Raw genomic sequence first — 57,671 nt, 5'->3', positions numbered from 1 at the left:
AAATCGCCGATAACTCCTCCATTCTCGGCGTCCAGTCGACCATTTTTTCCACATGCGATCGTTTTCCCGGGAAAATCAAGACCGAAAACCGATTGGTGCCCATGCGCGCGTTTAAACTGAGCGACAAATCGACGAGCGCCTCCTTGACGGTCGGCAGTTTCGTTTTCATGCTTCCGCTTGTGTCGATTAAAATCAGCACCTCAAGTGCGACCGTTTCCCCGAGCTCATCGACGACTTCCATCACTTGGCCGCGCTTGTCCGGCGGCAAATCCTCGAGCGAAGCGTTCGAGCCTAAAATTTGCTTCAGCTCGCGATTGACGAGCCCTTGCAGCGTCTGGGTCATCGCTTGGCGCGTCACCATTTGCACCGTCTGCGACAGCTGCTTCGCATATACAATTTGACTCATGCCGCCGCCGGCGGCCGCGATCGCCTCGATTTCCCGGCGGCCGTTTTCATCGATTGTATCTTGATCCAACACGCCAATCACGTTCACGGTAATCCCTTGCTCGCGGGCGAGCGCCGCCATGGCGGCCGGGTCCTCGCCATGATTGGAACAACCATCGGTAATGAGCAAAATTTGCCGCAATGTTCCTGTTCGCACGTTCGTTCCCCCTCCTTGACGAATGTATTACCATCATCGCCGCAGGGAACGGTTTTTATACCCCGACTACTGCGCCTTTTTCATGTACATATAAGCGGGAATGGTCGCCCATTTCGGAGTGTTGTGTCGGACTTTGGCAACGACGACCGTCATGTCATCTTCAATTTCCCCTCCGCATTGCCGGATCACTTCCTCCATAATCACATCGGCCACTTCCTGCGGATCGTTCGTTTTCAATTCTTGAATTTTCCGCTTCATCCATAGATCGTGGTTTTCCACATTGATCGGCCCTTCAAACACGCCATCGCTCATCATAATGAGCAAATCGCCGGATTTCAGCTGCTCGGTGACCACGTCAAACTCCACTTCTTTAATAATCCCCATTGGCAAATTGCTCGCTTCCACCTTCATCACTTTGTTGCCGCGCTTAATGAAGCTCGGTGTCGAACCGATTTTCAAAAACTTGGTCGTTGCGTCTTGCAAGTCGATGATCGCCAAATCGAGCGTCGCATACATATCTTCGGTCGTCCGCAACGCTAAGATTGAATTGATCGACTTAATCGCAATCGATTCATCCATTCCCGTCTGCAAAATTTTTTGCAACAGGCGCAGTGTTTCGCGACTTTCATAATGCGCCCGCTGGCCGTTGCCCATGCCATCGCTGATGGCGACCGCGTATTTGCCGGTCGCAAGCTCAATCGTTGCATAGCTGTCACCGGAAATGAATCCTCCGCCTTTTGCCGCGAACGCGACGCCCGTTTCGACGACGAACGCCTTTGTCGAACCGAAAGCGACGCGGCAATACCCGTTCGGATAGGCGGCGCACTCCTCGCGCTTGACAACGATCGTCTCGCCGAGAATATCGGACAGCATCGGGGCGATCAGCTTTTCGCACTCGCCGCGCCCTTCACAATACGGAATGCTCATTTCAATGTCGATATTTCCTTTTTCTAAGCTGTAAATGTCAACATGTCCGACTTCGACGCCAAACTCTTGCAGCGCGTGATAAATTTGTTCTTCCTGCAAGTAATGATTTTCCTGTTCTTTTTGCATTTCTTTGGCGAAATCATCCATGACCTGTGAAACGCCTAGCAGCTGCTCCGCCACTAGTTTCCGGCTTTCATGGATTTGCCGTTTGAGCCTGCGGTTCGCCTGATAGGTGACCATTTCCTTTTCAATGGCATCAACGACTTTGCCCGCCTTGACGCAGTACCGCTCCCACTCGCGCATCAACGACTGGTTTTGTCCGATCGTTTGTTCATCCGCTTCACGCATCATTTGTTTCATATAGGTATACGTCGTATGAAAGTTGTCGGCCCAGCATTGCACTTTCTTAAAGCACGTTTGGCATGTCTTTTCCGTAATGTCGCTGAGAAAGTAATCGACCTCGCGCTCCTCATATTCAGCCGCCTCCCTTAATGGCTCGGGGGAAAAACTTTCCGCCAGCGCCTGAAAGACGTTCGAAAACTGATAAACGCGCTGTGCCGTCATATCGCGAATTTTGCGGACGTATTGCTGCTGTTCGTTCACATATTCGGCGGTACCAGGGATGTGTTTCGCCATTTTCTCCGTCAGCGAACGGGGGGTGGCGAAAAACAGCGCGGCAGCGATGAGCGACTCCAAAAGCGTCGGCATGATCTCGGCCTTCCCTGATCCGTACAAGCCGAGCAATAAGGTGGCAATGAGTAGGCCGAGCGCAACCCCCGGCTTTTTCCCCTCCTTTAACAGCCCGCCAAGCAACCCCGCAAACGCCAGCAAACTCATTTCTGACAAATTGCCGACATTGGCTAAGCTCAAAACGAGACCGGTGACGACGCCGACGGTCGAGCCGGTCGCTGCTCCAGCTACAAACGCAAATAATAACACAAGATAGCGCGATGCCACATGCTCGAGCGCCAACCCCGACAGCGTCCAGCCGATCATTCCCGTCAGCATGGAGGCGAGCAAAATAATCAAGGAAATGATCTCTTCCGCTCGCAGCGTATGTCGATGTTTCCGCGCAGCCAACAGCGGAATGCTCTGCATGAAAATCAATGTCAAGACGAGCGACAGCCCGGCTTCGACCACAGCCATCGCCACGTCGTAAGCCGTCCGCTCCCCAAGCCAATAATAAGAGATGAGCCATTTAGCGGAAAACGACAGCACAAATACAACAAACGGAACGATTTTCAGCGACTCGCTAATCACCTTTCGCACCCAGCCATAAATCAGCAGGAACGCAAACATGGATAAGCCGACAAACAGCGCAGCGTCAAACGACAATGTCAAAGCGCCGGCCAGCAAGGAAACGAAGGCAAAAGCCGCCTTGTCACGGCGCAGCATATAGACCGACACAAAAAACGGCAAGGCAAACGGTGTCAGTTTTGATAAGATGAGGGCTCGTCCAAGCAAAAAGCCGACAAGAAGAAGCAAAAAGCCTTGATGAACGAACAGATGGCCAAGACGCAACTTCACATGACGCATCCAACGCGACACCGTCGCCTGCGTTTCGTTCATCGGCACTTCCGAAATGCGACGCACCGTCCCTCTTTCCGCTCTTTCCATTTCCGATCCTCTCCTTTTCCTTTCTATTACCCCCTATTATATCGCTTCAATTGTCAGAAATTTGTCAAAACAAAAGAGAAAAATCAAAAATCGTTCGACGTTTTCTACGGAAAACCGCCGCCGATGCCCCTCTTCCGACAGCAGAAGACAAAAAAGAAAACGAGCATGTCGCTTGATAGCGCATGCTCGTTTTCCATGACCCGTACGGGATTCGAACCCGTGTTACCGCCGTGAAAGGGCGGTGTCTTAACCACTTGACCAACGGGCCGTTTTGTATGAGATTTGGTGGCGGTGGAGGGGATCGAACCCCCGACCTCACGGGTATGAACCGTACGCTCTAGCCAGCTGAGCTACACCGCCTCGTGCAACAGTTACTATCATAACGAAGAAGACGACCGTTGTCAATACACATAAGCGAAAAAGGTGAATGGAAAATACATCCTGTTGTTGGCCGCGCGAAACAAAAAGCATCCATATCCGATGGATGCTTGTAGATTCCGCTTTTCGTGATCGTTCCCATCGCAGTCTTTCAGCAGCAAGTTACCCTCGTCTCGCCCCACGACCTCCCCGCTTTGATTCGGTATGACGGCGCAGCGATGCCAACCGGTCTTCACTCTCTTTCAAAAAACGGCTGATTTTTTGTTCAAGGCTGTCCGCTGCGGAGCGATCGTGGCCCCGATGGCGCGGCCGCTGCGAAGAAGGCGTGTCTTTGGCTTTGCGAATCGATAAGCCGATTTTTCCATCTTGACCGACGTTGATCACTTTCACGTACACGAGATCGCCGACTTTTAAATGGTCGTTGATGTCCTTGACATAGTTGTCGGCCACTTCGCTAATGTGAACGAGTCCCGTGACCCCCTCCGGCAGCTCCACAAACGCCCCAAATTTCGTAATGCCTGTGACTTTGCCTTGTAACTTGCTGCCTACTTCAATCGACATAAAAAAAGTGCTCCTCCTTAAAACGCTTGAAATATGATGTTTCTTTCATTATAGCGAATGGGAAAAATGCGTGTCAATATGACGAACGCCCGTATAAAACGGGCATGGATGAACATCATTATTTTTCCGGCAGGACGAAAATGATTTCTCCGTCTTTCGATAAATAATATTTTTTTCGCGCTAGCTCAGCGATATAGTCATCATCATGCAGCCTTTTTATCTCTTTTTTCAGCTGCTTCTCCTGCCGCTGAAGCTCCGCCAGCTGCTCCTGCAGCTTTCGCTCTTCGGTCCGTTTCGCATCGATCGCTTTCGCTTGGGAGTGCAACAAATACATAAGGCCGGAAGCGAGCAATGCCAACAATACGGACCAAAAGGCCAAGCGTACGGCCACCGCCCGCCGCCTTCTTGCCGCCCGCTGCTTTTTCTCCTCCTGCTTAGCCGTGTACATCGATGGGAGCTTTGTCACATTCATATTCCGGGGCACGTTCATTGCCTTTGCACCTCTTTACTTTCGCCATTTCGCAAGCCACATGCCTATTTTCTCTTTTGTATTCTCGATTTGTCCAGCAAATCCTTTGAAAGGGCGCAAAATTTTTGCCACCATCGCCCGTCGGGGAGGCGGCATGCGGCGCCAAATGCTCATGGCCGCCCAAACGAACGGGGCAAGCAGCAGCCGAATCGTCCTCCAGACGGCGAGCAGGCCGAACCGGGTCGCCCAAACGAGCAGCCGAAAGACAAACAAAAGCAGCGCAAGTCCGATCTGTCCAACGAAAACGAGCGGGCGAACGACGACGGCGCGGAACAGTTCAGCAAGCGCCTGTCCAACCCTTGCCGCCAACCAAATGAGCCGCTCCAACAGTCGAACATACGATGAACGGAGCAAGCTTTGGTAGGCGGCATACCCGCACAAAAGGGCGAGAAACAAATAAAAGCGAAGCTCGCCTTCATTGACGAGCAGCAGCACGTAAAACACGAACAGCGCCTGCACGACCCAGAACAGCACATCGTTCACAAACACGAGCCAATGCGCCCGCTCATGCCGCTTGAAAAGGCGGCTGTACGTATCGAACGCCATGCCGATCCAGCCCCCCATGCCGATCATCGCCAGCATGGTGTAAAACTGGATGCTTATGCTCATTTGAACAACTTGCTAAAGAACCCTTTAGCCTTCTCCTGATGGTCGTCTAAATACACAAGGTCAAAAATGCGGCCTTTGATCGAAACGACGCCTTTTTCCACGTCCAAATTTTTCATTTGCAAGTTTTGCCCGCGGATGGCCAAAAAGCCCATGACGGTTTCAAGCAAAAACTCTTCATTATCAAAGCTCTCGACTTGTTTCACCCCAGTGATGTCGAGAAGACGCCGGCCGCGCATGATCACATCATGTTCTTGGACCGGACCTTTATTCGCGCTTGTGCTAAATTCATCATGTCGATTCATGCTCATCATCCCCCGCATTTCCATATTGGTCATGAAAGCCGGCACATTCGCTGTTTGTACCATATGTATGTCAGCAGGGGACGGTTTAGAACAAGCCTGCAAACCAAATTAGACGCCATCCTGTTCCGGTTCGGGCGGCTCGTTCGTCAATTCCGTCAAGGCGTTTCAGCTTCAAACCAAATTAGACGTCATCCTGTTCCGGTTCGGGGGCGGTCCGCTCTTCGCGAATGAGTTCGTACAGTTCGGCAGCCTCCTCTTTTTTCGCTGTTTCTTTGACTGCGGTCACTTTTACCGTTACCCGTTTTTGCCCGAATTGAATCGTCAGTTCATCGCCAATTTTGACGTCCGAACTCGCCTTGGCGACATGGCCGTTAATCCATACCCGCCCTTGATCTGCCACTTCTTTGGCGAGCGTGCGGCGCTTTACGAGCCGGGAGACTTTCAAAAACTTATCCAAGCGCATGATCATCCCTCCTGCCGTTCTTGTTCTTTTGCTTCATCCCAAAAACGATCGAGCTCAGCGAGCGAAAATGAAGCGATCGGCCGGCCGCTTTTCCGCACTTGTTCCTCGATGTAAGCAAAGCGGCGAGCAAATTTATCATTCGCCATTTGCAACGCTTCTTCCGGCTGAATGTCATAGTGGCGGGCGAGATTGATAAGGGCAAACAGCCAATCGCCGAATTCGCCGATCAGCTCGTTCCGGCGGGCGCCGGACGCTGCCGCGCGAAATTCAGCCATTTCTTCTTCGACTTTTTTCCATATCGGAGCGGCGTCGTCCCAGTCAAATCCGGCTTTGGCTGCCTGTTTCTGCAGTTCGTACGCCCGCATCGTCCCCGGCAAGCTTTTTGGAATATCAGCCAAGATCGATTTCGCCCTCTCGCTCCCTTTTTCCTTCTGCTTGATCGCTTCCCAATTCTCAACCACTTGTTCCGCCGTCTCGGCCGTCGCATCGCCAAATACGTGCGGATGGCGACGAATCATTTTGGCCGTCAACGTGCGGATCACGTCATCGATCGAAAACTGTCCACGGTCAGCGCCGATTTGCGCATGAAGCATCACCTGCAGCAACACGTCGCCGAGTTCTTCGACCATATGGTCATCATCGTTTTCATCAATCGCTTCCAGCAGCTCATACGCTTCCTCTAGCAAATAACGTTTCAATGAGGCATGTGTCTGCTTCCGATCCCACGGACAGCCGTTCGGCCCCCTCAGTGCGGCGATGACGCGGCGCAGCGTCTCAAACCGGTGATAAAGAAGGGATTCATCTTGAACCGGCGGGACATAAACGCTTGTCAAATTGTCGAGCGCTGTCTGCCGGTCTAGTTCGTAGAGCGGCACGCGTTTCACCTGCTCCGCTGTCGTTCCCGCTGCGGTGACGATATAGACCGGATATTCGTCGGGAAGCTGTTCCATTAAAGACAGCTTCACATTCGAAGCGACGAACGAATCATAGACTTGGCAAAAGACGGCGTGAAGCGATGGCGACCACTCGTCACCGCGGAAAGCGGTCGCGTCAAGCAATTGAAATCCTTCAACCGGATCAATGCGCAACGCGGCAAACAAAGCATCCAAAAAACTTTGCCCACCTTCAATGACAACCCGGCAGGCGCCGCTCTGTTCCGCTTCAAACAGAAGCTGTACCGTCCGTTCGGCAACGAGCGGGTGGCCGGGGACGGCGTAAAACACATCGCCGCGCTTCGCTTCGTCCGTCAATCGCTTGGCGATTTCTGCATACACATCGGCAAACTGCCCGTGCTTTTCATACACATCATCAAATGACACAAACGCGATTCCTTCTTCTCTCAGCCCTTTGACAGCCGGGTGTTCCTTCGTTCGCAAAAAGAGCGGATGCACCCGCTTCAGCTTTCGATAAATGCCGACCGGAAGCTGTTCAAAATCCCCGGCGCCGAGCCCGAAAACATGAATCGTATTCATCGCCACTCACTTTCCTCCTATCCGTAAACGAAATGAGCTGACAAACGGCAGCATCGACCATTCCCGTTCAGAAAACGCGCGGCTTTTCACGATGCACGCCACATACACGGCCGCGCCAATGGCGGAGCCGCCAAGCGCTGCGACCGCCGCCCATAGACGTCCGTCGAAAGCAGACGTCAACACCCATAGATAACCTCGGAGCACAATGACCATCACCGCTGCCGCCTTCACGATCGGAAACGCGCAGCGATAGCCGGCCGCCCGACACTCTCGCGGCAACGCCGCGTACAAAAAGGCGGCCATCAGCGCGTAGGCCCCCGTCGTAGCGGCAGCCGCACCAAGCGCTCCCCATAGCGGAACAAACCAATGCATGAGCGCCATTTTTCCCGCCACGCCGATCGCCACTCCAACAGCCGCGACCCGCTCCTTCCCGATTCCTTGCAGGAGCGCTGAAGCGGTCAGCGCGATGGTGGTGAAAAAAACAGAGGCGGACAGCACGGCAAGAAGCAGCGAGCCGTGAGTGTTTTCAAACAACATTTGATTGATTGGACGAATGAGACAAACGAGCCCGAGCGAAGCACCAGCGCCGATGACGGCGGCAATCCGGATCGCCAACGCTCCATGAGCGGTCGCGTCGTCCGGCCGGCGCGCGCCCGAAATCAACGGAACGAGCGCCAATGAAAACGACGTGCCGACCACCGTGCCGAGCTGAATGAGCGGCTGTCCACGGTCGTATACTCCTTTCAGCCATTGCCCCTCATTCAGCTTTGTCCCCGCCTCTTTGAGAAGCGGGACGAACAAAAACGAATCAACAAGTGGAATGAGTGTCAACGCCATATTCGTCAAACAGACGAGCGAGCCGGCCGTTAACAGATGGCGGGCAAAACGTCGGGTCAAAGCCGGCGGCGCGGGCTCTCTCCAGCCCTGCGGCCTGCGCTGGACGAGAAAGCAAAGCAAAACGAACAGCGCCGCCACCATGCCGGCGAGCGTGCCAGCTATAGCCGCCATGCCGCAGGCGTAATCGTCACCGCCGCGCCGCAGCACCCAATACGACAACCCTAAAATCGCCGTCACCCGCACCGACTGCTCCACCACCTGGGACATCGCCGTCGGCGCCATGTCGTGCCGGCCTTGAAAATATCCGCGCAGCCAAGCGAGCGGTGGAAAGAGCAAAAAGGAAAAAGAAAGCTGCCGCAAAAGCGGTTCCAGCCGCCGGTCGCCCATCCATAAAGCCACCGTCTCCGCCCCGATATACAACAAAGCAAACAGCGCCGCCCCGATCGCCCCGAGCACGAATAAGGCAGCGCGACCGACAGCGGCCGCCCCCGCCGCATCCGGCACCGCCATTCGTTCGGCAATGAGCCGGGAGACAGCGACCGGATAGCCGGTCAGCGAGAGGGCGACGACGATGCCATAAATCGGGTATATTTGTTGATAAATATAAAAACCGATATCGCCAACCATATTTTGGTACGGAATGCGATACAAGGCGCTCAATAGTTTGGTGACCAAAGCAGCCGCGGTCAAAACGGCCGCTCCTTTCCATGCGTTTCCCACTTTTCTCCTCCTCGATGGCAACGGGCGGGCGACACCGCCCAATGCCACGGCTACGCTCGATATTATAACGCAACTTTCGTCCAACAGACAAAAGCGACGGCCGAAATGCGCAGCAGGAAGCACAAAAAAGGCGCCCCAACCGAGGTTGGGGACGCCTTTCCCTCACAGTTCATTTATTGCTCCATTTGTCGAGCCAAAAAGCTGGCCGCCGTTTCAGCTGCTTTATGTTCCACTTCACCAATGGTTTTCTCGCGCGATAAAATGATGACCGCTCCAATCGGATCGCCGTTGGCGACAATCGGGCCAATCGTGTATGATTTCAACGTTTCTGTCATCCCATCCACAAGCTCGACTTCCCCTTCCTCGGTATGAAGGATGGAATGACGGTCTTCCATGGCTTTTTCCACCAACGGGCTGACGCTTTTGTTCATATATTCCTTTTTCGAAACGCCGGCGACAGCGATATACACATCGCGGTCGCAAATGAGCACAGGCTGCCCGAGGCTGTCAAACAGCGCTTCAGCGTACTCTTTCGCAAAGTCGCCTAATTCACTGATCGGCGAATATTTTTTCAAAATGACTTCTCCATCGCGGTCAACAAATATTTCGAGCGGATCCCCTTCACGAATGCGCAGTGTTCTGCGAATTTCTTTCGGAATGACAACCCTTCCTAAATCGTCGATGCGACGAACAATACCGGTTGCTTTCATGCCTTCATATGACCTCACTTTCATCATAGGATTTGAAGGATACTCCGATGAACCCTTGATCATGGGGAATTCACCATTGCTGTCATTAGTATCCTTCATCATCCGCGTTCTATACGTGATGAAAGTGATTTTGGCCATTTTAGATAAAATTGCCCATCCTTCATTATCGCCACATGCAGAAAACGATAAACATGTGAAAACTTTTTCTTAATTATGCCGTCACCGACTTTTCTTGTTCCATCCCGGACAGCCTCCGCAGCGTTTGCTCTAAAATCAACAGCCATTCGTGCGTCTTCATCCCCTTAATATAGAGCACGATTTTCAGCTTGCCTCCGTCCATGCCGAACCCGAACAGGCGCCCATGTTGGCGGCCGATATCCGACAGACGCTGAATCTCCACCGTTTTCGATGACTCTTCTGTAAAGATGATGTCAATTTGCTGCTTATGCTGCTTCAGGGACTCAACGCCCAACTGCTTGGCCAGCACTTTCATCTCAGCGATTTGGAACAAATAGGCGACCTCATCCGGATAATCGCCAAAGCGGTCGACCATTTCTTCTCGCAACGCTTCGACATCCTCAAGCGTCTCGACCGCCTTGAATCGCTTGTACATCTCAATCTTTTGCAACTCATCCGCAATGTATGTGCCCGGAATATAGGCGTCGACTTCGATATCAATGACGACATCCGGCTGCTCATCTTCCCGCTTGATGCCGCGCCGTTTTTCAATCGCCTCTTTCAACATTTGCGAATACAAATCGAATCCGACCGAGTCGATAAAGCCGTGCTGTTCGGCACCGAGAATGTTGCCCGCGCCGCGGATCGACAAATCGCGCATGGCGATTTTAAACCCGGAGCCGAGCTCGGTAAACTCTTTGATGGCTTGCAGCCGCTTTTCCGCCGCTTCGTTGAGCACTTTATCTTTCCGATAGGTGAAATACGCATACGCGACGCGGTTGGAGCGGCCGACGCGCCCGCGCAGCTGGTACAGCTGCGACAGTCCCATGCGGTCGGCGTCATAGACGATGAGCGTGTTGACATTCGGTATATCGATGCCCGTTTCGATGATCGTCGTCGTCACCAGCACATCGTATTGCCCTTCCAAAAACGCCAAAATCGTCGATTCGAGCTCCGTTTCCGACATGCGGCCATGCACGTAAGTGACGCGCGCTTCCGGGACAAGCTGGGCGATTTCTTCCGCTTTCAAGTCGATGTCTTCAATATGGTTGTAAAGGAAAAACACTTGCCCATCGCGGGCGAGCTCGCGTTCAATCGCCTCTTTGACGAGCTCCGGCGTATATTCCATGACATACGTTTGCACCGGGAATCGGTTTTCCGGCGGCGTCTCGATGATCGACAGATCGCGCACCCCGATCATCGACATATGGAGCGTGCGCGGAATCGGCGTCGCCGTTAAGGTGAGCACGTCAATGTTTGCCTTCAGCTGTTTGATTTTTTCTTTATGCGCCACACCAAACCGTTGCTCTTCGTCGATAATGAGCAAGCCTAAATCTTTGAATTTCACGTCTTTCGACAGTAGCCGATGCGTGCCGATGACCATATCAATCGTCCCGTCTTTGAGCCCTTTAATGGTCTCTGCCTGCTGTTTTTTCGTCCGAAACCGATTTAACAGCCCGACGTTGATCGGGAACCCTTGAAACCGTTCGCGCACCGTTTCGTAATGCTGTTGGGCCAAAATCGTCGTCGGCACGAGGAAGGCGACTTGTTTGCCGTCCATAATGGCTTTAAACGCCGCCCGCAGCGCCACTTCCGTTTTCCCGTAGCCGACATCGCCGCAAAGGAGGCGGTCCATCGGTTTGTCGCTCTCCATATCACGCTTGATTTCCTCAATCGAGCGAAGCTGGTCTTCCGTCTCTTGATACGGAAACGCCGCTTCAAATTCGCGCTGCATCTCCGTATCCGGGGAAAACGCATATCCTTTGCTTGCTTCGCGCTCAGCGTACAGCTTGATTAAGTCTTCGGCAATGTCTTGGACGGACGATTCCACTTTCTTTTTGACCTTTTTCCATTCCGTGCCGCCAAGCTTATAAATTTTCGGCTCTTTTCCCTCCGAGCCGACGTATTTTTGCACTTGATCCATTTGGTCGACCGGAACGTACAGCGTATCGCCGCCTTGGTACTGGATATGGATGTAATCTTTATGCACTCCATTGATTTCTAACGTCTCGATGCCTAAATATTTTCCGATGCCGTGGTTCACATGGACGACGTAGTCGCCGACTTGCAGTTCGGCATAGCTTTTGATCCGCTCGGCGTTGGACAGTTTCTGCCGGCGCGCCGGGCGTTTCGCCCGCTTTTTGAACAGCTCTTCTTCCGTGATGACCGCGAGTTTTTGCAGCGGCAATTCAAACCCGGTGTTTAAATCGCCTTGGAGGAGCTGACATTTGCCGTATAGCAGCGCTGCATCGCGCGCGAGCGGCAGCGCGTCAATCTCATAATCTTGAAGCAATGATTGCAGCTTTTTCACGCGCTCGGCGTTCGGCGCCAAAAAAACGACGGCATAGTTCGCCTTTTTCCATCGATCGATTTCCGACTGAAGCAGCGCCATTTGGCCATGAAAGTTTTGCATTTGCCTGCACGTAATATTGACGACATTTTGCGGATGGGTATGCGGCGCATGGCGCAAAAACAAAGACAAATACACTCGTTGCAATCGATGCTTTTGCAACAATTCAGAAAAGGAATGCGAAAGGGGAACGTCATGGATCATTTTTCCGCTCTCGAGCAGGCTCGTATACCATTCGGCTTCTTCGCGTTCCAGCCGCTCCGCTGCCTCTTGAAGGCGGCTCATTTCATCCATGAGGAGCACGCCATCTTCCGGCATATAATCTAGTAAACTAGCAGCCTTTTCATAAAAGAGCGACATATATTTATATTGTTGTTCGACTTCTTGCCCGGCGCGCAGCTGTTCAAGTTCCGCGTGAATCTGTTCGTACATCCGCTGCTTGGCCGACTCGTCTTTTACTTTCTCCAAACTCACCGCAAGCTGCGCTTCAATCCGCTCCACGCCGCGGCGCCGCGTTTCGCCATCGAGAATGATTTCCTCCGCCGGTCCGACCATGATGCGCTCGATTTGCCCTTGTGAACGTTGGTCGTCAGGGGTGAACGTGCGAATCGATTCGATTTCCGTATCAAACAGCTCAATGCGGTACGGCAGCTCGGCGGTCAATGGATAAATATCAAGGATGCCGCCGCGGATGCTGAACTCTCCAGGAGCGGAAACAGTGGCGACCCGCTTGTATCCCATGTCGACAAACAGCTGTTTGTAACGTTCCAACTCAAGCTCTTGTCCGATAGAAAACGTGAACAAATATTGTTTCCAAAGCGACGGCGGCGGCAATAAACGACGCACCCCAGCCACCGGACAGACGACGACCCCTTTTCCCCCTTGCAGCCAATGGTTCATAATTTCTAGGCGCTGTGCCCTCAGTTCCGGGCTGGCCACCGCCATTTCCGCGGCAATAACTTCATTGACCGCATAGAGAAACACTTCGTCCGGCCCGAGCAGCGCAACGAGATCATCATACATTTTTTGCGCTTGAAACAAATTGTGCGCGACGACTAAGAGCGGCCGATCCGTTTCCTGATAGAGGGCAGAAATAAAAACAGACCGGGCCGACCCTGACAGCCCAGCGACAAGCTGTTCCTTTAAGCGGACACGAATCCCTTCGATAATGGTGCGAACATCCTGATTTTCAGCTAAATAGCGATGCAGCGAAAGCACCCCTATTCTCCCTCCTCTCAACGCCCGTTTTGAATTGGCGCAAACGCAAAAACGCTTTGGTCGCCCAAAGCTCTAATGAATAAATTTTTCGTATTGATGCCACTCCGGGTTTCGCGTCAACGCTTCCTGACAGTCTTCACAAATGGTTTTGACATGAATGTCGCCGTTTGGTTCATATGAAATCATGTCAAGCCGTTCTTCGTCGGTGAGATGATGGAAGCCCAACTTTTCGCTGTAGATCGGCATTTGCTCAATCGTTCCCACTTTTGCTCCGCAATGCCGGCAATAGTAATGGAGCGCCATCTGTGACAACCTCCTCACTGGATTGTTCCGCCACAATCGTATACTCACATTGTGCACCAGTTCGGAGGAAAATATTCACTCGTTAAAATCGTTCATGACTTGGGCAAACGGCACGGACAACGCCCGTTCGCACGCGTCGGCTGCCCGCAGCACTGCCGTTTCCACCGCTCCTTGTTCCTCGTCGGCAAAGCGGCTGAGCACATAGTCAGCCACCGGCTGCCCGTTCGTTGGCCGGCCGATGCCGATGCGGATGCGCTTAAACTGTTCCGTGCCAAGGTGTCGAATCAACGATTTGACGCCGTTATGCCCCCCGGAACTTCCCTTGAGGCGAAGGCGGATTTTCCCCGGTGGAAGGTCGAGGTCATCGTAAATGACAATGATATCGTCGAGGGCAATGCCGTAGTAGTCCATGAGGGGACGGACACATTCCCCTGATAAATTCATATATGTCAATGGTTTGCATAATGCTACTTTTTTGCCGTTAACTACCGCCGTGCCGAACAGGCCGCGAAACTTGGCGACCGTTAACGACACCCCCCAACGTTTGGCCAGCTCATCAATGACAAAAAAACCGATATTATGCCGGGTTTGTTCGTATTCTTTGCCCGGGTTTCCAAGCCCAACAAACAGTTTCAATCTTGGCGCCCCTCCCGTTGTATGATACTACAAAAGACGTAACCGAAGCGGTTACGTCTGTCATTCTTCCGGCGTTGTCTCTCTTCCTTCCTCAGCATCAGGACGCCCCGGTTCTTGCTGTTCGCCGCTGTGAATTTCTTCTTCCTGCTGCGGCGGCAAGATCGTGGCGATCACTTCGGAAGGTTCATGGTTAATTTCAAATTGGCCGTTCGTTTGCACGTCGCCAACGGTGATGGTATCGCCGACTTGCAGCCCGGAAATGTCGACTTCAATCGCTGGCGGAATGTTGGCGGGCAAAACGCGGATGGACAGCTCATGCAAGTTTTGCTGCAGCACACCGCCATCTTTGACGCCAGGCGCCTCGCCGATTAAACGCACTTCAACGTCAATATCCACCTCAGTCGATAAGTCGACGGCTTGAAAATCGGCATGGAGCAGCTCGCCGCGCAGCGGATCGCGCTGCATCTCGCGCAGCAGCACCGAGTAATCTTGGCCGCCGACTTTCAGCGTCAGCAGGCTTGTGCGTCCGCCTTCGCGAAGCACTTTTTCCAGCTCAGCGGCGCTGACTGCGATCATTTTGTTTTCGACTTTCTTGCCGTACAAAACGGCCGGAATGCCTCCTTGCGAACGAATACGGCGCAATGTCGAACGTTTTTTGTCTGTGCGTTCTTTCGCTTCCAACACGATCGTCATGTTTCCTCACCTTCCTGAATTAGAATCTATTGATTACTTTATCCTAAAACAAGAAGGGATAAACATGTTTTCGTTGTCAGTCGAACAGGACGCTGACAGACTTCATTTGATAGACGCGCGTGATCGCTTCGGCAATGAGCGGCGCCACCGACAGCTCTACAATTTTATCAATTTTCTTCTCTTCTGGCAAGGCGATTGAATTGGTGACGACGAGCTCTTTAATTTTGGAATTTTGAATGCGCTCAATCGCTGGGCCGGACAACACCGGATGGGTGCAACAGGCGTACACTTCCTTTGCCCCGTGTTCCGCAAGAGCGTTGGCGCCCAACGTAATCGTGCCGGCCGTATCGATGATGTCGTCGATCAAAATGGCCGTTTTCCCCGCCACCTGCCCGACGATGTTCATCACTTCCGCCACGTTCGGCCTCGGCCGGCGCTTGTCGATGATGGCAATCGGCGCCTTCAAGCGATCAGCCAGCTTCCGCGCCCGTGTCACACCGCCATGATCCGGCGAAACGACGACGATATCTTCCAGTTGCTTGCTTTTGAAATAATCGGCTAAAATCGGCACACCCATCAGATGATCGATCGGGATATCGAAAAATCCTTGAATTTGCGGAGCGTGCAAATCAAGCGTAATGACGCGCGACGCTCCTGCCGTCTCGAGCAAATTGGCGATCAGCTTGGCCGTGATCGGTTCGCGCGAGCGCGCTTTCCGGTCTTGGCGCGCATAACCGTAATACGGCATCACAATGTTGATCGTACGGGCCGAGGCGCGTTTGAGCGCATCGATCATGATGAGCAGCTCCATTAAATGCTCATTGACCGGTACACTCGTTGATTGAATCACAAATACATCATCGCCGCGGATGCTTTCTTCGATATTAATTTGAATTTCCCCATCGCTAAAGCGGGAAACGGAGCATTTGCCAAGCTCCATTCCCAAGACTTCAGCGATTTCTTGGGCGAGCTTCATGTTGGAGTTCAGGGCGAACAACTTTAATTGGTGCTGGCAGTCAGACATGATAAACCTCCATCACGATTTTTTCTTGCCTGGCAGACGGTCGGCATAGTTTTCCTTATTGACCTGCCGCGCCCGGGCAATGGCGAGCGCACGGCCGGGAACATCGTCGGTGACCGTCGATCCAGCGGCGACGTAAGCACCTCGGCCGACGGTGACCGGCGCGATCAAATTCACGTTGCAACCGATAAACGCCCCATCTTCAATTTTCGTGAGGTGCTTGTTGACCCCATCGTAGTTGACGGTAATCGAACCGCAGCCAAGATTCACCTCAGCGCCGACTTCGGCATCGCCGATATAGCTTAAATGCGACGCTTTGCTTCCTTTACCGAATGTCGATTTTTTCACTTCGACAAAATTGCCGATTCGCACGTCATCATCGATTTTGGACAGCGGACGGATATGGGCGAACGGACCGATCGTGACATCGGAGCCGATTTCGCTGTCATGAGCGACGGAATGACGAATCGAGGTGCGATGACCGATCATACAGCGGCTGATTTCCGAATAAGGGCCGATGACACAATCTTCGCCGATCACGGTTTCGCCTTCGATCACGGTGCCAGGGTAAATGACCGTATCGCGCCCAATCACTGCGTCAGCGGAAATGTACGTAGCATCCGGATCAACGATGGTCACTCCGTTTTGCATGTGATGGCGGCAGATGCGGCGGCGCATGAGCCGCTCCGCTTCAGCAAGAGCGATGCGGTCGTTGACGCCGATCGTTTCCTCAAACGACGGCGCCTGATAGGCGGACACCACACCGCCGTTCGCTTTGATAATCTCAATCACATCGGTTAAGTAATATTCCCCTTGAGCATTGTCATTGGTCACGTTTGTAAGCGCTTGAAACAACGTTTGGTTATCAAAGCAATACGTTCCGGTGTTAATCTCACAAATGCTCTTTTCTTCTTCGCTCGCATCTTTATGTTCGACAATTTTTTCGACATGGCCGGCTTTATTGCGGACAATGCGGCCATATCCAGTCGGATTTTCGGCGATGGCCGTTAACACCGTCGCTTTCGCCTCGGCGTTGACGTGATGTTGGATCAACGCTTCCATCGTTTCGGCGGTAATGAGCGGCGTATCCCCGCAAACCACGATCGTGATCCCCTCAAGGCCGCGCAAGTGCGCAGCCGCTTGCATCACCGCGTGCGCTGTTCCCAGCTGCTCTTCCTGCAAGGCATATTCACACTGGGAGCCAAGCTGTTCTTTCACTTGCTCCGCCCCAAATCCGACGACGACAACCGTTTTTTCCACCCCAAGCTTGGAGACTTGGTCTACTACATGCTGAACCATTGGCTTGCCGCAAACGGGATGAAGCACTTTATACTGCTTTGATTTCATCCGCGTTCCTTGTCCGGCCGCCAAAACGACCGCATATCGATTCATGTGAAAGGCCCCCAATTACCCTTTTATCCATAATTGAATATATATGAATCGGCCTCACTTTTCAAGGAAACAATGCGGTTGCCAAAAAAATAGAGAGCTTGGTGAATTTCACCTCAGCTCCCTCTCATATGTTTACGAAGCGCCCGCTTCTTCAAGTTCTTCTTCCATCTTCCCGAGGCGGTGGTATTCAGCAAGAATCGCCTCTTGGATTTTTCCGCGCGTAGCGGAATTGATCGGATGTGCGATATCGCGGAACTCCCCATCCGGAGTGCGCTTGCTCGGCATGGCAACGAACAGCCCATTGTTTCCGTCAATCACGCGGATGTCATGGACGACAAATTCATTGTCCAACGTGATGGAAGCGATCGCTTTCATCCGACCTTCGGTATTGACGCGGCGTAATCTTACGTCTGTCACTTCCATATCTGCTCACCACCTTTTCCCGATATGAGACTCGATGTATTAATTCCACGCATCCGAGCCTTTTCCTGCTTTTTCGAAAAATTTTTTATAAAATTTTCACAGGGAAAAAGTGGTGGCCATTTCGTTAGCGAACAAGGGCGACGACTTCAATTTCAACAAGGGCGTCTTTCGGCAGACGAGCGACTTCCACGCACGAACGCGCCGGTTTGTGATTCGGGAAGTATTGGCTGTAAACTTCGTTCATGGCCGCAAAATCGTCCATGCTTTTCAAAAATACGGTTGTCTTGACAACGGTATCGAGCGACGCGCCTGCTGCCTCGAGAACGGCTTTCAAGTTTTGAAACACTTGATGCGTCTGCGCTTGAATATCGCCTTTTACCATTTCACCTTCCGGGGTAAGCGGGATTTGCCCTGAGCTGTAAAACATATTGTTAACGATGATGCCTTGCGAATAAGGGCCAATCGCTTGTGGCGCTTTTGTCGTTTCGACTTTTTTCATCGTTTGTTCCCCTTTCTTGTTTTGGATGATAAGATCGATCAAACAAAGGATTTGTAGTTGCCTTCTTTGACGGCGATGCGCTTTTCCTTCACATCCACCTCGGACAATTTGACGAGCGAAATGTACTCGTCCACCAACCGCTCCTTTGCCTCTTCCGATTCGACGAGCACACCGATGCCAGACACATTTCCGCGAAACTCCTGCAGCAAGCTGATCATGCCGTTGATGGTGCCTCCGGCCTTCATAAAGTCGTCGATGATGAGCACGTTCGCCCCCTCCGCCAAGCTCCGCTTCGACAAAACCATCGTTTGGATGCGTTTGGACGAACCGGATACATAGTTGATGCTCACCATCGGTCCTTCCGTTGCTTTATTATCATGGCGGACGATGACAACAGGCACGTACAAAAAATGGGCGACGGCGTAGGCGAGCGGAATGCCGTTGGTGGCGATCGTCATGACGACATCTACCGGACGGTCGGCGAAAATCGATGCATAAAGGCGGCCGATTTTATTCATAATCCTTGGGTCGCCAAGAATGTCCGTCATATACAAGTATCCCCCGGGGAGGAGCCGATCTGGGCGCGACAACTGCCCGCATAAATAGGCAACCACCTCGTCCGCTTCCTCGGCGGCCATTTTCGGAATATACTGTACCCCGCCAGCGGCGCCGGGCAGCGTCCGGACCGTTCCGACTCCCTGCTGCTCGAACGTCTGTTTAATGATCGTTAAATCTTCACTGATCGATGATTTGGCCGATTCGTATCGCTCCGCAAAAAACGTCAGCGGAATGAGCTGATGGGGCCGTTCAAGAAGATAATGCGTCATATCCACTAAACGGCCGCTTCGCCTTAGCTTCATAGCCGACCTCCCGAAACCGAATATTATAAATACATTTTAACAAAAATGTACGTTTTTAATCAAGGGAATGCCGTTCACCGAGCAGTCTTACGGCAAATACTTGATCGCAAAAGCCGCGCAACGCGTTGTATACACGCTGCATTCTGGAATCGTGTTCAATCAGGCCGAACACCGTTGGCCCGCTTCCGCTCATCAACACGGCATCGGCGCCAAAGCGCTTCATTTGCTCTTTAATATGCGCGACTTCCGGATATTTTTTTAATGTCACTTCTTCAAGGACATTGCCGACCGATCGGCAAATCGCCGCGTAATCTTTCCGCTTAATCGCCTCCACCATCGCGTCGACATCCGGATGAACGACATGCTCAAGCTCTAGGTTTCGATACACTTCCGCCGTTGACACGCCGATCGGAGGCTTGGCCAATACGACCCAGCACGGCGGCGGAGACGGGATCGGGGTGATGATTTCCCCGCGTCCTGTCGCCACAGCCGTTCCACCGTAAACACAAAAAGCGACATCTGAGCCGATGGTTGCCCCAAGCTCCGCCAGTTCGCGCGTCGTCAGCCCGAGCCTCCAAAGCTTATTCAGCCCGCGCAACGTCGCGGCAGCGTCGCTACTCCCCCCAGCTAAACCGGCCGCGACCGGAATATGTTTTGTAATCGAAATGGCCACGCCTTCGCGAATCGAAAACGTCTCCTTCAGAAGTTTAGCCGCCTGATACGCCAAGTTGCGGCAATCATCCGGCACAAAACGGTTTTGGGAAACGATGCGAATGACATCTTCCCCGGGCAGCGGAATGAGCTCGATGCGATCGGCCAAATCGATCGTCGTCATCACCATTTTCACTTCATGATAGCCGTCCGGCCGTTTATATAGAACATCAAGCGATAAATTGATTTTCGCCGGCGCCTTGATCGACAATCCCACTCCATCTTCACCTACTTCCACGCGCATTCACCAATGGACGTCAACCCTCTGCGAGCCGCGCCCGCCCCGACTTTTTCCGTCAATCCATTTTACCATATTACCACGTCTTGACGACGCCGCCAAATCATAATTTATGTATGCAAAAAAAGGGCGCCCCTTTGATTGGGGACACCCCCGCCGCAGCACGCCGCCGATGCTATTCCGTTTTTCCGGCCAGCTGACGTTCCGCCCGTTCAATTGCCAATTTCACCATGTTTCCTGCGTCTTTCGCACGGATGGCGCCCCATCCTTCGCGCTGCACGACATCATAAAAGCCTAGCTCTTTCGCCAGCTCTTCCTTTAAGCGTTGCGACATCACTCCACGGCGTCGACCCAATGTCAGCAACCCCTTTCTCCGTTCAGTGGCGCAATGGCACGAAATGTTTCGCAATCCTCAGGCGAACTCGCCGGCCGGTTTCCTACGGCTGAGAAAAAGACGGCTTTCTGCGGCAGTTTTAGTATGAAAAGAAGAGGGTCGCTTTATGTCTGGCAATGGCAGGGGGACCTGCTGCGCTTCAACATTGTCAACGTGGCAACGTCGTCCATTCGTTCGTTGCGATTTCTCGTCAATGAAGCGAATGGATTGTTTTTCCCCAGCCTTCTAAGAGGCCGGTGATGTAAGGGGAAATACTGCTCTTCGACAGTGTTTCCCAAACCGAAAAACGTGGCAGCGTCATCATTTCATTCGTTGTGATTTTCTCCCTAATCGAACGCAGCCTTCTAGGCCGAACCGCGCTTTTTCCGCGGCAAAACAAAAAGCAGCAAACAAATGTTGTCTACTGCCCCCCTGCTTGCTCGTCATCCCAAAACGTCAACTTGACTGTCTCTGTCAATACATCAGCGTAACTAAACGAGACCCGTTCAAACGAGTTTTCTTTTTGATCCAGTTCAATGACAAATACCGATGGGTATGTTTCCGCCAAAATGCCGCAACGCTCAATCATTTTTCTGCGTCCGCCGTTGGCCCGCAGCGTCAACCGTTTCCCGATATTAGAATCCAGCGTTTTTTTAATATCGGATAAAGTTTTTGGCATTCGTCATCCACCTCACTGGTTGCAATTATAACAAAATTGGGCCTGAAAGTCAAAAAATAATGATTATATCAGTGCATTTTTGTTTCTGTCAATGCATATTTTTCTACAATATCCTTCTTTTTATGTACCTCATGGAACTTTTTTGTAAAAAAATGCGACAAAAGATAGAAAAAACCGCCCATCAACCGTGGCGGTTTTCCTCGCGATTCGCAATAAGGCGAAACGGCATGCCGGTGCGAAGAACGCCTTTCGTTTCAACACCTCCCAGCCCCTTCTCCCCGGTCAACGTGTTGCGAAGCACATCCCATACATCGACGGTCTCTGTAAACGGAGTAAAACTAAGCCGTGAAACAATATAGACCGGATCAAGGGCGTGAATGTTCACCCTTGCCGGCGAACTGGCGAAATTGGCACCAGCCCGGATGAGCGACTCAAAGTGGGACTGGCAGGCTCCGGCAAAAATAATCAGCTGGTCCAAGTGGGGAATTTTTTTGCGCGCTTCTTTGACGGTTTGCACAAAATGGCGCGAGTGGCGGTAGGCTTTTAAATCGTTTACGCCTCCTTTTGATTTCGAATATGAATCATGGCCGGTGATGACCAAAATATCCGGGCGAAACTGCTCGATCAGATGGCCCACCGCCTCCGGCATTTCGCTCTCCTCGCAGTAAACGCCATGCACCGGCACCCCAATCCGCTCGTATAAATCTAAACATTTGCGCAAATATAACGGGTCACCGTCCAAATGGAGAACGCGCCCTGGAATTTGAAAAAAATCTTTCTCCACCCGGTATCCACCCGTTGCCCGATACTCCACTTTTTGCTTCATCGCTTGATAGTCTTGGCGAAACAAACGGTAAGACTGTTCAATCCATTCCCGTTCCCGTTTTTTGCGTTCTTGCTGCTCCCGCTCGTCGATCACAACGAGATCGCTGCACGGCGCATCAGCAACAAGGCGGACATCTTCGCCATACAAAATCGCTTCTCGTTCGCCGTTTTTTTCTTTAATATCGATGACCCGAAACAATACATCGCATTGATAAGACTTGCGCGCAACAATATCGCCGATTTGAATGACGTCCATCCCCGCTCACTCCAATGCATGATCGTTGTCATCCATACGATATGCAAGGACGGACAATAGGTGATAGCCGCGCACTTCCATCGGGCGCCAGCCTAACGGTACCCAACGAAGGCAAGGGCAAAACGATGGGCGGGCCCAAATCAGGAACGAACTGCTTTTAGAAGGCTGATGATTGAATCGCGCAACCGCTTCTCCGAATCGTTTCTCAAGTAAAAAAACTTGTTGCCTCAACCTCTATGTTCGCGCGTTCCATCATCGATCAAGGCAAACAGCGGTTTTTCACCAGCCTTTTAGGCAAAAAGGGGCGCCAGTTCGTTGCTCAATGAGGCGAACTCCGCCATGTCGAGCGTTTCGCCCCGGCGGCGCGGGTCAATGCCTGCAGCGACAAGCGCCTGTTCAATGAGCCCTTTTTTCTCTTTCCCACCCGGCAAATTGTTCACTAAATTGTTGAACAACGTTTTGCGGCGTTGGGCGAAGCTGGCCCGCACCACTTGAAAAAACGTCTCTTCGTCGGAGACGTCAACAGGAGGGGCAGACCGCTTCGTCAGGCGGATGACGGCGGAATCGACGTTCGGCTGCGGCATAAAAACCGTGCGCGGCACCGTCATCACAACTTCCGCCTCGGTGTAATACTGCACGGCAATCGTCAGCGAACCGTAATCTTTCGTTCCTGGTTTGGCGGCAAGCCGGTCAGCGACTTCCTTTTGCATCATCAAAACCATGCCGCGGATCGGCAGCCGTTCGCTGAGCAACTTCATGAGAATCGGCGTCGTCACATAATACGGCAAGTTGGCGACGACCATTCGATCGCTGACATCGGCCAATTGTTCTGCGATCACCGCGTGCAAATCCGCTTTCAGCACATCTTGATGAATGATGCGCACATTTTGATAAGGGGACAACGTGTCGGCCAAAATCGGCAATAAGCGGCCATCAATTTCAAAGGCAATCACTTTTTTCGCCCGCCGCGCCAACTGTTCGGTGAGCGCCCCGATGCCCGGCCCGATTTCAATGGCGCCCGTGTCGCTGGAAACGCCGGCCGCATCGACAATCTTTCGCAAAATGTTTGCGTCAATCAAGAAGTTTTGCCCGAGACTCTTTTTCAGCGAAACGCGATACCGCTCCAAAATCGCTTTTGTTCGCCCCGGTGTGGCAATATCTTTATGCATCGCCTGCCTCCTCCTGTATGACTTGTGCCAGCGCGTCATAGAAAGCGGCCCGGGAAATGCGGAACACTCGGAGCCGCTTATGAAACTGCCGGCCGTTCGCATAGCCGATTTTCAGCTCCTCCCCAAGACGCTGCCGGCGCCGGCGCGCCATATTGCCGCCGACCAATCCCGCTTCGACCAGTTCAGTGAACGTAATTTCTTCTTTCCAATCCGCTGCTTCCTCATACACGTTGGCCAGCGCCCGCCGGATATCGTCAGGGGACGCGTGTTCCACCCCTATCCCTTTCCCGTTTTTCGCTTTCGCCGCCTCGCGCGGCAAAAACGCGTGCTTGCACCCCGGCACCTGCTCGGCAATCGTGCGGCGAATTTTTTCACCCGGGAAATCGGGATCGGTAAAAATAATCACGCCGCGGCGTTCTTTCGCCAGCCTGATCCGCTCAATCACGTCCGCACCGATGGCCGCCCCATTGGTTTCAATCGTATCGGCGTCAACGGCGCGCCGAATGGCCGCCGTATCATCTTTTCCTTCTACGACAATCACTTCTTTCACTTTCATCATATTATGGCAGAAACGACGGAATAAGGTTCATCACCACAACGCACCGGCCTTCTAGATTCGGCGTAAGGGCGGATGATGTGTCCTTGCGGATGCCCATATCGATCATCGTGTTGGTGAAGAACCTGGAATAAGAGCTTTTTCCTATTTCTGCACGGCCTCCTTTCCGGTAAAATAAGCAATAGAATGCGCTGCTGCTTGTTCTTCCTTGATGTTTATTTTTTCAATTTCATCGAAACTTTTTTCCACGTCAACCGTCTAATTCATTAGAAGCAGCAAGGCGCGCGGCGTCTTGGCACAATGCCATTATAACGAAAAAAAGCAGAGGGGAAAAACCCCTCCGCTGTGCCCCAGCCCGTCTTATGGCAATACCCGTATTTTCACGCGTTTTCTGCCCCAACGAAACGCATCCGACCGATCCGGGAAAAACACATCGATTTTGTATCCACGGATGCTAGAACCGGTGTCAGCGGCAATGGCGTATCCGTATCCTTCCACATATACTTTCGACCCGAGGGGGATGATGGACGGGTCGACAGCAATCACTTTGGCGGAAGGATTTTTTCGCAGGTTGATGCCTGTGCTTGTGATGCCTGAACATCCTTCGCAATAGGCGGTATAGGCGGTGGCGGTGACGTAAAACTCCTTCGCAGCGGTATCATCCGCGCCGCGCGAGGATGGCCGGTCGGATAACGTCCGCCGTGGGGGCACGGCTTTCGTGCCGATGGCGATGATGCGCGCCTTGCTTTCTTTTACCGTTCTGGCAGCAACCAGCCGGCGCGCCGTTTCCTTTCCATTTTCCAGCGTTACCTCGTACGTTTTTTGCACTTTTCCTTTTTCCCCAGGTGCAATGACGCGCCGCTCTCCTTTTGGCAGCGAATCGTCCCGCTTCGTCACCACGGCAAAATCAATCGGCTCTTCCACTACATCGGTGACTTTTTTGACCCGAACAATGCGAATGGTCATTGGCTCTCTGACCGTTTCCTGCAAGGAGGGTTCGATGCGATCGAGTTGCCCTAGCTGAATTCCTTGCTGCTTCAAAAAGTCAGCGACCGTAGTCGAAGTGGTCCATGCCTGCTGCTGTTTGCCGCCGACATCGATGCGGACGGGGAACGCTTTTTCAACGCCGATCTTCATGCCTTTTTTAATTTTGGCTGAGAGCGACGGCGTAATTTTGTCATGCGGACCGACCGTCACGTGCTGCAAACGGAGCAGCTCCGCGACCGTATCGGCCGTCGTCCAAATCGTTTTCTTTTCCCCATTGACCGCCAACGTTACTTCTTTGCTCGCTTCCCAAATAATGTGCAAATCGTCAGTGATCGGTGTATCGAGCGATGGATAAACGTAATCCTCCTTGCGCGGTTCAATGTGCTGCTCAGCAAGTAGCTCCTTCACCGTTTGGGCATGCGTGCGAATCTCCTGCTTTTCCCCATTGGCGGTCAGTGTCACATCATCTTTGGCCATCTCATAGCTGGCCACTCCTGTTGTCGCGGAGATGGCGAGAAATCCTCCCGCTGTGACCGTCACGTTTTTCCTCCATAAGTCCAGCCATTTCCTCCCGTTCGGCAACATCAGACGAAACGCCTCCTTTTCCTCCTGAAATTCCCCTCTCCCTCTAACATGTACGCGCGAGCATACTCTATTATGCAGAAAATTCAGTGAAAAAGGAAGGAAGACTTGTCGACACGCCGTTGTTCCATCTTGGCTGAATATGTAGAACGGATTCCTTTTTCCTTCTTTTTTGACAAGCCTCCCCAACATTCGACGCCTTATTTTATCGGTCTATGGCGAACAATTTTTTGGCATTTTCCGCCGTTGTTTCTGCTACTTCGTCAAAGGAAACACCTTTGATTTCGGCGATGGCTTCGGCGACGTATTTGACATAGCTCGGCTCATTCCGTTTGCCGCGGAAAGGGTGAGGCGTTAAATATGGGCAATCGGTCTCGATCAGCAAATGGCTGAGCGGGATTTCCTTTGCCACTTCCTTCGGTTTTTTCGCGTTTTTAAACGTGACCGGTCCGCCAAGGGAAATGAGAAAATTCATGTCCAAGCACCGCTTCGCCACTTCAACGCTGCCGCTGAAACAGTGCATGATCCCGCCGACTTCGGCGGCGTTTTCCTCCTGCAAAATATCTAAAATATCCGCTGTCGCTTCGCGGTTATGGATGATGATCGGCAATTTCACTCTTTTGGCCAGACGAATTTGCCGGCGAAACACATCCTTCTGCACGTCTTTCGGCGAGCGATCCCAATGGTAATCGAGCCCCATCTCGCCGAGCGCCACTACCTTCGGATGGGCAGCCAGCTGTTCAATCATCTGCAAATCGTCATCCGTCATATCGATCGCATCCACCGGGTGCCAGCCGACCGCCGCGTAAATAAACGAATGCTGTTCAGCCAGCTCGATCGCTCGGGCAATCGTCGGCCGGTCAAACCCAACGACAACGATATGGGAAACCCCTTCAGCGCGGGCGCGTTCGATGACTTGTTCGACATCTTCCTTGTACTGGACCGCATTCAAATGGGCATGCGTGTCAAAAAGCATACGATGACCCTCTTTTCCACCTTGATGTTAAGTGTAGCATAGAAATTGGTTACATACGTCACAATTCATTAACATTTCCATTACAAAACAACGACAAGGAGGTGTCAGGCGCGACACCCCCCAGCCATCACTTTATTTTCGTTCCGTTTGGAACATGGCGGTCAACCGTCGCCAAGGAAAACTCCGCGCCGCTGCCGCCGGCCAAAATCATTCCTTCCGACCATTCGCCGCGCAGTTTGGCCGGTTTTAAATTAGCGACACAAATGACCTTTTTGCCGATGAGTTCTTCTGGCTTGTAAAATTCCGCGATGCCGGAGATCACTTGCCGTTTCTCGCCGCCAAGATCCAGCTCGAGCTTCAGCAGCTTGTCGGCGTTTTTCATCCGTTCGGCGCGCACGACTTCGGCCACGCGCAAGTCGACTTTGGCAAACTCATCAATGGAAATTTCGGCGGTCTCAGCGGTTGACGTTTCCGCTTTGACCGGTTCACCGGCCGGCTTGCCGCCTTGCATATGCGCCTTAATGTACTCGACTTCCGCCTCAATGTCCAAGCGCGGGAAGAGCGGCTCGCCTTTTTGCACCTTCGTTCCTTCCGGGATGAGGCCGAAATCGTACAAGCTGTCCCATTCTTTCAATGAACGGTCATGGATGCCAAGCTGAGCAAACAGACGCTCCGGCGTGCGCGTCAAAAACGGCTGCAACAAAACGGCCGTATGGCGGAGCGACTCTGCGAGGTGAGCCATGACGGAAGCGAGCTCTTCCCGTTTGCTTTCATCTTTGGCCAATGCCCACGGTTGCGTCTCGTCAATGTATTTGTTCGTGCGACCGATCAGCTGCCAAACGGAAGCAAGAGCCACTGAAAACTCCATCCGCTCCATCGCCTCTTCATATTGTCGAACCACCTCACGCGCCGTTTGCGTCAGCTCTTCGTCAAACGGCGTCTTCGGCCCGCGGTACGGCGGAATGGTCCCGGCGAAATATTTTTCAATCATCGCGACAGTGCGATGCAATAAATTGCCTAGGTCATTGGCCAAATCGTAGTTGATACGCTCAACGAACCCTTCCGGGGTGAATACACCGTCCGAACCGAACGGCACTTCCCGCAGCAAATAATAGCGGAGCGCATCGATCCCATACCGGTCAATGAGCGTCACCGGGTCAACGACATTGCCTTTCGATTTCGACATTTTTCCGTCTTTCATGAGCAGCCAGCCATGGCCGAACACTTTTTTCGGCAGCGGCAAGCCGAGCGCCATCAGCATAATCGGCCAATAAATCGTATGGAAACGAACGATCTCTTTGCCGACCAAATGAACATCGGCCGGCCAATATTTGCGGAACTTCTCGTCATCGTCCGTACCATAGCCAAGCGCGGTGATATAGTTGGCGAGCGCATCGATCCAGACGTAAATCACATGTTTCGGATCGCCGGGCACTTGAATACCCCAGTCAAACGTTGTCCGCGACACAGCCAAATCTTCAAGCCCCGGCTTAATAAAGTTGTTGATCATTTCATTTTTCCGCGATTCCGGCTGGATGAAATCCGGATTTTCCTCGTAATATTGAAGCAAGCGGTCGACGTATTTGCTCATCCGGAAAAAGTACGACTGCTCTTTCACTTTTTCAACCGGACGGCCGCAGTCCGGGCAGTTGCCGTCGACAAGCTGCCGTTCGGTGTAAAACGATTCGCACGGCGTACAGTACCAGCCTTCATACTCGCCCAAATAAATATCGCCTTGTTCGACAAGACGGGCAAAAATGGCTTCCACTACTTTTTTATGCCGCTCCTGCGTTGTCCGGATGAAATCGTCATAGGAAATATCAAGCTTTTTCCATAGTTCCTGAATGCCGGCGACGATTTCATCAACGTATTGCTGCGGCGTCACTCCTTTTTCCTCCGCCTTGCGCTGAATTTTTTGCCCGTGCTCATCGGTGCCGGTCAAATACATAACATCGTACCCGCGCATCCGCTTATAGCGCGCCATCGCGTCCCCCGCCACCGTCGTATACGCATGCCCGATATGCAAGCGATCGCTTGGGTAATAAATCGGCGTTGTCAAATAAAACGTCTTTTTCTCCATCAACAGGCCCTCCCTCGTACTGTTGAGCACAAAAACCCCCGTCCGGCGACGGGAGCAGCGTTACTTCTATTTTACATAATTTTTTCATTGCTACAAAAACATCTATTTCTCCTTGACGAAAAAAATATACCCGAGCGCTCCAAAATACCGTCCTATTTTCTATCATCGCCCCGAATTTATTATAGAAAGATAAGGTTTTCGCAACCGGCATCATTCGTTCTCTTTTTGGCGGCTCCGAGATGGACAACGCCCAAATTCGCGGACAATCTTCTTTTCTCGTTGTCGACACGATCAGGGCCGATGCCAACTCACCTCAGCAAACTCGCTTTCCTCCATCAGCAAATCTTTTTTGAAATAACAAAATACATTTTTTTTAAATTTTACATATTAAAGGATTGACGCTTAATGGAAACACTGATATGATTAGGGTGTAGGAACTTGTCGAATATTGACGAATAAACGACAAAACTATTCTGTTTGGAGAGGAGAACCGAGACGATGAAATCGACAGGAATTGTGCGTAAAGTGGATGAGTTAGGTCGTGTCGTCATTCCGATTGAACTGCGCCGCACCTTGGATATTAACGAAAAAGACGCCTTGGAAATTTACGTTGACGATGACCGCATCATCTTGAAAAAATACAAACCAAACATGACGTGTGTGGTCACAGGAGAAGTGTCGGACGACAACTTTAAACTGGCTGGCGGAAAAATCATTTTGAGCCGCGAAGGCGCAGAAATTTTGTTGCAAGAAATCCAACAACAATTAGAAACGGCCGCTGGCAAAGAAGAATAAGGAAAGAGTTTCTCTGGTTTCAGAGAAACTCTTTTTTTTCTCGCTGTTGGTGATAGGTTTGGTAAACGTCACGTTTCGACATATTTCGGTCATCAGCCGCTTGTTTGACCGCTTCCTTGAGAGAGAGGCGATGTTCGCGAATATAATAATCGACATGTTCGACAAGCGAAAGCGGCTGCCACCACGCTTCCCCGTCTTGGCCCTCCTCTTTTTCGCCCGTTCCTCCCTCCACGATCAAACAAAATTCCCCGCGAATGTCCGCCGTCTCCACCCAAGCAACTGCCTCGCTCAAATCGCCGCGGATAAACTCTTCAAACCGTTTCGTCAGCTCACGGCCAATGGCGATGCGCCGCTCGCCAAACACTTCGTACATCAGGGCGAGCGTTTCCTTCAAGCGGTGAGGGGCTTCATAAAAAATAAGCGTCTCCGTCGCCGCCTGTAACGATTGCAGCTGTTCCCGCTTCTCTTTTTTTGCCCGCCCCAAAAAGCCGACGAACAAAAAGCGGTCCGTCGGCAGTCCTGAGGCGACCAATGCGGTCAAAGCTGCATTGGGGCCGGGAAGCGGAACAACGGAACAGCGCTCGGCGAGCGCCGCCGCGATCAGCTCATACCCCGGATCGGAAATACCCGGCATGCCCGCATCGCTCACCAACGCGACCGTTTTTCCTTCTTTCAACCATTCGACAAGCTGCCGGCCGCTGGCGTACTTATTATGCTCATGATAGCTCACCAGCGGCGTATGAATGTCGAAATGGGCGAGCAGCTTTTTCGTCTGCCTCGTGTCCTCCGCAGCGATCACATCCACCTCCCGCAGCGTTCGTACCGCACGAAACGTCATATCTTCCAAATTGCCGATCGGCGTCGGAACGACATACAGCGTTCCCTGTTTTGACGATTCGGCAAAACTATTTTGTCGCCAAAGCATCCTGTTCCGCCCCTTTACCATCGTGATGAAAGACCGCCCGTCAATCGAGCCCGTTTACGGAATGATGCCGGATAAGATCCCCTTGATCTCCTCAGTATATTCATTATCCTCGCCGTAAACGACCAGCGGTGGCAGCACTTTTACATCCGGACTCGCATCTTTCGTTCCTTCGATTAAAATCATGTTGGCCTCTTTCCCGGCTTTTGGATAAACAAAACGAAGCCTCTTTGGTTCCAGCCGGTATTGGCGCATCAACGTCACCAAATCAAGAAGACGCCCCGGTCGATGGACGAATGCCGCCTTGCCGCCTTGCTTCAACAACTGGCTGCTGATACGAACGACGTCTTTCAATGTACAATAAATTTCGTGGCGAGCAATGGCCATATGTTCATTTTTGCTGAGCTCATCTTTGCCGACCATCGGAAAATACGGCGGATTGCACGTAACGACATCATATCGGCTGTAACCGATGCGTGACGGCGCCTCTTTAATGTCGCCATGAATGATGTGAATGCGATCTTCCAGCCCGTTGTACCGCACGCTTCGCCTCGCCATGTCGCAAAGCCGCTCCTGGATTTCCATGCCGATGATCGTCCCTTTTGTCCTCCGGCTCAACAACAACGGGATGACCCCATTGCCGGTACATAAATCGACAATCTCTCCCTTTTGAATCGGCATATAGACAAAATGGGCGAGCAGGACGGCATCAAGGGAGAAGGAAAATACGGATGGACTTTGAATGATGCGGAGCTCCTCATTGAACAAATAATCGAGCCGTTCATCTTCGCGCAGTTCCACCGTCATACATCTTCCTCCATTGAAAAAATAACCTTTCCAAAGCGGAAAGGATGGCGTTGCTTTTATTTTTTGTTTAAAAACGACAAACAAAACAAACAATCACCATCTGTGCGGACACTTCCATAATGGACATGGCAAATGTGGAATCCCTCTTGGTAAAGGCGAGCTAAATTGTCATATCCTTCACCAATGTCGATCAACTTTTTGCCATGTTTCGCCCCTTTCCGCCTTCCCTCTTCCCACGCCTCCGACAGCTCTTCGAGGCGCCGGCGCAAATGGGCATTTTCGATCTGGAGCTGATGGTTTTCCTCCAACAGCTCCGCAACCCGTTGTTTCAACTGCACAAGCTCGCGGTAAAAATGGCTGAGCTGCTCTTCCATGTTCGTTACCGATTGAAACACTTCCTGTTTATCTACTTTTTCCACATGGCCCCACCCCAACTTAATCTGCCGCTCGAATGGACAGCGTTCCGTTCTTCATCAACTCATCCAGCGTATACTCAACAACCCGGCCGTGTTCCGGCAGTTCGATTTGCAGCACCCGCTCTAAAATGTTCAAACCGACCACTTTGCCAAACCCGTACGGTGTCTCGACGTATTCCCCTAAATCCGGGAGCTGTTCTTTCGCCGTTTCATACTCTTCGCTCTCGTATTTCAAACAACACATCAACCGTCCGCACAATCCGGAAATTTTCGTCGGATTGAGCGACAAGTTTTGGTCTTTGGCCATTTTGATCGACACCGGCTCAAAATCGCCAAGAAATGTCGAGCAGCAAAGCATGCGGCCGCACGGTCCGATGCCGCCGAGCATTTTCGCTTCATCGCGCACCCCGATTTGCCGCAATTCGATGCGCGTACGGAAAATCGATGCCAAATCTTTCACCAGCTCGCGAAAATCAACCCGTCCGTCTGCCGTGAAGTAGAAAATCACTTTATTGCGGTCAAACGTGTATTCCACATCGACAAGCTTCATTTCCAGCCCATGCTCTTCCACTTTGCGCAAGCAAATATCATACGCTTGCCGCGCCGCCTTTTTATTTTCTTCCACGATCCATTTGTCTTTTTCATTCGCAACACGAATCACCTTTTTAAGCGGCAGCACAATATCGTTTTCATCGACTTGTTTATTGGCGATAACGACTTTGCCATACTCAATCCCGCGAGCCGTTTCGACAATGACAAATTCGCCGACGGGAATGACAAAATCGCCTGGATCAAAATAATAAATTTTCCCCGCTTTTTTAAAACGGACGCCGACGACTGTATACAACCGTTCTCCCTCCTTTACCGCTTTAATTGAAGAGCGAGCTGCTCGACAAGCAGCACCGTGCTCATATTCGTTGTATGGAAACGCGCCTTCGCTTGCAAAATGGCTTCCATGCCGTCCAAAATCCGACGCTGCGGGCAAGTGAGCGCCCATTGCTGCAAACGTTCAAGTTGGTCGCTGTATAACAAGCCGTCCGTCTGTCCGGCCTGAATATGCAACAAATCGCGATACAGATAGAAAAGCAACTGAAGTCCCAAGTCAAGCTGGTGTTTTTCGGAAAAATGTGGAATCCAGCGGTCATTCACGAAAAACAGCAGCTGTAGCTCCGGTTTGCTGAGCATCTCGTATAATTGTAGCACTACTGTTCGAGCCTCGGCAAACCAACGATCTTGGCTGAGCGCCAACGCCTCGTCATCGCTGTTTGTCAAATGGGCAGCAAGCAATGCCAACGGCAACGGCACCCCCTCGCCGACAAGCTGATCGGCGAGTTCCGATGGCGGCAACGGCCGAAACGAAAGCACTTGGCAACGGGAAATCACCGTTTCTAGCAGGCGGTGATATTGCTCGGTCAGCAACACCGCCACCGTTCCCGGATGCGGTTCCTCTAAAAACTTTAGTAGGCTGTTGGCGGCGCTTGTCGTCATTTGTTCAGCGTGCTCCACAATGTACATTTTTTTATCCGACTCGACCGCCGTTTTTGTAAACTCTCGCTGCAGCCATTCAATTTGTTCTTTTTTGATCGTTTCCCCATCCGGACTGATCACCCGCACATCGGGATGATTGCCTGAATCGATGCGACGGCAGTTGCGGCATTGAAAACATGGAAAGACGCCAGACGGGGACAGGCAAAACAAACTTTTGGCCAACAGAAGGCTCGCCGCTTTTTTTCCTGTCCCTCGCCGCCCTTCAAACAGATAGGCGTGGGAGATCCGTCCCTTTTCAAGCCCGCTTTGCAGCATTTTCGCCACGACAGGCTGCCGCTTCGCTAACTGTTCCCACCGCATCGTCATCACTCTTTTCCCCTTTTTCACTTTCTATTCTATCATGTCCGCTCATCATCATCACGACCGGATTCATGGAAATCACGCTTTCATCTTCCTTTCAGGCGAGCGAGCACCACTGCTGCCGTTTCAGCGAAAACATCATCAAGCGAGCGGCTCGCATCAATAACAACGATCCGATCGGCAAATCGCTCAACCAACCGCCGATACCCTTCCCTTACTTTATCATGGAAAGACAACGCCTCAAGATCAAGCCGATTGACCTCTCTCGCGTTGTGTCGAATTCGCTCGAGTCCAATGCGCGGATCAAGATCAAAGTAAATCGTCAAGTCCGGCATATACCCGTCAATGGCAAACTCGTTGATTTTCCATACTTCTTCGATGCCAAGACCGCGGGCAAATCCTTGGTAAGCAAGAGAGCTGTCAACGAACCGGTCACAAAGAACGATGCACCCGGCTTCAAGCGCTGGAACAATCCTTTCCAGCAAGTGCTGCCTTCTCGCTGCCGCATACAACAGCGCCTCCGTGCGTCCATCCATTTCCGTGTACTCGCGGTTTAAAATGAGCGAACGAATCGCCTCGGCGATGCGGACCCCTCCAGGCTCTCTCGTTGTTAAGACCGCCATTCCCTGCTCCCGCAAAAACCGTTCGAGTTTGCTGATTATCGTCGTTTTCCCGGCCCCCTCCGGCCCTTCAAACGAAAAAAAGCATCCGTTCATCGTCGTCGCCTCCTTTCTACCCTTCCCATTCGTATACAACGAGCTTCCCTTCCCGGAGCTGGCTTCCTCCTTGCCAATGCGCTCGATGGCGGAGAAGTTCACGAATTTGCGCAATATGGATCGAACCGACCTGCTCCCCAATCCAAATGAGCGGCACCCCCGGAGGGTATGGGATCACCGTTTCCGCCGCCACACACCCTTCCGCTTCCTCTAAAGACACTGCCTTTTTCCGTGCATGACGCAATTTCTCGTACGAAACGACACTTGACAATGGCGAATCGGACAACATGAACGAACCAAACGTCGGCTCCTCGCCTGTGGGCAATTGCCGCCATGCCCGCCTCATTCGTTCTGCTGCTTCACGAAGACGCCCTGTCGCCGCCAACGGACAAACAAGCAACACATTGAACGGATCAGCCAGCTCGGCAAACACTCCTTGACGCTCGAGCTGTTGCTGCAGTTCATACCCTGTCAACCGACAGCGCGTCTGCACCGTCACCTTTAACAAATCGGTCTGCACGCCAGACTGCTGCGATGACACCACGGCCACTCCATCGATGTCATCTATGACAGCCTTCAATTCTTCCACTTCAGCAACGATCGCCGCCACATCGTCTTTCGTAAGTTCCGCCACATAGTTTCGCGCTAAGTCAAGCGACGCCATAATCGGATAGGACGGGCTGCTTGACTGAAACAGTTGCAAAAAATATTTCAACCGCTCGATATCAACCTGTTCACTGTTCACGTGCAAAAAAGCCCCCATCGTCATGGCGGGCAGCGTTTTGTGCGCCGATTGTACGACGATATCAGCGCCGCATGCCAACGCTGGTTTAGGAAACGGGCAACCGGCGACAAAGTGGGCGCCATGAGCCTCATCCACCAGTACAGGAATGCCCCGGTCATGAGCCAAGCGGACAATCTCTGTCAAATCAACGGCCATTCCATAGTAATTCGGGTTGGTCAGCACAAGGGCAACCGCATCGCTATGCAACGCCAGCGCTTCTTTGATGAGATCGGTGCGAACGTGGGAGGCGACACGCACATGGCTGTCAACTTCCGGTGAAAGAAGAACTGGAGTCGCTCCCATCAGTTGCAGCGCATGCATAATTGACTTATGGCAGTTGCGTTGCACAATCACTTTCTGTCCCTTTTCCCGACATACAGCGGCGATCATAGCCAAATTTCCTGCCGTTGATCCGTTCACAAGAAAAAACGTCTCCCGGGCGCCATACAGCTCAGCTGCTAACGCCTGCGCCTCGGCAATGACCGACTCCGGATGATGCAAATCATCAAGGCCAGCAATCTCCGTGGCATCCAATGCCAATAACGGCAGAAACATAGTCTTCGCTTGTTTTGCGAACACCGTCCCATATTTATGGCCCGGCACATGGAAGGAAACCGGACGCTGTGTCCAATGATGCATGAGGGCATCATATAAAGGCGTTCGTGACTGATCCATCATCAACCTCTTCCTTTTCATCTAAAAACATGAAATGCATCATCTTTCCCGTCTCCCGCTTTGATCAACAGGGACACTTCTTAGAAGAAAACAAGAGCGGCCGTACTTTTCTCAAAAAACGTTCGCGACCACGTTTTGTTCTCTATGCTAGCCGAAAATGACCGACCAAGGCACCGTTTTCTCAAGAAGAAACCGTTCTCGCCAAAGAGGAACGAGGGTGAATACTAAGAATAATAGTAACAAGTCTAGTACGCCCATACAAGAAAAATAGGCCTGATACACAAAACAGGCCCTTGTTATGAATAAATTTTCGATATGAACATTTTTCGCAGCTGCTGCACATAAAATGAATAATTCGGATCATCGGGATCCGTCTGTACGATCGCCTTGTTGCAATCTAGACAAAGAAAATGGCCGAAAAGAAAAATGCCTTCCTTTTTTTCCTGTTCACATACAAGGCAAACCGCCTCACGCTGATTTCCGCCTGCCGCCGACGCTCTCACACTCTCCACCTCCCATCCTCTATGTTTCCCCCATTTCTACCGTTCTATACTGCTAGCAGTTGAAAATAGTAGTTGAAAAGATACGTTACCTTGATTTCTCACGTTCCTGTAAAAACAAAAGCAGCTCATTGCTTGTTGTGTGCAATGAGCTGCCTTCAATTGCCTAGCAGCGACCTACTCTTGCAGGGGCGCTGGCCCCAACTACCATCGGCGCTGGAGGGCTTAACTTCCGTGTTCGGGATGGGAACGGGTGTTTCCCCTCCGCTATCACCACTAGGCAAGCTATTCCGTTTTTCATCAATCATTATACCAGAAAATTAATTCCTGTCAAGAAGGAACTCATTCCTTCAAAACTAGATAACCGTCGGAAGAAGCCGCATTTCGTCCGGTCTAGCTCCGGCCGCCTGCGCTTTTCTATTGTCCAGTTCCAGCGCCTAGCTCTCTTCTGCCAAATAACCTTCCCCCTCGGGGCGCGAGCGCCCCTGCGGGTGAAGAACATTTGGCTTCGAGAGCGAAACACGGCGCTTCCACTTTTCTAGGTTAAGCCCTCGATCGATTAGTATCCGTCAGCTCCACGTGTCGCCACGCTTCCACCTCGGACCTATCAACCTCGTCATCTTCGAGGGATCTTACTCGCCTAACGCGATGGGAAATCTCATCTTGAGGGGGGCTTCACGCTTAGATGCTTTCAGCGCTTATCCCGTCCGCACATAGCTACCCAGCGGTGCCCCTGGCGGGACAACTGGTACACCAGCGGTGCGTCCATCCCGGTCCTCTCGTACTAAGGACAGCTCCTCGCAAATTTCCTACGCCCGCGACGGATAGGGACCGAACTGTCTCACGACGTTCTGAACCCAGCTCGCGTACCGCTTTAATGGGCGAACAGCCCAACCCTTGGGACCGACTACAGCCCCAGGATGCGATGAGCCGACATCGAGGTGCCAAACCTCCCCGTCGATGTGGACTCTTGGGGGAGATCAGCCTGTTATCCCCGGGGTAGCTTTTATCCGTTGAGCGATGGCCCTTCCATGCGGAACCACCGGATCACTAAGCCCGACTTTCGTCCCTGCTCGACCTGTCCGTCTCGCAGTCAAGCTCCCTTGTGCCTTTGCACTCTCCGAATGATTTCCAACCATTCTGAGGGAACCTTTGGGCGCCTCCGTTACCTTTTGGGAGGCGACCGCCCCAGTCAAACTGCCCACCTGACACTGTCTCCCACCCCGCTAAGGGGTGCGGGTTAGAATTTCAATACCGCCAGGGTGGTATCCCACCGTCGCCTCCACCGAAGCTGGCGCTCCGGCTTCTTAGGCTCCCACCTATCCTGTACAAGCGATACCAAAATTCCATATCAGGCTGCAGTAAAGCTCCACGGGGTCTTTCCGTCCTGTCGCGGGGAACCTGCATCTTCACAGGTAGTATAATTTCACCGGGTCTCTCGTTGAGACAGCGCCCAAGTCGTTACACCTTTCGTGCGGGTCGGAACTTACCCGACAAGGAATTTCGCTACCTTAGGACCGTTATAGTTACGGCCGCCGTTTACTGGGGCTTCGGTTCGCACCTTCGCTTCCGCTAAGCGCTCCCCTTAACCTTCCAGCACCGGGCAGGTGTCAGCCCCTATACGTCGCCTTTCGGCTTCGCAGAGACCTGTGTTTTTGATAAACAGTCGCTTGGGCCTTTTCACTGCGGCTCTTCCAGGCTCTTCACCCGAAAGAGCACCCCTTCTCCCGAAGTTACGGGGTCATTTTGCCGAGTTCCTTAACGAGAGTTCTCCCGCGCGCCTTAGGATTCTCTCCTCGCCTACCTGTGTCGGTTTGCGGTACGGGCACCTCTTCCCTCGCTAGAGGCTTTTCTTGGCAGTGTGAAATCGGGGACTTCCGGATCCAATCCGTCGCCATCACAGCTTGGCCTTCCGGCCAGCGGATTTGCCTACTGGCCAGCCTCACTGCTTGGACAGGCTCTTCCAGCCGCCTGCTCGCCCTATCCTCCTGCGTCCCCCCATCGCTCAAACGGGAAGGAGGTGGTACAGGAATCTCGACCTGTTGCCCATCACCTACGCCTTTCGGCCTCGGCTTAGGTCCCGACTAACCCTGAGCGGACGAACCTTCCTCAGGAACCCTTAGGCTTTCGGCGCAGAGGATTCTCACCTCTGTTTTCGCTACTCATACCGGCATTCTCACTTCTAAGCGCTCCACCAGTCCTTCCGGTCTGGCTTCTCTGCCCTTAGAACGCTCCCCTACCGATGACCAACGGTCATCCCGCAGCTTCGGCGGCACGTTTAGCCCCGGTACATTTTCGGCGCAGAGTCACTCGACCAGTGAGCTATTACGCACTCTTTAAATGGTGGCTGCTTCTAAGCCAACATCCTGGTTGTCTTCGCAACTCCACATCCTTTTCCACTGAACGTGCACTTGGGGGCCTTAGCTGGCGATCTGGGCTGTTTCCCTCTCGACCACGGATCTTATCACTCGCAGTCTGACTCCCGGGCATAAGTCGTTGGCATTCGGAGTTTGACTGGGTTCGGTAACCCGATGAGGGCCCCTAGCCCAATCAGTGCTCTACCTCCAAGACTCTTACACCCGAGGCTAGCCCTAAAGCTATTTCGGGGAGAACCAGCTATCTCCAAGTTCGATTGGCATTTCACCCCTACCCACACCTCATCCCCGCACTTTTCAACGTGCGTGGGTTCGGGCCTCCAGCCGGTGTTACCCGGCCTTCACCCTGGACATGGGTAGATCACCTGGTTTCGGGTCGACGACGACGTACTCCTGCGCCCTGTTCAGACTCGCTTTCGCTGCGGCTCCGCCTCTTCGGCTTAACCTCGCACGCCATCGTCACTCGCCGGTTCATTCTACAAAAGGCACGCCATCACCCATGAACGGGCTCTGACTACTTGTAGGCACACGGTTTCAGGTTCTCTTTCACTCCCCTTCCGGGGTGCTTTTCACCTTTCCCTCACGGTACTGGTTCGCTATCGGTCACTAGGGAGTATTTAGCCTTGGGAGATGGTCCTCCCTGCTTCCGACGGGATTTCCCGTGTCCCGCCGTACTCAGGAGCCGCTCGGGAGGGAACGAAGTTTCGACTACAGGGCTCTCACCTTCTCTGGCCGGCCGTTCCAGACCGGTTCGTCTACCCCGTTCCTTTCTCACTCCCATAGTGAGCGGTCCTACAACCCCAAGAGGACTCGCCTCTTGGTTTGGGCTGTTCCCGTTTCGCTCGCCGCTACTCAGGGAATCGCTTTTGCTTTCTTCTCCTCCGGGTACTAAGATGTTTCAGTTCCCCGGGTGTGCCCTCCATGCCCTATGGATTCAGGCATGGATACTGCCCCATTACGGACAGTGGGTTCCCCCATTCGGACATCTCCGGATCGACGCTTGCTTACAGCTCCCCGGAGCGTTTCGGCGTTTGCCCCGTCCTTCATCGGCTCCTAGTGCCAAGGCATCCACCGTGCGCCCTTTCTAGCTTAACCTACAGCGTCTCGGCTTCTTCCTTATTGTCTAGCTTCGGCGCCTAGCTCTCTTCTGCCAAATAACCTCCCCCCTTGGGATGCAAGCATCCCTGCGGGTGAAGAACATTTGGCTTCGAGAGCTAACCGCGGCGCCTCCGCTTTTCCGGTTATCTAGTTTTCAAGGAACGATGGGAATGGTGGAGCCTATCGGGATCGAACCGATGACCTCCTGCGTGCAAAGCAGGCGCTCTCCCAGCTGAGCTAAGGCCCCTTCATCGAGATGGGCCTAAGTGGACTTGAACCACCGACCTCACGCTTATCAGGCGTGCGCTCTGACCAGCTGAGCTATAGGCCCATAACCAATATCGTTGTGTCGAGGAATCATGCTCCCTCAAAACTAAACAAAACCACAAGCGCCTCTGTGTGAACGATCCATCGTTGTCTTGCTTCCGCTTTTCATACTGTCTAGCTCCAGCGCCTGGCTCTCTTCTGCCAAATAACCTTCCCCCTCGGGGTGCAAGCACCCCTCTGGGTGAAGAACATTTGGCTTCGAGAGCCGATCGCGGCGCTTCCGCTTTTCGTACTGTCTAGCTCCGGCCGCCATCGGCTTGCGACGCTTCGGTCCTGCTGCGGCGGCATAGCCTCCTCGCAGGCCCTCCAGTGCGTTTCGCCGATTGGCGGGCGGCCTTCGCTTTTCCCCTTAGAAAGGAGGTGATCCAGCCGCACCTTCCGGTACGGCTACCTTGTTACGACTTCACCCCAATCACTTGCCCCACCTTCGGCGGCTGGCTCCCGTCAGGGTTACCGCACCGACTTCGGGTGTTGCAAGCTCTCGTGGTGTGACGGGCGGTGTGTACAAGGCCCGGGAACGTATTCACCGCGGCATGCTGATCCGCGATTACTAGCGATTCCGGCTTCATGCAGGCGAGTTGCAGCCTGCAATCCGAACTGAGAGCGGCTTTTTGGGATTCGCTCCCCCTCGCGGGTTCGCTGCCCTTTGTACCGCCCATTGTAGCACGTGTGTAGCCCAGGTCATAAGGGGCATGATGATTTGACGTCATCCCCACCTTCCTCCGACTTGTCGCCGGCAGTCCCTCTAGAGTGCCCAACCGAATGCTGGCAACTAGAGGCGAGGGTTGCGCTCGTTGCGGGACTTAACCCAACATCTCACGACACGAGCTGACGACAACCATGCACCACCTGTCACCCTGTCCCCCCGAAGGGGGAACGCCCAATCTCTTGGGTTGTCAGGGGATGTCAAGACCTGGTAAGGTTCTTCGCGTTGCTTCGAATTAAACCACATGCTCCACCGCTTGTGCGGGCCCCCGTCAATTCCTTTGAGTTTCAGCCTTGCGGCCGTACTCCCCAGGCGGAGTGCTTATCGCGTTAGCTGCAGCACTAAAGGGTGTGACCCCTCTAACACTTAGCACTCATCGTTTACGGCGTGGACTACCAGGGTATCTAATCCTGTTTGCTCCCCACGCTTTCGCGCCTCAGCGTCAGTTACAGGCCAGAGAGCCGCCTTCGCCACTGGTGTTCCTCCACATCTCTACGCATTTCACCGCTACACGTGGAATTCCGCTCCCCTCTCCTGCACTCAAGCTCCCCAGTTTCCAATGACCCTCCACGGTTGAGCCGTGGGCTTTCACATCAGACTTAAGGAGCCGCCTGCGCGCGCTTTACGCCCAATAATTCCGGACAACGCTCGCCCCCTACGTATTACCGCGGCTGCTGGCACGTAGTTAGCCGGGGCTTTCTCGTGAGGTACCGTCACCGCGCCGCCTTGTTCAAACAGCGCTCCTTCGTCCCTCACAACAGAGCTTTACGACCCGAAGGCCTTCTTCGCTCACGCGGCGTCGCTCCGTCAGGCTTTCGCCCATTGCGGAAGATTCCCTACTGCTGCCTCCCGTAGGAGTCTGGGCCGTGTCTCAGTCCCAGTGTGGCCGGTCACCCTCTCAGGCCGGCTACGCATCGTCGCCTTGGTGAGCCGTTACCTCACCAACTAGCTAATGCGCCGCGGGCCCATCCGCAAGTGACAGCCAAAGGCCGCCTTTCAACCAAAGACCATGCGGTCTTCGGTGTTATCCGGTATTAGCTCCGGTTTCCCGGAGTTATCCCGGTCTTGCGGGCAGGTTGCCCACGTGTTACTCACCCGTCCGCCGCTGACCCAACCAGAGCAAGCTCCGATTCGGTCCGCTCGACTTGCATGTATTAGGCACGCCGCCAGCGTTCGTCCTGAGCCAGGATCAAACTCTCCAATGAAAGTTGATTGGCTTTGTAAGCTTCGGCGCCGACACCAAACGTGTCAAGCGGCCTCCGCTTTTCGTATTGTCTAGCTCCAGCGCCTGGCTCTCTTCTGCCAAATAACCTTCACCCTCGGGGTGCAAGCACCCCTCCGGGTGAAGAACATTTGGCTTCGAGAGCCAATCACGGCGCTTCCGCTTTTCGTATTGTCTAGCTTCGGCCGCTATCGGCTCGCGACGCTTCGTGTCCCGCTGCGGCGGCGACAGCCTCCTCGCGGGCCTCTCAGCGCGTTTCGCCGATAGGCAAGCGGCCTCCGCTTTTCGTATTGGCTCTTGGGTTTTGTTTAGTTTTCAAGGAGCATGAACGATATCATCTCGCACACTTTTATTATTATAGACATCCATCAAGTCATTGTCAAGACGTTTTTTGTCGACAGCGACGTTATTTAATATACCTAACAATGACCAAAAAGTCAATGGTTTTTTATAAAAAAAATGACGTCCCTAAAAAAGTAAGGAGACGTCTCTTTCTCTCCATCACAAAACGATTCGTGTTCAATCGTTTCTTTATATTGGATTTTGCCCTTTCGCTACAAGAATGGCTTTTCTCCTACAAAATATACTGATCAATGACAATCAACGCTGCTGCTCCGGGAAGACCGAGAAACCCGCAAATGAGTGAAGTGATGAAATTGATCGGTATATGAACGCTGAACTGTCCACCGATGGCATTGATGACAAACAATGCAAGCGCGCCGACGAGCAGCCGAACGGCAGCGTAACCGATCAAGCGGAGCGCTTTAAGGCGGGCGCCAACAATCAGCAGCATCGTGATGAATACCAATAACAAAGGAATCACAACATTTGGCTCCAAAGACTCAACCCCCTTTTTTCTACGCTTGTACTACAAACGTATGAACAGCGGGGGAAAAAAGAACAAAAAATATAGCGAAGGGCACATCCTTTTCATCAGAAGGAAGGTTTGAGAAACACTGTTGGAAAGTGGTATTTCTCCTTCAATCACCGGCCTTCCATGGTTTCAGGCGTTTCTAACCCCTCGGCTGCATTTCAGCTCTAGTAGTGGGCGCTCAAAGCCGTCTAACCGGAAGAAACCATCACCAACGATTTCCACACCGACATCACCGGCCTCTCCTATGCTCAGCGACGAACCGCTCCGCGCATAGGATGGAACCGATGGACGTTTGTCACGCGGCGGTGCTTTGCCTCGCGGAGAAGAAACAAATATTTGGCCTCGGCAAGTTGCAGCGCGCTCCACACTTCTGGTGACGGGTCGACGCTTTTTTCGATGAGCTGCTTTTGCTCGAGCCATTCGTCTCTTGCCTTTTGCAGTTCAGCTAGCAGCTTTTCATCAAACTGTCTCTTTAGTTTCCCCTTTCGCCGCCAAAGCAAATCGATCCCCACCTTCTTTCTCTCTATAGTTCGCGACGCCCTTCCAACGCCTTTGACAGTGTCACTTCATCCGCATATTCCAAATCACCGCCAACAGGCAAGCCATGAGCGATGCGAGTCACTTTAATCCCCGTTGGCTTCAACAGGCGCGAGATATACATCGCTGTTGCTTCTCCCTCAATGTTTGGGTCGGTTGCCAAAATGACTTCTTGAATCGTTTCGTCCTGCAACCGCGCCAATAGTTCGGCGATTTTAATATCTTCCGGACCAATGCCTTCCATTGGGGAGATTGCACCGTGCAAGACGTGATATAAGCCGTTGTATTCTTTCATTCTCTCCATGGCGATGACGTCTTTCGGATCCTGTACGACACAAATCGTTGTTCGATCCCGGCGCTCATCTTTGCAAATGTAGCAAGGATCGCGATCGGTGATATGCCCACAAACCGTGCAGTAACGAATCTGTCTCTTGACGTCAACGAGCGCTTTGGCAAATTCAAGCACGGTATCCTCTTTCATGGCTAACACATGAAAAGCTAGGCGGGCAGCCGTTTTTGGGCCGATCCCGGGCAGTTTCATAAAGCTATCAATCAGTTTGGATAGCGGTTCTGGATAATGCATCGTATCCCCCTAGAACAATCCTGGAATGTTAAGCCCTTTTGTAAACTGCCCCATCATATCATTGGCCAGTTCATCCGCTTTTTTGAGGGCGTCGTTTGTCGCTGCTAAAACCAAATCTTGCAGCATTTCAATGTCATCCGGATCGACCACTTCTTCTTTAATGTTTACCTGTAAAATTTGTTTATGGCCGTTGGCGATCACGGTTACCATGCCGCCCCCGGCTGTACCTTCCACTGTTTTTTCCGCCAGTTCTTCCTGCGCCTTTTGCATTTCTTTTTGCATTTTTTGCATTTGCTTTAACATTTTTTGCATATTGCCCATTCCGCCACGCATCATTTTCACATCCTCCTTTGGTCGGTTATTCTTTCATTTCGATCAATTCCTCGCCAAACAGCCGCTTTGCCTCAGCGATCAACGGCTCCTCCTCGCTTTTTTCCGCTTTGGCTTCTTTGTTGCGGATAAACTCTTCCCTTATTTTTCCCCATTCCTCTTCCGGGATAGCGATCATTTCAAAGCGCCGATGAGTCAGTTCAAACAAAATGGCTTCAACGTTTTCTTTGACCGAGCTTGCTGGATCTGTTGCCATCTTGCAATGGATTTCATATTTAAATTTTAACACAAATGCCGAGGCATTTGCCGCAACGGGCTCGCTTTCTTGCAGGAGAGCGGCGTGCGATACTTTGTGCTGCCGCTTTAACGTATCAAGCACATCCGCCCAGCGGCCTTTCACCAGTGCCAAATCTTCGTGCGTCGCTTGCTTCAACAGCTCATAAATGCGGCCGACTGGCGCTTTATATCCCCCTGCTTTCACCGCTTTCACCGGTTTTTTCGTTGAGGCGGGAGCGGATGAAGAAACGGACGATTGTTCCTTTAGACGGCGCAATTCTGCTTCTAGCATGTCCAGTCGCTTCATCAACGGTTCAAGTTCGGAAACAGAGAGCGCCGAAGCGGCGGATGGCGAATGACAAAGCTTCACAAGCGCCACTTCCAGCAAAAGGCGCGGGTGGTTCGTCCATTTCATCTCTTGCTGGCTTTTGTTCAGCAATTCGATAGCCCCGTACACATCGTGGAGCGAAATCGTCTCAGCAAGGGAGACGAACGTTTCATCAACAATGGCAATTTGAATGGCGTCTTCGACATGAGGAGCGGTTTTATAGAAAAGCAAGTCACGATAGTACAAAATCAAGTCTTCCACTAAACGATTCGGGTCTTTTCCTTGCTCCATCATCGCCTCAAACTGTTGCAACACTGCGGCCGTGTCTTTCCGGTGAATCGCTTCAATCAAACCGGCCAACACTGCAAATGATGCCGCCCCGGTCATCATCAACACATCGTCAAGCTCGATCGTTCCATCGCTAAACGAGATGGCCTGATCGAGCAAACTGAGAGCATCACGCATTCCGCCATCGGCAGCACGAGCGATAGCGGACAGTGCCTCATCAGATGCCTGCACCCCCTGGGCATTGGCTACGTATTTCAGACGCGACATGAGACCCGATAGCGGGATGCGGCGAAAATCAAACCGTTGGCAGCGGGAAATAATCGTCGCCGGAATTTTGTGCGGTTCAGTGGTAGCCAAAATAAAAATGACGTGTTTCGGCGGCTCTTCCAACGTTTTCAGCAAGGCGTTAAACGCGCCGATTGATAGCATGTGCACTTCATCGATAATGTACACTTTGTAGCGGACCGAGGTCGGAGCGAATTTGACCTTTTCGCGAATGTCGCGGATTTCATCGACACGGTTGTTGGAGGCGGCGTCAATTTCCAACACATCCGGAATCGTTCCGTCTGTGATGCCGAGGCAAGCAGGGCATTCGTTGCATGGTTCGGCCGCCGGAGCCCGTTCGCAGTTGACCGCCTTGGCAAAAATTTTCGCCGCGCTCGTTTTTCCCGTCCCGCGCGGACCGGAAAATAGGTAAGCGTGGGATATTTTATGGTGAAGCAGGGCGCTTTGCAACGTCTTGGTCACGTGCTCCTGGCCAACCATGTCAGCGAAGCGCTGCGGCCGGAAAACACGGTATAACGCTTGATATGCCACGGAAAACGGCCCTCCTCTTCCTCTCATCTTATTTATTATATAACTTCTCGTTTCGATTTGAAATAACAAAAAACCCACTCGTTGTGAGTGGGTTTTTTCGGCTATGTAAGGCCGTGCACCTTCTGTCGATTAGCTGCCCCGAGCGTTGCTCAAGCAGTTAGCTCAGCCCAGGCACCCCTGCGGCACATGGGAGCATCCGCTTACTGCTGCTTCCTTCCGGACCTGACAGGGTTCACGGAATCCCATTGCGCAGGACCCAGACGTCAACACCACTTGCTTGAGACAGACCTCACAACAGACTAACCTCGAGAAGGAATTCAGCCTCGCTAGAGCGGATTGCGAGTACAGGGCACCGCTACCTCCCCGCTTAGCACGGCACTATCAGTATAGCTCGTTTGCAGAAAAAAAGCAATGTCACCGAACCGATTTTTCATTGGAACTCCCGCCAACATTTCTCTTCTGTTCCCGCAGCCGGCGGAAAAAATCGCTTAACAGCAAGCCGCACTCGCTTGCCAACACACCGCTCGTCACGCTAGCTTGATGATTGAACCGGCTCTCTTGCAGCAAGTTCATCAACGTCCCGGCGCAGCCTCCTTTTGGATCGCTGGCGCCAAACACCACTCGCTCAATGCGGGAAAGGACGATCGCTCCCGCACACATGGCACATGGCTCAAGCGTCACATACAGCGTCGCCCGCTCAAGCCGCCATGAACCGATGGCCCGACACGCTTCGTCAATCGCTAAAATTTCCGCATGGGCAATGGCGCGTTGCTCCGTTTCCCGCAAATTATGGGCGCGGGCGATGACGCGGCCGTCTTGAACGATGATGGCGCCGATCGGCACTTCGCCGATTTGTTCGGCTTTTTTTGCCTCTTCAATCGCTAACTTCATGTAATACTCATCGTGGTTCATCGTATACCCCTTTGCGCAAACGGTCATTTCTCTTGCCTTTCCATCATAAAATATGGAGAATAAAGACGCAACTAGGAGGGCCAGTATGCAAATCCATGTCATACAGAGCGGACAAACGTTGAGCGGGATTGCCGAGGCATACGGAACGACCGTCGAGGAAATTGTCCGGGCCAACAAGCTCCCAAACCCTGATAAACTCGTTGTCGGCCAGACGCTGGTGATCCCGATCGTTGGCCGTTTTTATTGGGTGCAGCGCGGCGACAGTTTATGGTCGATTGCACGCCGATTCTCGATTCCGATGCAGCGGCTTGCAGAGGTGAACCGCCTCTCGTTAAATGCCCCGCTGCGGGTCGGTCAGCGGCTGTACATCCCTCCCGGCGCCAAGCGGAGAGCGGAATTTAACGCATACATTGAGCCGCGCGGAGCCACGGTCAGCCCGGCACTGGAAGCGAGCGCCCGCGAGGCCGCCCCGTATTTGACCTATTTAAGCCCCTTTTATTTTTCTATCCGGCGCGACGCAACATTGCAAGAACCGCCGCTTGATGACTTTCCCGCCATCGCCCGCGCCAACCGCGTCACGCTTGTTATGGTGGTTGCCAACATTGAAAACGGACAGTTCAGCGACGAGCTTGGCGCCCTTATTTTAACGAATGAGACGCTACAAAACCGCTTGCTCGACAACATTGTCGCGACCGCCAGACGTTACGGTTTTCGCGACATTCATTTCGATTTTGAATATTTGCGCCCGGAAGACCGCGAGGCATACAACGCCTTTTTGCGCAAGGCAAAACGGCGGTTTGAACGAGAAGGGTGGCTGATGTCGACCGCGTTAGCGCCGAAAACGAGTGCGACTCAGCGCGGGCGCTGGTATGAGGCGCACGATTACCGTGCCCACGGGCAAATCGCCGATTTTGTCGTCATTATGACGTACGAATGGGGGTACAGCGGCGGACCGCCAATGCCCGTTTCGCCAATCGGCCCGGTCCGGCGCGTACTTGAGTATGCCATTTCGGAAATGCCGGCAGGAAAAATTTTAATGGGACAAAACTTGTATGGCTATGACTGGACGTTGCCGTACGTACCGGGCGGTCCATACGCCCGAGCGATTAGTCCGCAGCAAGCCATCGCCCTCGCTGCGAGGTATAACGTCGCCATTGAATACGACATCGAGGCGCAGGCGCCCCACTTTCGCTATCGCGATGAGAACGGCCGCGAACATGAAGTATGGTTTGAAGACGCGCGGTCGATTCAAGCCAAATTCCAGTTAGTCAAAGAACTCGGGCTGCGCGGGGTGAGCTACTGGAAGCTTGGCCTTGATTTCCCGCAAAATTGGTTGTTGATCAATGATCAGTTTATCGTCGTAAAGAGGGGAGGATGACGGATAAAAAAACCCGCCTTCAATCGGCGGGTTTTTTTATGGTCGGAAACGGCGGCTTAGTGGGAAGCCGTTCCGAATAGACAATTCTCCTCTTATGCGCGTCAGTATGGCTCTTCATCGCCGTGGCCGAGAATAGGGGAATTGGCGTCTGCCGTTCCTTTCTTCTCATTGCCAACGTCATTCACTATAACACGACCGCAAGGAAAAGTCAATCAATGGCGAAGAGGAATCACCTCTGTTCCCCGCTTAGCGAATGACATCCCGATTCCTCATGTACGGACGGAGCGCCTCGGGAATTACGACCGATCCGTCTTCCTGCTGATAGTTTTCCAAAATGGCGGCGACAGTGCGCCCGATCGCCAGCCCTGAGCCGTTTAGCGTATGCACATACTCCGGCTTTGCGTTCGGCTCGCGGCGAAAGCGGATATTGGCACGGCGCGCCTGGAACGCCTCGAAGTTGCTGCACGACGAAATTTCCCGGTACGTCCCATAGCTTGGCAGCCACACCTCGATGTCATACGTTTTCGCGGCCGAAAAACCAAGATCCCCTGTACACAAGGCGACGACACGATACGGAAGCCCGAGCCGCTGCAAGATCGTTTCCGCTTGGCGCGTCAATGTTTCGAGCTCGGCATATGAATCCTCCGGCTTGACGAACTTGACGAGCTCGACTTTATTGAATTGGTGCTGACGGATGAGCCCTCTCGTGTCGCGGCCAGCCGAGCCGGCTTCCGCGCGGAAGCACGCGCTGTAAGCCGCATAGTAAAGCGGCAAATCGTCAGCCGCTAAAATTTCATCGCGATGCAAGTTCGTCACCGGCACTTCCGCTGTCGGAATGAGGAAATAATCCTCGCTGTCCAAATGAAACGCATCTTCAGCAAACTTCGGAAGCTGACCGGTTCCGATCATGCTCGCCCGGTTCACTAAATATGGAGGCAACACCTCTTGGTAACCAAACTCATCGAGATGAATGTCGAGCATAAAGTTGATTAAGGCCCGCTCAAGACGAGCCCCTAGTCCTTTATAAAACACAAACCGGCTTCCTGCCACTTTGGCGGCCCGCTCGAAGTCGAGCAAACCAAGTTGATCAGCGATTTCCCAATGCGGCTTCGGTTCAAAGGAAAACGAGCGCGGTTCTCCCCATCGTCTCACTTCGACGTTATCTTCTTCCGATTGGCCGACCGGCACAGACTCATGCGGCACGTTTGGCATCGACAAAAGAAGGCCGTCAAGCTCTTCTTCAAGTTGGCGAATTTGCTCGTCCAATTGTTTAATGTGGTCGCCGACTTGACGCATTTCGGCGATCAACGGTTCAGCGTCCTTTTTTTCGCGCTTTAAGACAGCGATTTGTTGCGACACATTGTTGCGCTTGCTTTTCAACTCTTCGACTTCCGCGATCAAACGGCGGCGCTCCTTGTCGAGCTGCTCAAACCGGTCGATGTTGGCCAAGTCCCCGCCCCGCTGCATCAGCTTTTCTTTTACCTCTGGAAATTGAGTGCGCAGTAATTTGACATCCAACATTTGTTTTACCTCCTTACCCACCATTTATTATACATAAAAACGCTCCCGTCCCAAAAAAGGGACGGGAGCGTTCCCGCGGTGCCACCCTTATTGAAGGCTCATCATGCCTTCCACTTATGCCGATAACGGCGGCTGCCGAAAACGCCTATTGACCGCTTAGGTGTTCAGCATTTTGCTCGAGGATGGATTCACAGGCGCCTCCTGCCGGTTCGCACCACCCACCGGCTCTCTGAAAGGAGGGATGCCTGCTACTAGTTCCTCTCATCGCGTTCGCATTCATTTATACGCTTGATACCGTTTTTGCTTCCTTGACCATATTTAAGAAGTATTGCATGAACCGATGGTCATCGGTCAGTTCGGGATGGAACGAGCAGCCAAGAAATTGGCCTTGCCGAGCCGCGACAATGCGGTCGTTGTATGTCGCGAGGACATCGACCCCGTCTCCGACCTCGACGATGTGCGGCGCACGGATGAAGACGCCGACGAACCCGTCGCCGACCCCTTGAATCGACAGCTCCGCTTCAAAGCTTTCCCGCTGCCGTCCGAACGAGTTCCGCTCCACCGTAATGTCCATCAAACCTAAGTGCGGCTCGTCGTAACCGACGATTCGTTTCGCCAGCAAAATGAGCCCGGCGCACGTGCCGAACATCGGCTTGCCGTCAGCGGCAAATTGCTTCAGCGGTTCCATGAGGCCATACCGGTCAATGAGGCGTCGCATCGTCGTGCTTTCGCCGCCTGGCAGCACGAGCCCATCGAGTTCAGCGAGCTGCTCCGGTTTTTTCACGATGACCGCCTCAGCGCCGCACGCCTCAATGACGCGAACATGCTCCCGCACAGCTCCTTGCAGTCCCAGTACACCGATTTTCATCGTTGTTTTGCTCCTTTATCTAAATTACCAGCCGCGTTCTTGCATGCGGTGCTCCGGCAACAATGTCGCGACATCGATGCCGCGCATCGCGCCGCCCAACCCTTTGGACAAGTGGGCGATCAGCTCATAGTCCTCGTAATGAGTCGTCGCTTCAACGATCGCCCGCGCATATTTTTCCGGGTTTTCCGATTTGAAAATGCCTGACCCGACAAAGACGCCGTCTGCGCCTAAGTGCATCATGAGAGCAGCGTCAGCCGGTGTCGCGACACCACCGGCGGCGAAATTGACGACCGGGAGGCGGCCAAGCCGTTTGATCTCGCGCAACACTTCAACCGGAGCCCCAAGCTGCTTCGCCTCAGCGACAAGCTCGTCCTCGCTCATGCTGACGACTTTGCGGATTTGCGCGTTGACTTTGCGCATATGGCGCACCGCTTCAACGATGTTGCCTGTCCCCGGCTCCCCTTTCGTCCGCAGCATCGACGCCCCTTCCGCGATGCGGCGGGCGGCCTCACCTAAGTCGCGGCACCCGCACACAAACGGAACCGTAAACTGCCGTTTATCGATATGGAATTCCTCATCAGCCGGCGTCAACACTTCGCTTTCGTCGATGTAGTCAACGCCGAGCGCCTCAAGGACGCGCGCTTCCACATAATGACCGATGCGCACTTTCGCCATCACCGGGATGGAAACGGCGTTCATCACTTCTTCGACCACCGTCGGGTCCGCCATGCGCGCGACGCCGCCGGCAGCGCGAATGTCCGCCGGGACGCGCTCAAGCGCCATGACCGCGACAGCCCCTGCCGCCTCAGCAATTTTCGCTTGTTCCGCATTGACAACGTCCATGATGACGCCGCCTTTTTGCATTTCCGCCATGCCGCGTTTGACGCGGTCTGTGCCTGTCAATGCCAACGTTGATTCCCCCTATTCCTATCCTTATGCTTAGTCATATCGCAAAAGGATGATTCCACTGTTTTATTTTACCTCAATTTTTACAAAAATCACAATGGAAAAAAGCTCCCCAAGCAGGGGAGTTGCTTCACAGCCAGCTTTTCACCGTTTTCGCAGCGCTCGTCCATAAGTCAGCGAACAGGCCGCCGATCGCGCGCATGGAAAGCACAAACCAGTTTGCTTTTTCCACCTCAGCGGTCGTCACAAGCGGCACACGAATGTTTTTTTGCATGTCCGGGCTTAAAAAGGCAAGAGAGTCATCTCCCTTATATTCAAGCGTCATATATCCGACCGTCTCTCCCTTTTTCAACGGAGCGGTCAGTTCGCCCTCATTTGTCATCTTTTTCTTATCCAATACATAGACCGGTTTGTACTGTTTTTCCTCGCCGTGTCTCACTAGCAGCGATAGCTTTTTGGCCGTGGCGACACGAACTTTTTTTTCTTTCCCTTTCACGACTGGAAGCGTCTCTTTTCCTTTCAGTTGATATCCCTTCGGATAAAGCGTTTGAAGCGAGTATTGATTAAATCCATAGTTAAATAGTTTTTCCGTCTCCTCAAAGCGCGCCTCTTTTGTCGTTTTTCCACTCGCGTCTTTCGCGTTCATGACAACAGAAATGAGGCGCACCCCGTTCCGCTTTGCCGTTCCGGTAAAGCAGTTGCCGGCAAATTCTGTATAGCCAGTTTTCAACCCGTCAACCCCTTCGTATCCGTATACAAGGCCGGGAAGCATCCAATTCCAGTTGTCCATTCGAATTTCATCTTCTGTTCCTTCCCGGAATATTTTTCGGGGAATACTCGCTGTTTCCAGCACTTCGGGATGGTCTTTCAACAGCCGGTAGGCAAGCATCGCCATGGCCCGTGCGGACATAACATTTTCCTCATCCGTGTTCGTTCCCTCTGGATGGAAGCCCTTTAAGTCTTGATTGCTGAGTCCGGTCGCATTGACGAACTTATAATCTTTGAGCCCAAGCTGCTTCGCTTTTTTGTTCATCATCGTTACAAAATTTTTTTCCGATCCAGCTATGACCTCAGCAATGGCAACCGTTGCGGCATTGGCTGAATAAATCGCCATCGCTTCATACAGTTCCCGCACCGTATATTTGCCGTCCTTGCGCAGCGGCACGTTCGACAAGGCACGGTCCTGGGAAAGCCGATATACATACTCGCTCGGCGTATACGTTTGATCCCATTTAACGCGCTTCGCCTTAATCGCATCAAGAAGCAAATATTCGGTCATCATTTTTGTCATACTGGCAATGCCGAGCACTGTATCAATATTTTTTTCATACAAAATTCTTCCTGTTTGCGCGTCCACTAAAATGGCCGCATCGGCTCGAATGTCAAGCGGCGCGCTTTCCGCTTGCACCGTTCGTTGGAACGGCCAAACGGTCAAACAAAGACAAATCGATAGCAGCCAAAAAAACCAAGTTTGTTTTTTCGTCTTCACGTCGCACCCTCCTTACACAACCGTTATTGTAACATATGGACAGCCAAAAAAATAGACGGAGGGCATGTCTCCGTCAAAGTTAGGCCAATTGGCGCAACTGCGCTTAAAACGCGGAGTAGTTTGGCGCCTCTTTCGTAATTTGTACATCGTGCGGATGACTTTCGCGCAGCCCTGCGCCCGTCATGCGGATAAATTGCGTTTTCTCCCGTAACTCATCCAAGTTTCTCGTCCCGCAATAGCCCATACCGGCGCGCAGTCCGCCGACGAGCTGGTAAATCGTATCGGCGAGCGGTCCTTTGTATGGCACGCGCCCCTCAATGCCTTCGGGAACGAACTTTTTCGCATCTTCTTGAAAGTAGCGATCTTTGCTGCCACGCTCCATCGCCGCGACCGATCCCATGCCCCGATATACTTTAAAGCGGCGGCCTTGATAAATTTCTGTCTCTCCCGGGCTTTCCGAAACACCGGCGAGCAAGCTTCCAAGCATGACGGCATGCGCTCCAGCTGCGATCGCCTTGACGATGTCACCGGAGTATTTAATCCCGCCATCAGCGATAATGGGAACGCCGTGTTTGCGCGCCTCTGTCGCACAGTCGTAGATCGCCGTAATTTGTGGAACACCGACCCCGGCGACAACCCGCGTCGTACAAATGGATCCCGGTCCAATTCCGACCTTGACAATGTTCGCCCCCGCCTCAATTAAATCGCGCGTCGCCTCAGCTGTCGCGACATTGCCAGCGATAATGTTCAAGTCTGGGTATTGACGACGAATGTTCGCTACCGTCTCAAGAACACCTTTGGAGTGACCGTGCGCTGTGTCGACAACAATGACGTCGACTCCCGCCTCAACAAGCTTTTTGACGCGGATCATTGTGTCGGCTGTCACCCCTACGGCTGCACCGACAACAAGCCGTCCTTTAGCGTCCTTTGCCGAGTTGGGAAACTCGATCACCTTTTCAATATCCTTAATGGTGATGAGCCCCTTCAACACTCCGTTTTCATCGACCAAAGGCAGTTTTTCAACCTTATGTTTTTGCAAAATTTTCTCCGCTTCCTCCAACGTTGTTCCAACCGGAGCGGTGATTAAATGGTCCTTCGTCATTACCTCGGAAATTTTTATCGAGTAATCTTGAATGAAGCGCAAATCGCGGTTCGTAATGATGCCAACAAGCTTTTGTTCGTCGGCATTGTTGACGATCGGCACACCTGAAATCCGGTATTTGCTCATTAAATGTTCCGCGTCGTACACCTGATGGTCAGGTGTCAAGAAAAAGGGATCGGTAATAACCCCCCGCTCTGAGCGTTTCACTTTGTCAACTTGTTCGGCTTGCTGCTCAATGGACATATTTTTATGAATAATGCCAAGTCCTCCTTGCCGAGCCATGGCAATGGCCATCTCGGCTTCCGTCACAGTGTCCATGCCGGCACTAATAATGGGGATGTTCAGCTGCAGGGTATCACTCAATTTTGTCGTCACATCAACGTCGCGCGGTAATACGTCTGATTTGGCTGGGATGAGAAGAACATCGTCAAACGTCAAACCTTCCTTTGCAAATTTCGTTTCCCACATGTTTTCTCCCCCTTGTCCGGAAATATTATTAGTAGCTTAACAACTGGTTAAACTACTGTCAAGGAATCAGGGAAATGTTCAACTTTTCAGTTATTTGTTCATCATCTAGTGACAGGGGGGATAAAATGTTCGGAAATAACAACAAACAACCCCGCCTTTCCGTTTTCCAATCCGCTGACACCGCTCGACAATTTTTGCAGCAATGCTACAAACAATTGCATCGCGAAGATGCTGTTCAGCGCAGCTATACGAACTGCTACCCGTTTTTATATTATTTGGAGCACGGGCAGAACTTTTATGCTACGGCTCAACAGGCACCGCTGTCAATCAAGCCGGTGTTGTTGTTTTATGGCATGGTGCAGCTTTTAAAAGCATGTCTACTTACCGTTGACCCCGATTACCCTGAGTCGACGTCAGTCCTCGCCCACGGTGTATCAGCAAGGAAACGGAAAAAGCAAGGTTATGAATTTCTTGATGATGAGGTAAAAGTACAAAAAAACGGTTTATTCACTCATTTTTCTGAAAAAATGTTTCATGTGAAACAGGAAGCCGGGGAGAAGTTTCGGATGGGGGCGTTGCTGCAACGGATCGGCGAATTGCATGACACCTTTTTCCTCTTAAGTGGACGAAAAAAGCAGTTGTCTTTGCCGGTTGTACATACTGTCTCCCCTCCAATGGTAGCCATCCCAAAAACCATTTTAGACTATTATCACATGCCATTGACTCGCTTCCTTCAATACCTACGGGAAGAGGGGCAAGGAAAGGCGATCACATTTGTCAATGAAGAAGGAGAATGGCTACGTTTTCAACTGACAGCGCCGCTTTCCCCGGTCGGGGAGGGACCATTTTTCTTTCAGCTTGATGGCACCTATCGAATCGCGGTCAAGAAAGAAAAAATTTTTTTGTTACCGGAAATACATGCTCACTATTTATTGTTGTACAATTTGAGCATGATTTCCCGGTATGAAACCGAGTGGTGGTGCGAGCTTCTTCACTCCTATCCAAGCAAAGCGTATATTTTTATTGTCGAATTTCTCACCGTGTCAGCGAAAAAAGTTCCATGGCTCGTGAATGAATACTTGATGCAAAAATGGAACAGCTGCTCAGCCGATGCGCAAATGCCGTTATGATCCAACCCGCAGTAACGGCTGCCACTCTGCATTGGCTGATAACAAACTATTTCTTTACAGTACGAAACATAACGATCAAACCAAACAAAAAATCCCTTGTTGATGTTCATATCGACAAGGGATTTTTTGCCTAGCAGCGACCTACTCTTGCAGGGGCGCTGGCCCCAACTACCATCGGCGCTGGAGGGCTTAACTTCCGTGTTCGGGATGGGAACGGGTGTTTCCCCTCCGCTATCACCACTAGGCAAGCGATTCCGTTTTTCATCAATCATTATACCAGAAAATTAATTCCTGTCAAGAAGGAACTCATTCCTTCAAAACTAGATAACCGTCGGAAGAAGCCGCGTGTCGTACTGTCTAGCTCCGGCCGCCATCGGCTCGCGACGCTTCGGTCCTGCTGTGGTGGCATAGCCTCCTCGCAGGCCCTCCAGCGCGTTTCGCCGATAAGCGGGCGGCCTCCGCTTTTCGCACTGTCTAGCTCCGGCTCGCCGCCGCTCGGGGTCAAATCACCTTCTCCTTCGGGGTGCAAGCACCCCTGCGGGCGAAGAACATTTGCCCGTCGCGGCGAACCGCTCGCCTGCGCTTTTCTAGGTTAAGCCCTCGATCGATTAGTATCCGTCAGCTTCACGTGTCGCCACGCTTCCACCTCGGACCTATCAACCTCGTCATCTTCGAGGGATCTTACTCGCCTAACGCGATGGGAAATCTCATCTTGAGGGGGGCTTCACGCTTAGATGCTTTCAGCGCTTATCCCGTCCGCACATAGCTACCCAGCGGTGCCCCTGGCGGGACAACTGGTACACCAGCGGTGCGTCCATCCCGGTCCTCTCGTACTAAGGACAGCTCCTCGCAAATTTCCTACGCCCGCGACGGATAGGGACCGAACTGTCTCACGACGTTCTGAACCCAGCTCGCGTACCGCTTTAATGGGCGAACAGCCCAACCCTTGGGACCGACTACAGCCCCAGGATGCGATGAGCCGACATCGAGGTGTCCAAACCTCCCCGTCGATGTGGACTCTTGGGGGAGATCGAGCCTGTTATCCCCGGGGTAGCTTTTATCCGTTGAGCGATGGCCCTTCCATGCGGAACCACCGGATCACTAAGCCCGACTTTCGTCCCTGCTCGACCTGTCCGTCTCGCAGTCAAGCTCCCTTGTGCCTTTGCACTCTCCGAATGATTTCCAACCATTCTGAGGGAACCTTTGGGCGCCTCCGTTACCTTTTGGGAGGCGACCGCCCCAGTCAAACTGCCCACCTGACACTGTCTCCCACCCCGCTAAGGGGTGCGGGTTAGAATTTCAATACCGCCAGGGTGGTATCCCACCGTCGCCTCCACCGAAGCTGGCGCTCCGGCTTCTTAGGCTCCCACCTATCCTGTACAAGCGATACCAAAATTCCATATCAGGCTGCAGTAAAGCTCCACGGGGTCTTTCCGTCCTGTCGCGGGGAACCTGCATCTTCACAGGTAGTATAATTTCACCGGGTCTCTCGTTGAGACAGCGCCCAAGTCGTTACACCTTTCGTGCGGGTCGGAACTTACCCGACAAGGAATTTCGCTACCTTAGGACCGTTATAGTTACGGCCGCCGTTTACTGGGGCTTCGGTTCGCACCTTCGCTTCCGCTAAGCGCTCCCCTTAACCTTCCAGCACCGGGCAGGTGTCAGCCCCTATACGTCGCCTTTCGGCTTCGCAGAGACCTGTGTTTTTGATAAACAGTCGCTTGGGCCTTTTCACTGCGGCTCTTCCAGGCTCTTCACCCGAAAGAGCACCCCTTCTCCCGAAGTTACGGGGTCATTTTGCCGAGTTCCTTAACGAGAGTTCTCCCGCGCGCCTTAGGATTCTCTCCTCGCCTACCTGTGTCGGTTTGCGGTACGGGCACCTCTTCCCTCGCTAGAGGCTTTTCTTGGCAGTGTGAAATCGGGGACTTCCGGATTCAATCCGTC

50 protein-coding genes, 4 tRNA genes, 5 rRNA genes, 1 other RNA gene and 1 other annotated feature (2 of these 61 only partly in view) are annotated in these 57,671 nt (G+C 52.6%); of the genes, 3 read left to right on the top strand and 57 right to left on the bottom strand.

The genetic code is table 11. The features are described from left to right. From GC56T2_RS00365 to metG, 30 genes are all read right to left on the bottom strand, one after another. On the bottom strand, positions 1–601 hold the 5' portion of the coding sequence (locus tag GC56T2_RS00365; RefSeq protein ID WP_144972317.1) for a VWA domain-containing protein. It extends 140 nt beyond the left edge of the window; the window shows 601 of its 741 coding nt (coding positions 1–601); the start codon lies at positions 599–601; its stop codon lies off the left edge, out of view. Positions 602–667: 66 nt separating this feature from the next. Continuing rightward, positions 668–3,145 (bottom strand): stage II sporulation protein E, encoded by a 2,478-nt coding sequence (spoIIE, locus tag GC56T2_RS00360; protein WP_144972315.1) that lies wholly within the window; start codon positions 3,143–3,145, stop codon positions 668–670. A 196-nt stretch (positions 3,146–3,341) separates the two neighbouring features. Then, a tRNA-Glu gene (locus tag GC56T2_RS00355) sits at positions 3,342–3,413 on the bottom strand. A gap of 15 nt (positions 3,414–3,428) precedes the next feature. Then, a tRNA-Met gene (locus GC56T2_RS00350) sits at positions 3,429–3,505 on the bottom strand. A 180-nt stretch (positions 3,506–3,685) separates the two neighbouring features. Beyond that, positions 3,686–4,084, bottom strand: coding sequence for a S1 domain-containing RNA-binding protein (locus GC56T2_RS00345; protein ID WP_033022363.1), 399 nt, complete (start codon positions 4,082–4,084; stop codon positions 3,686–3,688). A 118-nt stretch (positions 4,085–4,202) separates the two neighbouring features. Then, the gene (locus GC56T2_RS00340) at positions 4,203–4,574 is read right to left on the bottom strand and encodes an FtsB family cell division protein (protein WP_144972313.1); all 372 of its coding nucleotides are present in this window, start codon (positions 4,572–4,574) and stop codon (positions 4,203–4,205) included. Positions 4,575–4,589: 15 nt separating this feature from the next. Continuing rightward, on the bottom strand, positions 4,590–5,222 hold the full coding sequence (gene yabQ, locus GC56T2_RS00335; protein WP_144972311.1) for a spore cortex biosynthesis protein YabQ: 633 nt from the start codon (positions 5,220–5,222) through the stop codon (positions 4,590–4,592). Further along, positions 5,219–5,524 (bottom strand): sporulation protein YabP, encoded by a 306-nt coding sequence (gene yabP, locus GC56T2_RS00330; protein WP_144972309.1) that lies wholly within the window; start codon positions 5,522–5,524, stop codon positions 5,219–5,221. The genes yabQ and yabP overlap by 4 nt, the downstream gene beginning before the upstream one ends. 181 nt (positions 5,525–5,705) lie before the next feature. After that, positions 5,706–5,987: an RNA-binding S4 domain-containing protein gene (locus tag GC56T2_RS00325; protein WP_033022369.1), complete on the bottom strand. Its 282-nt coding sequence runs from the start codon at positions 5,985–5,987 to the stop codon at positions 5,706–5,708. A gap of 2 nt (positions 5,988–5,989) precedes the next feature. Next, positions 5,990–7,459, bottom strand: coding sequence for a bifunctional methyltransferase/pyrophosphohydrolase YabN (gene yabN, locus GC56T2_RS00320; protein WP_144976943.1), 1,470 nt, complete (start codon positions 7,457–7,459; stop codon positions 5,990–5,992). 6 nt (positions 7,460–7,465) lie between these two features. Then, positions 7,466–9,016, bottom strand: coding sequence for a putative polysaccharide biosynthesis protein (locus GC56T2_RS00315; RefSeq protein ID WP_144972307.1), 1,551 nt, complete (start codon positions 9,014–9,016; stop codon positions 7,466–7,468). A gap of 173 nt (positions 9,017–9,189) precedes the next feature. Next, complete coding sequence (spoVT, locus tag GC56T2_RS00310) at positions 9,190–9,726, bottom strand: stage V sporulation protein T (RefSeq protein WP_033022422.1); 537 nt, start codon at positions 9,724–9,726, stop codon at positions 9,190–9,192. Between the two features lie 211 nt (positions 9,727–9,937). Then, positions 9,938–13,471 carry a transcription-repair coupling factor gene (gene mfd / locus GC56T2_RS00305; protein WP_144972305.1) on the bottom strand — a complete coding sequence of 1,178 codons (3,534 nt, stop codon included), beginning with the start codon at positions 13,469–13,471 and terminating at the stop codon, positions 9,938–9,940. 72 nt (positions 13,472–13,543) lie between these two features. Continuing rightward, on the bottom strand, positions 13,544–13,774 hold the full coding sequence (gene fin, locus GC56T2_RS00300; RefSeq protein WP_144972304.1) for an anti-sigma-F factor Fin: 231 nt from the start codon (positions 13,772–13,774) through the stop codon (positions 13,544–13,546). Positions 13,775–13,849: 75 nt separating this feature from the next. Continuing rightward, on the bottom strand, positions 13,850–14,410 hold the full coding sequence (gene pth, locus GC56T2_RS00295) for an aminoacyl-tRNA hydrolase (RefSeq protein ID WP_144972302.1): 561 nt from the start codon (positions 14,408–14,410) through the stop codon (positions 13,850–13,852). Between the two features lie 60 nt (positions 14,411–14,470). After that, positions 14,471–15,103 (bottom strand): 50S ribosomal protein L25/general stress protein Ctc, encoded by a 633-nt coding sequence (locus tag GC56T2_RS00290; protein WP_033842732.1) that lies wholly within the window; start codon positions 15,101–15,103, stop codon positions 14,471–14,473. A gap of 76 nt (positions 15,104–15,179) precedes the next feature. Continuing rightward, the gene (locus GC56T2_RS00285; RefSeq protein WP_144972300.1) at positions 15,180–16,127 is read right to left on the bottom strand and encodes a ribose-phosphate diphosphokinase; all 948 of its coding nucleotides are present in this window, start codon (positions 16,125–16,127) and stop codon (positions 15,180–15,182) included. Positions 16,128–16,139: 12 nt separating this feature from the next. After that, entirely contained in the window at positions 16,140–17,516 is a 1,377-nt protein-coding gene (gene glmU / locus GC56T2_RS00280; protein WP_144972298.1) for a bifunctional UDP-N-acetylglucosamine diphosphorylase/glucosamine-1-phosphate N-acetyltransferase GlmU, read from the bottom strand. A gap of 132 nt (positions 17,517–17,648) precedes the next feature. Further along, a complete protein-coding gene (gene spoVG / locus GC56T2_RS00275) occupies positions 17,649–17,939 on the bottom strand; it encodes a septation regulator SpoVG (protein WP_033022394.1) in 291 nt (96 codons plus the stop codon). A gap of 124 nt (positions 17,940–18,063) precedes the next feature. Further along, positions 18,064–18,438 carry a RidA family protein gene (locus tag GC56T2_RS00270; protein WP_033842734.1) on the bottom strand — a complete coding sequence of 125 codons (375 nt, stop codon included), beginning with the start codon at positions 18,436–18,438 and terminating at the stop codon, positions 18,064–18,066. Positions 18,439–18,476: 38 nt separating this feature from the next. Further along, positions 18,477–19,298: a pur operon repressor gene (gene purR, locus GC56T2_RS00265; protein WP_033842736.1), complete on the bottom strand. Its 822-nt coding sequence runs from the start codon at positions 19,296–19,298 to the stop codon at positions 18,477–18,479. Positions 19,299–19,353: 55 nt separating this feature from the next. Further along, the gene (gene ispE, locus GC56T2_RS00260) at positions 19,354–20,226 is read right to left on the bottom strand and encodes a 4-(cytidine 5'-diphospho)-2-C-methyl-D-erythritol kinase (protein ID WP_144972296.1); all 873 of its coding nucleotides are present in this window, start codon (positions 20,224–20,226) and stop codon (positions 19,354–19,356) included. Positions 20,227–20,422: 196 nt separating this feature from the next. Next, the gene (locus GC56T2_RS00255; RefSeq protein WP_165570950.1) at positions 20,423–20,602 is read right to left on the bottom strand and encodes a small, acid-soluble spore protein, alpha/beta type; all 180 of its coding nucleotides are present in this window, start codon (positions 20,600–20,602) and stop codon (positions 20,423–20,425) included. A gap of 439 nt (positions 20,603–21,041) precedes the next feature. Beyond that, complete coding sequence (gene veg / locus GC56T2_RS00250) at positions 21,042–21,299, bottom strand: biofilm formation stimulator Veg (RefSeq protein WP_011229553.1); 258 nt, start codon at positions 21,297–21,299, stop codon at positions 21,042–21,044. Positions 21,300–21,480: 181 nt separating this feature from the next. Then, on the bottom strand, positions 21,481–22,380 hold the full coding sequence (gene yabG / locus GC56T2_RS00245) for a sporulation peptidase YabG (RefSeq protein WP_144972294.1): 900 nt from the start codon (positions 22,378–22,380) through the stop codon (positions 21,481–21,483). A 290-nt stretch (positions 22,381–22,670) separates the two neighbouring features. Continuing rightward, complete coding sequence (rsmA, locus tag GC56T2_RS00240) at positions 22,671–23,549, bottom strand: 16S rRNA (adenine(1518)-N(6)/adenine(1519)-N(6))-dimethyltransferase RsmA (RefSeq protein WP_033022410.1); 879 nt, start codon at positions 23,547–23,549, stop codon at positions 22,671–22,673. Then, a complete protein-coding gene (rnmV, locus tag GC56T2_RS00235) occupies positions 23,542–24,105 on the bottom strand; it encodes a ribonuclease M5 (protein WP_033022423.1) in 564 nt (187 codons plus the stop codon). The genes rsmA and rnmV overlap by 8 nt, the downstream gene beginning before the upstream one ends. 360 nt (positions 24,106–24,465) lie before the next feature. After that, positions 24,466–25,677 carry a G5 and 3D domain-containing protein gene (locus tag GC56T2_RS00230; RefSeq protein WP_144972292.1) on the bottom strand — a complete coding sequence of 404 codons (1,212 nt, stop codon included), beginning with the start codon at positions 25,675–25,677 and terminating at the stop codon, positions 24,466–24,468. Positions 25,678–25,879: 202 nt separating this feature from the next. Further along, positions 25,880–26,650, bottom strand: coding sequence for a TatD family hydrolase (locus tag GC56T2_RS00225; protein WP_033842739.1), 771 nt, complete (start codon positions 26,648–26,650; stop codon positions 25,880–25,882). A gap of 127 nt (positions 26,651–26,777) precedes the next feature. Then, a complete protein-coding gene (gene metG, locus GC56T2_RS00220) occupies positions 26,778–28,730 on the bottom strand; it encodes a methionine--tRNA ligase (RefSeq protein WP_144972289.1) in 1,953 nt (650 codons plus the stop codon). Between the two features lie 498 nt (positions 28,731–29,228). On the opposite strand from metG, the gene GC56T2_RS00215 reads away from it, so the two are divergent. Beyond that, a complete protein-coding gene (locus GC56T2_RS00215; protein WP_033017948.1) occupies positions 29,229–29,525 on the top strand; it encodes a transition state genes transcriptional regulator AbrB in 297 nt (98 codons plus the stop codon). A gap of 19 nt (positions 29,526–29,544) precedes the next feature. Here GC56T2_RS00215 and rsmI read toward each other — a convergent pair whose 3' ends face one another. The 20 genes from rsmI to tadA all read right to left on the bottom strand — a co-directional run bounded on the left by rsmI (position 29,545) and on the right by tadA (position 46,865). Next, positions 29,545–30,450 (bottom strand): 16S rRNA (cytidine(1402)-2'-O)-methyltransferase, encoded by a 906-nt coding sequence (gene rsmI, locus GC56T2_RS00210; RefSeq protein WP_144972287.1) that lies wholly within the window; start codon positions 30,448–30,450, stop codon positions 29,545–29,547. A 54-nt stretch (positions 30,451–30,504) separates the two neighbouring features. Beyond that, the gene (locus GC56T2_RS00205) at positions 30,505–31,254 is read right to left on the bottom strand and encodes a tRNA1(Val) (adenine(37)-N6)-methyltransferase (RefSeq protein WP_144972285.1); all 750 of its coding nucleotides are present in this window, start codon (positions 31,252–31,254) and stop codon (positions 30,505–30,507) included. Positions 31,255–31,310: 56 nt separating this feature from the next. Then, entirely contained in the window at positions 31,311–31,628 is a 318-nt protein-coding gene (yabA, locus tag GC56T2_RS00200) for a DNA replication initiation control protein YabA (protein ID WP_051962785.1), read from the bottom strand. 61 nt (positions 31,629–31,689) lie between these two features. Further along, positions 31,690–32,517, bottom strand: coding sequence for a PSP1 domain-containing protein (locus tag GC56T2_RS00195; protein ID WP_033842745.1), 828 nt, complete (start codon positions 32,515–32,517; stop codon positions 31,690–31,692). Positions 32,518–32,531: 14 nt separating this feature from the next. Continuing rightward, positions 32,532–33,524, bottom strand: coding sequence for a DNA polymerase III subunit delta' (gene holB, locus GC56T2_RS00190; RefSeq protein ID WP_033842746.1), 993 nt, complete (start codon positions 33,522–33,524; stop codon positions 32,532–32,534). An 80-nt stretch (positions 33,525–33,604) separates the two neighbouring features. Further along, entirely contained in the window at positions 33,605–34,234 is a 630-nt protein-coding gene (gene tmk / locus GC56T2_RS00185) for a dTMP kinase (protein ID WP_144972283.1), read from the bottom strand. Between the two features lie 16 nt (positions 34,235–34,250). Next, positions 34,251–35,693 carry an aminotransferase class I/II-fold pyridoxal phosphate-dependent enzyme gene (locus tag GC56T2_RS00180; protein WP_144976939.1) on the bottom strand — a complete coding sequence of 481 codons (1,443 nt, stop codon included), beginning with the start codon at positions 35,691–35,693 and terminating at the stop codon, positions 34,251–34,253. Between the two features lie 296 nt (positions 35,694–35,989). Next, entirely contained in the window at positions 35,990–36,196 is a 207-nt protein-coding gene (locus GC56T2_RS00175; protein WP_033017933.1) for a sigma factor G inhibitor Gin, read from the bottom strand. 161 nt (positions 36,197–36,357) lie between these two features. Then, positions 36,358–36,474: ribosomal RNA gene (gene rrf, locus GC56T2_RS00170) — 5S ribosomal RNA — on the bottom strand. 258 nt (positions 36,475–36,732) lie between these two features. After that, a 23S ribosomal RNA gene (locus GC56T2_RS00165) occupies positions 36,733–39,663 on the bottom strand. Positions 39,664–39,837: 174 nt separating this feature from the next. Then, positions 39,838–39,913: transfer RNA gene (locus tag GC56T2_RS00160), tRNA-Ala, on the bottom strand. Between the two features lie 10 nt (positions 39,914–39,923). Further along, positions 39,924–39,997 (bottom strand) — tRNA-Ile (locus GC56T2_RS00155). Between the two features lie 349 nt (positions 39,998–40,346). Next, positions 40,347–41,904 (bottom strand): 16S ribosomal RNA (locus tag GC56T2_RS00145). The 16S, 23S and 5S rRNA genes sit together here with 2 tRNA genes alongside, the layout of an rRNA operon. A 591-nt stretch (positions 41,905–42,495) precedes the next feature. Then, positions 42,496–42,759 (bottom strand): pro-sigmaK processing inhibitor BofA family protein, encoded by a 264-nt coding sequence (locus GC56T2_RS00140; RefSeq protein ID WP_033018332.1) that lies wholly within the window; start codon positions 42,757–42,759, stop codon positions 42,496–42,498. Between the two features lie 284 nt (positions 42,760–43,043). Beyond that, positions 43,044–43,295, bottom strand: coding sequence for a YaaL family protein (locus tag GC56T2_RS00135; protein WP_033018348.1), 252 nt, complete (start codon positions 43,293–43,295; stop codon positions 43,044–43,046). Between the two features lie 23 nt (positions 43,296–43,318). Then, on the bottom strand, positions 43,319–43,915 hold the full coding sequence (gene recR / locus GC56T2_RS00130) for a recombination mediator RecR (protein ID WP_033018333.1): 597 nt from the start codon (positions 43,913–43,915) through the stop codon (positions 43,319–43,321). Between the two features lie 9 nt (positions 43,916–43,924). After that, entirely contained in the window at positions 43,925–44,251 is a 327-nt protein-coding gene (locus tag GC56T2_RS00125) for a YbaB/EbfC family nucleoid-associated protein (RefSeq protein WP_033018335.1), read from the bottom strand. A gap of 22 nt (positions 44,252–44,273) precedes the next feature. Then, complete coding sequence (dnaX, locus tag GC56T2_RS00120) at positions 44,274–45,953, bottom strand: DNA polymerase III subunit gamma/tau (RefSeq protein ID WP_144972279.1); 1,680 nt, start codon at positions 45,951–45,953, stop codon at positions 44,274–44,276. Positions 45,954–46,064: 111 nt separating this feature from the next. Further along, an RNA gene (gene ffs, locus GC56T2_RS00115) (signal recognition particle sRNA large type) lies at positions 46,065–46,329 on the bottom strand. Positions 46,330–46,367: 38 nt separating this feature from the next. Then, positions 46,368–46,865, bottom strand: coding sequence for a tRNA adenosine(34) deaminase TadA (gene tadA, locus GC56T2_RS00110; protein WP_033842753.1), 498 nt, complete (start codon positions 46,863–46,865; stop codon positions 46,368–46,370). 85 nt (positions 46,866–46,950) lie between these two features. On the opposite strand from tadA, the gene GC56T2_RS00105 reads away from it, so the two are divergent. Then, on the top strand, positions 46,951–48,243 hold the full coding sequence (locus GC56T2_RS00105) for a glycoside hydrolase family 18 protein (RefSeq protein WP_144972276.1): 1,293 nt from the start codon (positions 46,951–46,953) through the stop codon (positions 48,241–48,243). 246 nt (positions 48,244–48,489) lie between these two features. Here GC56T2_RS00105 and serS read toward each other — a convergent pair whose 3' ends face one another. From serS to guaB, 5 genes are all read right to left on the bottom strand, one after another. Beyond that, complete coding sequence (serS, locus tag GC56T2_RS00100) at positions 48,490–49,764, bottom strand: serine--tRNA ligase (protein ID WP_144972274.1); 1,275 nt, start codon at positions 49,762–49,764, stop codon at positions 48,490–48,492. A gap of 54 nt (positions 49,765–49,818) precedes the next feature. Next, positions 49,819–50,038: a binding site (T-box leader), on the bottom strand. Positions 50,039–50,044: 6 nt separating this feature from the next. Next, on the bottom strand, positions 50,045–50,632 hold the full coding sequence (gene pdxT, locus GC56T2_RS00095; protein WP_144972272.1) for a pyridoxal 5'-phosphate synthase glutaminase subunit PdxT: 588 nt from the start codon (positions 50,630–50,632) through the stop codon (positions 50,045–50,047). A 24-nt stretch (positions 50,633–50,656) separates the two neighbouring features. Next, the gene (gene pdxS / locus GC56T2_RS00090) at positions 50,657–51,541 is read right to left on the bottom strand and encodes a pyridoxal 5'-phosphate synthase lyase subunit PdxS (RefSeq protein ID WP_033018342.1); all 885 of its coding nucleotides are present in this window, start codon (positions 51,539–51,541) and stop codon (positions 50,657–50,659) included. Between the two features lie 127 nt (positions 51,542–51,668). Further along, positions 51,669–53,027, bottom strand: a complete 1,359-nt coding sequence (locus GC56T2_RS00085) for a D-alanyl-D-alanine carboxypeptidase family protein (protein ID WP_144972270.1) — start codon at positions 53,025–53,027, stop codon at positions 51,669–51,671. A gap of 103 nt (positions 53,028–53,130) precedes the next feature. Beyond that, complete coding sequence (guaB, locus tag GC56T2_RS00080) at positions 53,131–54,597, bottom strand: IMP dehydrogenase (RefSeq protein ID WP_033018346.1); 1,467 nt, start codon at positions 54,595–54,597, stop codon at positions 53,131–53,133. A gap of 125 nt (positions 54,598–54,722) precedes the next feature. Here guaB and GC56T2_RS00075 point away from each other — a divergent pair, with 125 nt between their 5' ends. Continuing rightward, positions 54,723–55,727 (top strand): YaaC family protein, encoded by a 1,005-nt coding sequence (locus tag GC56T2_RS00075; protein ID WP_144972269.1) that lies wholly within the window; start codon positions 54,723–54,725, stop codon positions 55,725–55,727. Positions 55,728–55,855: 128 nt separating this feature from the next. Here GC56T2_RS00075 and rrf (GC56T2_RS00070) read toward each other — a convergent pair. Further along, a 5S ribosomal RNA gene (gene rrf, locus GC56T2_RS00070) occupies positions 55,856–55,972 on the bottom strand. 343 nt (positions 55,973–56,315) lie between these two features. After that, positions 56,316–57,671: ribosomal RNA gene (locus GC56T2_RS00065) — 23S ribosomal RNA — on the bottom strand (it continues 1,575 nt past the right edge of the window).

This window comes from Geobacillus sp. C56-T2, assembly GCF_007829715.1.
In the GTDB taxonomy this organism is placed as follows: domain Bacteria; phylum Bacillota; class Bacilli; order Bacillales; family Anoxybacillaceae; genus Geobacillus; species Geobacillus icigianus.
Note: the sequence above shows the minus strand (reverse complement) of the source record. Positions and strands in the feature narration are given on the sequence as shown.

What these genes read in the sequence shown, in the direction of transcription:
- GC56T2_RS00345 (WP_033022363.1), bottom strand. Translation starts at nt 4,084, where the DNA reads ATGTCGATTGAAGTAGGCAGCAAGTTACAAGGCAAAGTCACAGGCATT.
- GC56T2_RS00180 (WP_144976939.1), bottom strand. Translation starts at nt 35,693, where the DNA reads ATGGATCAGTCACGAACGCCTTTATATGATGCCCTCATGCATCATTGG.
- tmk (WP_144972283.1), bottom strand. Translation starts at nt 34,234, where the DNA reads ATGAACGGATGCTTTTTTTCGTTTGAAGGGCCGGAGGGGGCCGGGAAA.
- GC56T2_RS00230 (WP_144972292.1), bottom strand. Translation starts at nt 25,677, where the DNA reads ATGTTGCCGAACGGGAGGAAATGGCTGGACTTATGGAGGAAAAACGTG.
- spoVT (WP_033022422.1), bottom strand. Translation starts at nt 9,726, where the DNA reads ATGAAAGCAACCGGTATTGTTCGTCGCATCGACGATTTAGGAAGGGTT.
- serS (WP_144972274.1), bottom strand. Translation starts at nt 49,764, where the DNA reads ATGTTGGATGTCAAATTACTGCGCACTCAATTTCCAGAGGTAAAAGAA.
- rnmV (WP_033022423.1), bottom strand. Translation starts at nt 24,105, where the DNA reads ATGAAAGTGAAAGAAGTGATTGTCGTAGAAGGAAAAGATGATACGGCG.
- GC56T2_RS00270 (WP_033842734.1), bottom strand. Translation starts at nt 18,438, where the DNA reads ATGAAAAAAGTCGAAACGACAAAAGCGCCACAAGCGATTGGCCCTTAT.
- rsmA (WP_033022410.1), bottom strand. Translation starts at nt 23,549, where the DNA reads ATGCATAAAGATATTGCCACACCGGGGCGAACAAAAGCGATTTTGGAG.
- fin (WP_144972304.1), bottom strand. Translation starts at nt 13,774, where the DNA reads ATGGCGCTCCATTACTATTGCCGGCATTGCGGAGCAAAAGTGGGAACG.
- GC56T2_RS00105 (WP_144972276.1), top strand. Translation starts at nt 46,951, where the DNA reads ATGCAAATCCATGTCATACAGAGCGGACAAACGTTGAGCGGGATTGCC.
- purR (WP_033842736.1), bottom strand. Translation starts at nt 19,298, where the DNA reads ATGAAGCTAAGGCGAAGCGGCCGTTTAGTGGATATGACGCATTATCTT.
- holB (WP_033842746.1), bottom strand. Translation starts at nt 33,524, where the DNA reads ATGACGATGCGGTGGGAACAGTTAGCGAAGCGGCAGCCTGTCGTGGCG.
- yabP (WP_144972309.1), bottom strand. Translation starts at nt 5,524, where the DNA reads ATGAATCGACATGATGAATTTAGCACAAGCGCGAATAAAGGTCCGGTC.
- yabG (WP_144972294.1), bottom strand. Translation starts at nt 22,380, where the DNA reads ATGGACGTCATTCAAATCGGCGATATTGTTGCGCGCAAGTCTTATCAA.
- tadA (WP_033842753.1), bottom strand. Translation starts at nt 46,865, where the DNA reads ATGAACCACGATGAGTATTACATGAAGTTAGCGATTGAAGAGGCAAAA.
- GC56T2_RS00225 (WP_033842739.1), bottom strand. Translation starts at nt 26,650, where the DNA reads ATGCTTTTTGACACGCATGCCCATTTGAATGCGGTCCAGTACAAGGAA.
- yabN (WP_144976943.1), bottom strand. Translation starts at nt 7,459, where the DNA reads ATGAATACGATTCATGTTTTCGGGCTCGGCGCCGGGGATTTTGAACAG.
- veg (WP_011229553.1), bottom strand. Translation starts at nt 21,299, where the DNA reads ATGCCAAAAACTTTATCCGATATTAAAAAAACGCTGGATTCTAATATC.
- GC56T2_RS00290 (WP_033842732.1), bottom strand. Translation starts at nt 15,103, where the DNA reads ATGACGATCGTGTTGGAAGCGAAAGAACGCACAGACAAAAAACGTTCG.
- yabA (WP_051962785.1), bottom strand. Translation starts at nt 31,628, where the DNA reads ATGGAAGAGCAGCTCAGCCATTTTTACCGCGAGCTTGTGCAGTTGAAA.
- GC56T2_RS00075 (WP_144972269.1), top strand. Translation starts at nt 54,723, where the DNA reads ATGTTCGGAAATAACAACAAACAACCCCGCCTTTCCGTTTTCCAATCC.
- guaB (WP_033018346.1), bottom strand. Translation starts at nt 54,597, where the DNA reads ATGTGGGAAACGAAATTTGCAAAGGAAGGTTTGACGTTTGACGATGTT.
- recR (WP_033018333.1), bottom strand. Translation starts at nt 43,915, where the DNA reads ATGCATTATCCAGAACCGCTATCCAAACTGATTGATAGCTTTATGAAA.
- metG (WP_144972289.1), bottom strand. Translation starts at nt 28,730, where the DNA reads ATGGAGAAAAAGACGTTTTATTTGACAACGCCGATTTATTACCCAAGC.
- spoIIE (WP_144972315.1), bottom strand. Translation starts at nt 3,145, where the DNA reads ATGGAAAGAGCGGAAAGAGGGACGGTGCGTCGCATTTCGGAAGTGCCG.
- GC56T2_RS00125 (WP_033018335.1), bottom strand. Translation starts at nt 44,251, where the DNA reads ATGATGCGTGGCGGAATGGGCAATATGCAAAAAATGTTAAAGCAAATG.
- glmU (WP_144972298.1), bottom strand. Translation starts at nt 17,516, where the DNA reads ATGAATCGATATGCGGTCGTTTTGGCGGCCGGACAAGGAACGCGGATG.
- GC56T2_RS00205 (WP_144972285.1), bottom strand. Translation starts at nt 31,254, where the DNA reads ATGACGGTGGAACTGCGCGAAGATGAACGGCTCGATTATTTGTTCAAT.
- GC56T2_RS00215 (WP_033017948.1), top strand. Translation starts at nt 29,229, where the DNA reads ATGAAATCGACAGGAATTGTGCGTAAAGTGGATGAGTTAGGTCGTGTC.
- GC56T2_RS00325 (WP_033022369.1), bottom strand. Translation starts at nt 5,987, where the DNA reads ATGCGCTTGGATAAGTTTTTGAAAGTCTCCCGGCTCGTAAAGCGCCGC.
- GC56T2_RS00285 (WP_144972300.1), bottom strand. Translation starts at nt 16,127, where the DNA reads ATGTCTGACTGCCAGCACCAATTAAAGTTGTTCGCCCTGAACTCCAAC.
- GC56T2_RS00340 (WP_144972313.1), bottom strand. Translation starts at nt 4,574, where the DNA reads ATGAACGTGCCCCGGAATATGAATGTGACAAAGCTCCCATCGATGTAC.
- spoVG (WP_033022394.1), bottom strand. Translation starts at nt 17,939, where the DNA reads ATGGAAGTGACAGACGTAAGATTACGCCGCGTCAATACCGAAGGTCGG.
- yabQ (WP_144972311.1), bottom strand. Translation starts at nt 5,222, where the DNA reads ATGAGCATAAGCATCCAGTTTTACACCATGCTGGCGATGATCGGCATG.
- rsmI (WP_144972287.1), bottom strand. Translation starts at nt 30,450, where the DNA reads ATGCTTTGGCGACAAAATAGTTTTGCCGAATCGTCAAAACAGGGAACG.
- pdxT (WP_144972272.1), bottom strand. Translation starts at nt 50,632, where the DNA reads ATGAAAATCGGTGTACTGGGACTGCAAGGAGCTGTGCGGGAGCATGTT.